General features: G+C 67.8%; 50 protein-coding genes (2 of these 50 cut by a window edge). 25 read left to right on the top strand and 25 right to left on the bottom strand.

Annotated features, from left to right (window positions below; all coding sequences use genetic code 11):
* The 10 genes from manD to QRM95_RS08670 all read right to left on the bottom strand — a co-directional run.
* A protein-coding gene (gene manD / locus QRM95_RS08715) for a D-mannonate dehydratase ManD (RefSeq protein ID WP_285247393.1) crosses the window boundary here: on the bottom strand, positions 1-509 show its beginning. 721 nt of this gene lie to the left of the window's left edge; 509 of the gene's 1,230 nt are visible here — the first part of the coding sequence; its start codon is at positions 507-509; its stop codon lies off the left edge, out of view.
* 66 nt (positions 510-575) lie between these two features.
* Positions 576-1,964 (bottom strand): glucuronide transporter, encoded by a 1,389-nt coding sequence (gene uidB / locus QRM95_RS08710; protein WP_285247392.1) that lies wholly within the window; start codon positions 1,962-1,964, stop codon positions 576-578.
* Between the two features lie 196 nt (positions 1,965-2,160).
* Positions 2,161-3,591 (bottom strand): mannitol dehydrogenase family protein, encoded by a 1,431-nt coding sequence (locus tag QRM95_RS08705; protein WP_285247391.1) that lies wholly within the window; start codon positions 3,589-3,591, stop codon positions 2,161-2,163.
* Complete coding sequence (gene uxaC, locus QRM95_RS08700; protein ID WP_285247390.1) at positions 3,588-4,991, bottom strand: glucuronate isomerase; 1,404 nt, start codon at positions 4,989-4,991, stop codon at positions 3,588-3,590. The genes QRM95_RS08705 and uxaC overlap by 4 nt, the downstream gene beginning before the upstream one ends.
* Positions 4,992-4,994: 3 nt before the next feature.
* Positions 4,995-5,900, bottom strand: a complete 906-nt coding sequence (locus tag QRM95_RS08695; protein ID WP_285247389.1) for a sugar phosphate isomerase/epimerase family protein — start codon at positions 5,898-5,900, stop codon at positions 4,995-4,997.
* A gap of 4 nt (positions 5,901-5,904) precedes the next feature.
* On the bottom strand, positions 5,905-7,065 hold the full coding sequence (locus tag QRM95_RS08690) for a Gfo/Idh/MocA family protein (protein WP_285247388.1): 1,161 nt from the start codon (positions 7,063-7,065) through the stop codon (positions 5,905-5,907).
* On the bottom strand, positions 7,062-7,910 hold the full coding sequence (locus QRM95_RS08685; RefSeq protein ID WP_285247387.1) for a sugar phosphate isomerase/epimerase family protein: 849 nt from the start codon (positions 7,908-7,910) through the stop codon (positions 7,062-7,064). Before QRM95_RS08685 ends, QRM95_RS08690 begins: the two co-directional genes overlap by 4 nt.
* 2 nt (positions 7,911-7,912) lie before the next feature.
* Positions 7,913-8,836 (bottom strand): carbohydrate ABC transporter permease, encoded by a 924-nt coding sequence (locus QRM95_RS08680; protein WP_285247386.1) that lies wholly within the window; start codon positions 8,834-8,836, stop codon positions 7,913-7,915.
* Positions 8,833-9,843 carry a carbohydrate ABC transporter permease gene (locus tag QRM95_RS08675; RefSeq protein WP_285247385.1) on the bottom strand — a complete coding sequence of 337 codons (1,011 nt, stop codon included), beginning with the start codon at positions 9,841-9,843 and terminating at the stop codon, positions 8,833-8,835. Before QRM95_RS08675 ends, QRM95_RS08680 begins: the two co-directional genes overlap by 4 nt.
* Before the next feature lie 6 nt (positions 9,844-9,849).
* Positions 9,850-11,208, bottom strand: a complete 1,359-nt coding sequence (locus tag QRM95_RS08670; protein WP_285247384.1) for an ABC transporter substrate-binding protein — start codon at positions 11,206-11,208, stop codon at positions 9,850-9,852.
* A gap of 217 nt (positions 11,209-11,425) precedes the next feature.
* On the opposite strand from QRM95_RS08670, the gene QRM95_RS08665 reads away from it, so the two are divergent.
* A complete protein-coding gene (locus QRM95_RS08665) occupies positions 11,426-12,478 on the top strand; it encodes a LacI family DNA-binding transcriptional regulator (protein ID WP_285247383.1) in 1,053 nt (350 codons plus the stop codon).
* A 22-nt stretch (positions 12,479-12,500) separates the two neighbouring features.
* Here the strand turns inward: QRM95_RS08665 and QRM95_RS08660 are convergent, their stop codons facing one another.
* From QRM95_RS08660 to QRM95_RS08650, 3 genes are all read right to left on the bottom strand, one after another.
* A complete protein-coding gene (locus QRM95_RS08660) occupies positions 12,501-13,379 on the bottom strand; it encodes a phosphotransferase (RefSeq protein WP_285247382.1) in 879 nt (292 codons plus the stop codon).
* Between the two features lie 115 nt (positions 13,380-13,494).
* On the bottom strand, positions 13,495-14,742 hold the full coding sequence (locus tag QRM95_RS08655; RefSeq protein WP_285247381.1) for an FAD-dependent oxidoreductase: 1,248 nt from the start codon (positions 14,740-14,742) through the stop codon (positions 13,495-13,497).
* Complete coding sequence (locus tag QRM95_RS08650) at positions 14,735-16,021, bottom strand: MFS transporter (RefSeq protein WP_285247380.1); 1,287 nt, start codon at positions 16,019-16,021, stop codon at positions 14,735-14,737. Before QRM95_RS08650 ends, QRM95_RS08655 begins: the two co-directional genes overlap by 8 nt.
* Before the next feature lie 48 nt (positions 16,022-16,069).
* Between QRM95_RS08650 and QRM95_RS08645 the strand changes: the two genes are divergently transcribed.
* From QRM95_RS08645 to QRM95_RS08610, 8 genes are all read left to right on the top strand, one after another.
* On the top strand, positions 16,070-16,876 hold the full coding sequence (locus QRM95_RS08645) for an IclR family transcriptional regulator (RefSeq protein ID WP_285247379.1): 807 nt from the start codon (positions 16,070-16,072) through the stop codon (positions 16,874-16,876).
* 120 nt (positions 16,877-16,996) lie between these two features.
* Positions 16,997-18,127 (top strand): cupin domain-containing protein, encoded by a 1,131-nt coding sequence (locus tag QRM95_RS08640; RefSeq protein ID WP_285247378.1) that lies wholly within the window; start codon positions 16,997-16,999, stop codon positions 18,125-18,127.
* Positions 18,127-18,969 carry a fumarylacetoacetate hydrolase family protein gene (locus tag QRM95_RS08635; RefSeq protein WP_285247377.1) on the top strand — a complete coding sequence of 281 codons (843 nt, stop codon included), beginning with the start codon at positions 18,127-18,129 and terminating at the stop codon, positions 18,967-18,969. The genes QRM95_RS08640 and QRM95_RS08635 overlap by 1 nt, the downstream gene beginning before the upstream one ends.
* Positions 18,969-19,721, top strand: a complete 753-nt coding sequence (locus tag QRM95_RS08630) for a maleylpyruvate isomerase family mycothiol-dependent enzyme (RefSeq protein ID WP_285247376.1) — start codon at positions 18,969-18,971, stop codon at positions 19,719-19,721. The genes QRM95_RS08635 and QRM95_RS08630 overlap by 1 nt, the downstream gene beginning before the upstream one ends.
* Positions 19,722-19,952: 231 nt before the next feature.
* A complete protein-coding gene (locus QRM95_RS08625) occupies positions 19,953-21,548 on the top strand; it encodes a PucR family transcriptional regulator (protein WP_285247375.1) in 1,596 nt (531 codons plus the stop codon).
* A complete protein-coding gene (locus QRM95_RS08620; protein ID WP_285247374.1) occupies positions 21,545-22,504 on the top strand; it encodes a glutaminase in 960 nt (319 codons plus the stop codon). Before QRM95_RS08625 ends, QRM95_RS08620 begins: the two co-directional genes overlap by 4 nt.
* A gap of 44 nt (positions 22,505-22,548) precedes the next feature.
* Positions 22,549-24,066: an amino acid permease gene (locus tag QRM95_RS08615; RefSeq protein WP_285247373.1), complete on the top strand. Its 1,518-nt coding sequence runs from the start codon at positions 22,549-22,551 to the stop codon at positions 24,064-24,066.
* 38 nt (positions 24,067-24,104) lie between these two features.
* Positions 24,105-25,844: a thiamine pyrophosphate-dependent enzyme gene (locus QRM95_RS08610; protein ID WP_285247372.1), complete on the top strand. Its 1,740-nt coding sequence runs from the start codon at positions 24,105-24,107 to the stop codon at positions 25,842-25,844.
* A gap of 100 nt (positions 25,845-25,944) precedes the next feature.
* On the opposite strand, the gene QRM95_RS08605 is transcribed toward QRM95_RS08610, so the two are convergent.
* On the bottom strand, positions 25,945-26,724 hold the full coding sequence (locus tag QRM95_RS08605; protein WP_285247371.1) for an SDR family NAD(P)-dependent oxidoreductase: 780 nt from the start codon (positions 26,722-26,724) through the stop codon (positions 25,945-25,947).
* Positions 26,725-26,816: 92 nt separating this feature from the next.
* The gene (locus tag QRM95_RS08600; protein WP_285247370.1) at positions 26,817-27,164 is read right to left on the bottom strand and encodes a hypothetical protein; all 348 of its coding nucleotides are present in this window, start codon (positions 27,162-27,164) and stop codon (positions 26,817-26,819) included.
* Positions 27,165-27,396: 232 nt separating this feature from the next.
* On the opposite strand from QRM95_RS08600, the gene QRM95_RS08595 reads away from it, so the two are divergent.
* From QRM95_RS08595 to QRM95_RS08580, 4 genes are all read left to right on the top strand, one after another.
* Positions 27,397-27,606 carry a hypothetical protein gene (locus QRM95_RS08595; protein WP_285247474.1) on the top strand — a complete coding sequence of 70 codons (210 nt, stop codon included), beginning with the start codon at positions 27,397-27,399 and terminating at the stop codon, positions 27,604-27,606.
* Positions 27,607-27,779: 173 nt separating this feature from the next.
* Complete coding sequence (locus QRM95_RS08590) at positions 27,780-28,433, top strand: DUF4232 domain-containing protein (RefSeq protein WP_285247369.1); 654 nt, start codon at positions 27,780-27,782, stop codon at positions 28,431-28,433.
* Between the two features lie 99 nt (positions 28,434-28,532).
* The gene (locus tag QRM95_RS08585; RefSeq protein WP_285247368.1) at positions 28,533-33,605 is read left to right on the top strand and encodes a DNA glycosylase AlkZ-like family protein; all 5,073 of its coding nucleotides are present in this window, start codon (positions 28,533-28,535) and stop codon (positions 33,603-33,605) included.
* Entirely contained in the window at positions 33,598-34,428 is an 831-nt protein-coding gene (locus QRM95_RS08580) for an Fpg/Nei family DNA glycosylase (RefSeq protein ID WP_285247367.1), read from the top strand. The genes QRM95_RS08585 and QRM95_RS08580 overlap by 8 nt, the downstream gene beginning before the upstream one ends.
* 22 nt (positions 34,429-34,450) lie before the next feature.
* Here QRM95_RS08580 and yczE read toward each other — a convergent pair whose 3' ends face one another.
* Positions 34,451-35,071 (bottom strand): membrane protein YczE, encoded by a 621-nt coding sequence (gene yczE / locus QRM95_RS08575; protein WP_285247366.1) that lies wholly within the window; start codon positions 35,069-35,071, stop codon positions 34,451-34,453.
* 61 nt (positions 35,072-35,132) lie between these two features.
* Here yczE and yczR point away from each other — a divergent pair, with 61 nt between their 5' ends.
* Positions 35,133-36,611, top strand: a complete 1,479-nt coding sequence (yczR, locus tag QRM95_RS08570; protein WP_285247365.1) for a MocR-like transcription factor YczR — start codon at positions 35,133-35,135, stop codon at positions 36,609-36,611.
* 120 nt (positions 36,612-36,731) lie between these two features.
* On the opposite strand, the gene QRM95_RS08565 is transcribed toward yczR, so the two are convergent.
* Positions 36,732-37,424: an SRPBCC family protein gene (locus tag QRM95_RS08565; RefSeq protein ID WP_285247364.1), complete on the bottom strand. Its 693-nt coding sequence runs from the start codon at positions 37,422-37,424 to the stop codon at positions 36,732-36,734.
* A complete protein-coding gene (locus QRM95_RS08560; protein ID WP_133831084.1) occupies positions 37,421-38,056 on the bottom strand; it encodes a winged helix-turn-helix domain-containing protein in 636 nt (211 codons plus the stop codon). Before QRM95_RS08560 ends, QRM95_RS08565 begins: the two co-directional genes overlap by 4 nt.
* 112 nt (positions 38,057-38,168) lie before the next feature.
* Here QRM95_RS08560 and QRM95_RS08555 point away from each other — a divergent pair, with 112 nt between their 5' ends.
* The gene (locus QRM95_RS08555; protein WP_285247473.1) at positions 38,169-39,149 is read left to right on the top strand and encodes an RluA family pseudouridine synthase; all 981 of its coding nucleotides are present in this window, start codon (positions 38,169-38,171) and stop codon (positions 39,147-39,149) included.
* Here the strand turns inward: QRM95_RS08555 and QRM95_RS08550 are convergent.
* On the bottom strand, positions 39,121-39,651 hold the full coding sequence (locus QRM95_RS08550) for an O-acetyl-ADP-ribose deacetylase (RefSeq protein ID WP_285247363.1): 531 nt from the start codon (positions 39,649-39,651) through the stop codon (positions 39,121-39,123). The genes QRM95_RS08555 and QRM95_RS08550 overlap by 29 nt on opposite strands.
* Positions 39,652-39,771: 120 nt before the next feature.
* Between QRM95_RS08550 and QRM95_RS08545 the strand changes: the two genes are divergently transcribed.
* The gene (locus tag QRM95_RS08545; protein ID WP_043424487.1) at positions 39,772-40,395 is read left to right on the top strand and encodes a DedA family protein; all 624 of its coding nucleotides are present in this window, start codon (positions 39,772-39,774) and stop codon (positions 40,393-40,395) included.
* Here the strand turns inward: QRM95_RS08545 and QRM95_RS08540 are convergent.
* A complete protein-coding gene (locus QRM95_RS08540) occupies positions 40,392-40,697 on the bottom strand; it encodes a hypothetical protein (RefSeq protein WP_285247362.1) in 306 nt (101 codons plus the stop codon). The genes QRM95_RS08545 and QRM95_RS08540 overlap by 4 nt on opposite strands.
* A 216-nt stretch (positions 40,698-40,913) precedes the next feature.
* On the bottom strand, positions 40,914-43,721 hold the full coding sequence (gene ppc / locus QRM95_RS08535; protein ID WP_285247361.1) for a phosphoenolpyruvate carboxylase: 2,808 nt from the start codon (positions 43,719-43,721) through the stop codon (positions 40,914-40,916).
* A 191-nt stretch (positions 43,722-43,912) separates the two neighbouring features.
* Between ppc and QRM95_RS08530 the strand changes: the two genes are divergently transcribed.
* Positions 43,913-44,737 carry a DUF1684 domain-containing protein gene (locus QRM95_RS08530; RefSeq protein WP_285247360.1) on the top strand — a complete coding sequence of 275 codons (825 nt, stop codon included), beginning with the start codon at positions 43,913-43,915 and terminating at the stop codon, positions 44,735-44,737.
* 15 nt (positions 44,738-44,752) lie between these two features.
* Here QRM95_RS08530 and QRM95_RS08525 read toward each other — a convergent pair whose 3' ends face one another.
* Positions 44,753-45,961 (bottom strand): acyl-CoA dehydrogenase family protein, encoded by a 1,209-nt coding sequence (locus QRM95_RS08525; RefSeq protein ID WP_285247359.1) that lies wholly within the window; start codon positions 45,959-45,961, stop codon positions 44,753-44,755.
* The gene (locus QRM95_RS08520) at positions 45,958-46,752 is read right to left on the bottom strand and encodes a 3-hydroxyacyl-CoA dehydrogenase (protein WP_285247358.1); all 795 of its coding nucleotides are present in this window, start codon (positions 46,750-46,752) and stop codon (positions 45,958-45,960) included. Before QRM95_RS08520 ends, QRM95_RS08525 begins: the two co-directional genes overlap by 4 nt.
* Positions 46,753-46,887: 135 nt before the next feature.
* Between QRM95_RS08520 and QRM95_RS08515 the strand changes: the two genes are divergently transcribed.
* Positions 46,888-48,189, top strand: coding sequence for a glycoside hydrolase family 76 protein (locus tag QRM95_RS08515; protein WP_285247357.1), 1,302 nt, complete (start codon positions 46,888-46,890; stop codon positions 48,187-48,189).
* Between the two features lie 34 nt (positions 48,190-48,223).
* Here the strand turns inward: QRM95_RS08515 and QRM95_RS08510 are convergent, their stop codons facing one another.
* Positions 48,224-49,882 carry a glycoside hydrolase family 32 protein gene (locus QRM95_RS08510; protein ID WP_285247356.1) on the bottom strand — a complete coding sequence of 553 codons (1,659 nt, stop codon included), beginning with the start codon at positions 49,880-49,882 and terminating at the stop codon, positions 48,224-48,226.
* A 131-nt stretch (positions 49,883-50,013) separates the two neighbouring features.
* Entirely contained in the window at positions 50,014-50,616 is a 603-nt protein-coding gene (locus tag QRM95_RS08505) for a YdeI/OmpD-associated family protein (RefSeq protein ID WP_285247355.1), read from the bottom strand.
* A 109-nt stretch (positions 50,617-50,725) separates the two neighbouring features.
* On the opposite strand from QRM95_RS08505, the gene QRM95_RS08500 reads away from it, so the two are divergent.
* The 7 genes from QRM95_RS08500 to QRM95_RS08470 form a co-directional block, all read left to right on the top strand.
* Positions 50,726-51,454, top strand: a complete 729-nt coding sequence (locus QRM95_RS08500; protein ID WP_285247354.1) for a VOC family protein — start codon at positions 50,726-50,728, stop codon at positions 51,452-51,454.
* A 9-nt stretch (positions 51,455-51,463) separates the two neighbouring features.
* A complete protein-coding gene (locus tag QRM95_RS08495; RefSeq protein ID WP_018763774.1) occupies positions 51,464-52,003 on the top strand; it encodes an NUDIX hydrolase family protein in 540 nt (179 codons plus the stop codon).
* A gap of 88 nt (positions 52,004-52,091) precedes the next feature.
* Entirely contained in the window at positions 52,092-53,111 is a 1,020-nt protein-coding gene (locus tag QRM95_RS08490) for a DUF6707 family protein (RefSeq protein WP_285247353.1), read from the top strand.
* Positions 53,112-53,183: 72 nt separating this feature from the next.
* On the top strand, positions 53,184-53,912 hold the full coding sequence (locus tag QRM95_RS08485; protein WP_285247352.1) for an SRPBCC family protein: 729 nt from the start codon (positions 53,184-53,186) through the stop codon (positions 53,910-53,912).
* Between the two features lie 66 nt (positions 53,913-53,978).
* Positions 53,979-55,265, top strand: a complete 1,287-nt coding sequence (tgt, locus tag QRM95_RS08480; RefSeq protein WP_285247351.1) for a tRNA guanosine(34) transglycosylase Tgt — start codon at positions 53,979-53,981, stop codon at positions 55,263-55,265.
* Positions 55,266-55,300: 35 nt separating this feature from the next.
* Positions 55,301-56,050, top strand: a complete 750-nt coding sequence (locus QRM95_RS08475) for a dienelactone hydrolase family protein (protein ID WP_285247350.1) — start codon at positions 55,301-55,303, stop codon at positions 56,048-56,050.
* 167 nt (positions 56,051-56,217) lie between these two features.
* On the top strand, positions 56,218-57,012 hold the 5' portion of the coding sequence (locus QRM95_RS08470) for a hypothetical protein (RefSeq protein ID WP_285247349.1). The gene runs 144 nt beyond the window's last position; 795 of the gene's 939 nt are visible here — the first part of the coding sequence; it begins with the start codon at positions 56,218-56,220; its stop codon lies beyond the right edge, outside the window.

Raw genomic sequence — 57,012 nt, 5'->3', positions numbered from 1 at the left:
TCCCCCGACGCCTGCGCTTGGGCAGCCACGCCGTAGACGGCTTTGATCCCCGGGATGGCGGTCTGGATCCGGATGGATTTGTAGCCGAGTTCCAGGTGTTCCCGTACGGAATCGAACAGCGACTCGATGTCCGAACCGGACGCGTGGCCATAGGCGCGCAGCCCGTTCCGGGACGCCCCGCCCAGCAGCTGGTACACGGGAAGCCCGGCAACCTTGCCCTTGATATCCCAAAGCGCCATGTCCACGGCGGCGATGGCCGCCATGGTGACCGGGCCACGGCGCCAGTAGGCGCTCCGGTACAGGAACTGCCAGGTGTCCTCGATCCGGTGCGGGTCCTTGCCGATGAGCAGCTGCGCGACGTGCTCCTTCAGGTAGGCGGCGACGGCGAGCTCGCGGCCGTTCAGGGTGGCGTCGCCGATACCCGTCACGCCGTCGTCCGTGGTGATCCGGAGGGTCACGAAGTTTCGGGTGGGGCTGGTAACGAACACTTCCGCGGCAATGATTTTCACAGCTGGTCCTTTCGGGGACGATCGGGTCGGAGGGGAGGTTGTGGCGGGAAGGAGTGTTTTCGGCGGTCAGCGGCGGTCAGCGTGGATGGCTGTTTCCTGGCCGTTCAGTGATGCGGTCACGGCCTGGCGGGCCTTGATCTCCGCGACGATCTCCGCGTGGGCAATATCGGTGAGCTTGTAGAACCGCATGATAGCCATGCCCAGGCCGCACAGCACCAGGGGGACCAGGCCCGCGGCGAGCTGGAGCCCCTGGATGGTGGCCTCGCTCTGGCCGGCTTCGGCCCGGACGTATCCTGCGCTCGCGATCGCATAGGCCATGACCGCTCCGCCCAGGGCCCGGCCCATCTTGCGGGTGAAGGAGAAGAGGGAGTAGATGATGCCTTCGGTGCGGACCCCGGTCCGCGCCTCGCCGTATTCCACGGTGTCCGCCTCCAGGGCCCACACCACGATGTTCATGACCTGGACGCCCAGCAGGCTTACGACCAGTCCGGTGAAGGCGAGGTAGGTCAGTGAATGCGGGGTGAAGATGACCAGCAGCGAACCGGCCAGCACCAGGCCGCCGGCCATCAGGTACAGGGCTTTCTTGCCCCAGCGGCGGACCATGGCAGGGGTGAGGACGATGACGACGACGGCCAGCACCACGTTCACGACGGCCATGGGCTGGGCCAGGCTGACGTTCTGCAGTACATCGCGGAGGTAATAGACCTGGATGGTGGACAGGCCGGTGCTGGCGGTCAGCATCAGCGGCGAGGAAATGCAGAGCGTCAACAGCGGACGGTTTCCCTTGAGCGTGGCCAGCGACTGCTTGAAGGTCACCTTGGGGACGTCCCGGTGCACCACTTCACGGGTGGTGAAGACGGTCAGCAGGTACAGCGCCATGCCTGCCACCACAAAGCTGATGGTTAATGCGGTGAAGAGCGGCTGCAGCTCGGCGGCGCCCTGCTTGGTGAGCGGGGTGATGAAGAAGAGCAGCCCGGAGCCCACCACCAGGGAGCCGCACGAACGGGCAGCGCCCAGCTTGGCGCGCTCGGCGGGCTGCTGCGTCATCGCTCCGGCCAGTGAACCGTACGGGATGTTGACCAGGGAATAGGCCAGGCCCAGGCCTGCGTAGGTGAGGTAGGCGTACGCCAGCTTGCCGTCGTGACTCCAGCCCGCGGGGACCGAGAACGTCAGTGCGCTCATGATCAGCAGCGGGAGGCCGCCGAAGAGGATGAAGGGCCGGAACTTGCCCAATGTCCGGTGGAAGGTGCGGTCCACGATCCTGCCGGCGAAGATGTCCGCGAAGGCGTCGAAGAAGCGGACCAGCAGGAAAAGGGTGCCCGCCGCCGCCGCCGAGATACCCGCCACGTCTGTGTAGTAGAGCAGGAGGTAGGTGGTGGAAAGCGTGAATGCAAGGTTGTTGGCGAGATCCCCGGCGCCATAGCCGACGATACTCAGCTTGCTCAACTGTTTCATGATGCGGGCTCCTTTACCCGGTGCGGCCTGCCGGCCGCTCCATGGGGCCGGGGCTTTGTTCTGGCTGCAATCCTAACGACATGGCAAAACAACGGCAACCGGTTGCCAAAAGTTGCATAGAAAACCGATGAAAAAGGCCGTCCCTGCGTCGGAGCGGGACAGCCTTCTTCATGGATGGTTCATGGCAATGGACGGGCTACAGCGGCGCTGAGTGGCCGGCAACCGTCCCGCACAGGCCCTCCAGCAGGGCCACGACGCCGTCGTCCCCGGACAGGGCCGGATCGACGACCGCCAGCAACGCCTTGGTCCGTTCAGTCCCCTGCAGCCGGTTGGCAGCGGCAACGTCCCCGCCCAGCGGATCCTGGAACGATGTGGCCGCGGCACTGTAATCCATCCAGGCCGCGATCATCAGCGCGGCCCCCGCACCGGTCCGGCCGGCCGCACGCTCGGCCTGCAGCACCGGAACGGCCCGCATGCGCAGCTTGGTACTGCCGTCCATGGCGATCTGGGCCAGGTTGTGCGCGATCCTGGCATTGCTGAACCGGGACAGGAGGGCTTCCCGGTACGCAGTGACCTGCAGGTCCACGGCAGCCGGAAGGTTGGTTTCCGCCTCGTCCCAGAAGGCTTCCACGGCACGCCGGCATTCCGGGTCCGCCAAGGCTTCGGCCACGGTTGTGTGGCCCCTCAGCTGGCCTGCGTAAGCCAGCAGCGAGTGCGCCCCGTTGAGCAGCCACAACTTCCGGTTTTCATACGGTTCGATATCCGCCACGAACAGCGCCCCGGCGTCTTCCCAGCGCGGGCGCCCTGCCGGGAAGTCCCCGCTGAGCACCCAGCTGGAGAAGGGCTCGGCAACCACCGGCGATTCGTCCCGGTAGCCGCAGGCTTCCCGGACGGCTGCCAGGTCCTGGTCGGTGGTCCGTGGGGTGATGCGGTCCACCGAGGTGCTGACGAAGCTGACGTTGGCGTCAATCCACGTGGCGAACCCGGGGTCCCACGCCCGCGCGAATCCTGCCACGCCCTGCCGGGCCACCGTCCCGTTGTTGGACAGGTTGTCGCAGCAGACCACAGCGATCGGGCCCGAGCCCGCGTCCCGGCGGGCGGCGAGCGCCAGCACCAGGCGCCCCAAGGGCGTGGCCGGCCGTCCGCCGCCTGAACCCAGCCGCGCAAGGTCGGCTGCGACGTCGGGCGCGTTGACGTCAAGCTGGCCGTCCGCGCCCAACCCGTAGGCCGCCTCGGTGATGGTCAGCGTGACCACGGCAGTTTCCGGGGCGGCCACCAAGGTGGTGAGCCTTTCAAGGTCCGCCCCGTCCACAGCCTCCACGATGCTGCCGAGGACCGTGAAGGAGTCGCCCTCGTCTGCCCGTTCAACCAACGTATACAGCCCGTCCTGCTCCGCCAGGACAACGGCGGCATCCGGCCGGCGGCCGGTGAATGCAGCAATTCCCCAGTCCGCCGAATCCGATGCCTGCTGGGTGTACCAGGCCTGGTGGGAGCGGTGGAAGGCCCCCAGGCCCAGGTGCACGATGCGCACGGGGGCCTTCGGGACCGGCCGGAGCTGCCGGTTCAGGCGCGGCAGGCCGCCCGCCGGAAGGGTGGCGGACGGCGCGGCCTCCAAGGGGGCACTCACAGCTTGAACACCCTCCGTGGCGACCCGTCCACGATATCCACGATAAGTTCGTGTGCCCGTTCCTCGGTGACCCGGTGTTCGGCCACGAGGCGGGCCAGGAAGGACGCCTCGATCCGCCGGGCCGTGTCGTGGCGGGCCGGGATGGAGCAGAAGGCGCGGGTGTCATCGATGAACCCGGAGGACCGCGTGAAACCCGCGGTCTCCGTCACCGCGGACCGGAAGCGCAGCATGGCGTCCGGGGCGTCCAGGAACCACCAGGGCGCACCGAGGTAGACCGACGGGTAGAACCCGGCCAGCGGCGCCAGTTCGCGGGAGAAGACGGTCTCGTCCAGGGTGAACAGGACCAGGTGGAAGTCCTTGGCCGTGCCAAAGTCCTGCAACAGCGGCCGGATGGCTTCGGTGTAGTTCACCGCCACCGGGATGTCGTGTCCGGTATCGGCGCCGAAGGCCTCGAACGTGGGTGCGTGGTGGTTCCGGAAGGAGCCCGGGTGGATGGTCATGACCAGCCCGTCCTCCACCGACATCCTGGCCATCTGGTACAGCATGTGGGCTTCGAAGGCGTCCCTGTCCCGGGCGCTCGCCTGGCCCGTCCTGCCGCGCTCAAAAAGCCGCTCCGCCTCGCCGTCGTCCAGTTTCAGGGTGGCAGGGGTGAAGACGCCGTGGTCGGCGGAGACGGCGCCGCGCTCCACGAAGTGCCGCCGCCGCGACTCAAGCGCCTTGATGTACCCGGCATAGCCGTTGGCACCCTCCCCCGCAGAGCCGAGAAGGCGTTCAACGTTCTCCTGCCAGGCCGGATGTGCCATGTTCAAGTACTGGTCCGGCCGGAAGGTGGGCAACACCCGGCCGGCGAAGGCGGGGTCCGCATGCAGCGCAGCGTGGCTGTCCAGCGAATCCAGCGGGTCATCCGTGGTGGCGAGCACCTCGATGTTGAATTCCTTGAACAGTTCCCGGGGCCGGAAACCGGGCTCGGACAACTTGGCCTGCAAGGCATCGTAGAGCCGGTCGGCGTTCTGGCCGGACGGTTCCTCGGCCAGGCCGAAGACGTGGGCGAACTCCTGCCGGATCCAGTACCCGGAGGCGGTTCCTTCGAAGGCGGGCCATGCTTCACAGAAGTGCCGCCAGACCTGACGCGAGTCCGCGGGCTGGTTGCCAAGGCCCAGCTGGTCCATGGTCACTCCGCCCGCGTGGATCAGGCGGGTGACGTAATGGTCCGGGGTGACCAGGAGTGCGGCCGGGTCCGGGAACGGCGTGTTCTGTTCGATAACGGCAGCGTCGACGTGCCCATGCGGGGAAATGATGGGGAGCTGCTCCACGCGGGAGAAGAGCGAGCGGGCAATGTCCCGGACCCCGGGATCGGCGGGCAGGAGCCGGTCCGGGTGGTCCGCTATGGTCTGCGCCATGGTTCAACGCCTCCCGGCTGCGACTTTGAGCCCAGCCAAGGCGGCCGTGGCGCGGAGGTACTCGAGGTTCGCGGCGGTCCGTTCGGCCAGCGGCAGCTCGGTGGAAAAGTCCTCCACGGTCACCCAGCCGTCGTAGCCGAAGGCTGCGAGCGCCTTGAAGTACTGCAGGACGCTGCCCTGGCCCGCGCGCAGGGGCGCCCACTCGTTCTTGAAGATGGCTGCCCCTGATTCGTCGGTCTCGCCGCTGTCCACCCACACCGCGTTCTTCACGTGAACGTGCGCCAGGTAGTCGCCGAGGAGCTCGAAGGCGGGGAGGTAATCCTCCTGCCCTTCGATCAGCAGGTTTCCCAGGTCATGGATGACGCCGACGTGCCGGGGGTCCAGGCCGTCCAGGAGCCGCAGCGCCGATGATGCCGATGCGGTGATGGTGCGGTGATGCAGCTCCACGAGCGCCTTCACTCCGTGGTGCGCCGCCCGCTCGGCAATCCATTCGAAATCGCGGCGGGCAGCGGCAAACAGTTCCGGGTACGGGGTGCCGCTGGCCGGTTCGTTGCCCCAGGCTGCGGTTCCGAGCGGCGGCGTGGTCACCCGCACCTGGCCGGCTCCGAGCTTGGCGGTGGCGGCGAGCATGCGGTCCACATCGTCATGATTGTCGCACCGCGCATACCCGCCGATGCCGGAGAACTCCAGGCCGGCGTCGCTGGTAATGGCGGCGATCCGGTCCAGGTGGTCTTCCATTCCGGCCAGCGGCACGGTTGCCTTGTTCCCGGCCCAGAAGCCGGGCTCGGGGGCTTCGCCCTGGTCCGTGATGCGCCATTCGACGCCGTCCCAGCCCTGGCCGGCTAGCTGCTGGACGGCTTCCTCGGGGGTCCACTCGGGGGTTGATGCGGTAAATACTGAGAACTTCATGGTGTCAGGCGCTTTCTGCCGTGCTGCCGGTGTGGACTTCGAGGTCGTTGTACTTGCCTGCCAGGACATCCTCGAAGAGGACGGGCTGGCCGAGGGTGGCCGAGACGTACACCGAACGCACCGCGGCAAGGGCATTGACGGCGTCGCTGACAGTAACTCCGGGTTGCTTCCCACCGGCGATGGCGGCCAGGATGTCCCGGTACTGACGGACGTGGCCGGCCGGGTACACGGTGGGATCGGCTGCTTTGTAGTCTTCCTCCGGGTACTTGGCCAGTTCTTCCTGCGCCTGGTTGCCGCCGCCCTGGAGTCCCATGTCCGCCGAGGCGCCGCCTGCGGCGCGGCTGTGGAAGTAATCCAGCCGGTCGTTGTCCACCACGGCCGAGCCCTCGGAGCCCATGAGCTGCACGCGCACGGTCAGTCCCGGGTGGGCGGCAGTGGTGGCGTGGAGGACGGCCAGGCCGCCGTTCTCGAAGGTCACGGTGGCTACTGCCGTGTCTTCCACTTCGATCCGTTCGTGGGCGAGGCGGGCGGTGTGCGCGAAGATTTCCACCGGCCGTCCCATGAACCACAGGAGCAGGTCCACGGTGTGCACGCCCTGGTTCATGAGGGCGCCGCCGCCGTCCATCGCCCAGGTGCCGCGCCAGTCGCCGGAGTCGTAGTAGCCCTGGCTGCGCCACCATGCCACCGAGGCGATGGCGGAGGTCAGCTTACCGAAGCGGCCATCTGCGATGGCGCGGGACACGGCGACGCTGGACTGGTCGAACCGGTGCTGGCTGATGACCGAGGCAACGATGCCCTTGCCGGCTGCTTCCTTCGCGGCTGCCTCGATTTCCTGGGCCCGGCTGAGGTCCACGTCGAGGGGCTTTTCGATGACCACGTGCTTGCCTGCCGCCAGCACCTCCAGGCTCTGCTGGATGTGCAGGCCGCTGGGAGTCGCCAGTGCCACGAGATGGATGTCTTCGGCGGCGAAGGCCTCCGCCTGGGTGGTGTACAGGGCCGGCCGCGTACCGCCCTGTTGTTCGATGAAGTCCGCGAGTGCTTCGGCGGCCGCCGGGATGGCATCGATGAGGGCGACGATGCGGACTTCGGGGAATTCGCGGAGGGCTACGGCGTGCGTGCGGCCAATGACGCCGCACCCGGTGATGGCTGCGTTCAAGGTGCTCATGCGGTCTGGACTCCTGCTTCTGCGGTGACTTTGGCGAAGGCGCGGGCTGCGATTCCGAAGGCCGTGGGGCCGGAGAAACCGCCCAGGCCGTGGGCACCGGCGAGGTGCGGCTCAAGGGAAGCGAAGCCCTCGTAGCCGTCCGCCTTGAGCGCCTCGACGGTCTTCAGGACGTCCCCGTCGCCCTCGCCGGCAGGCACTACGTGGCCGTTGGCAAAGAGGGCGTCCTTGACCTGGAGGTATTCCAGGTGCGGGCGCAGCTTGGCGTATCCCTCGTCGAAGGGCTTGACGCCCACCTGGACGAAGTTTGCAGCGTCCCAGGCCACCTTCAAGGCAGGTGAGTCCACGGTCTCGATGATGTCCAGGACGCGGTCCGGGACGTCTCCGAAGATGTCCTTCTCGTTTTCGTGCAGGAGGATCACGCCGGCTTCCTCGGCCACGCCGGCCAGGGCGCGCATGCGCTCGATGACGTCATCGCGGATGCTGTCCACCTGGACTGACTCGCCGTAGTAGAAGGAGAAGATGCGGATGTACTTCGCGTCCAGGACCTTGGCGGCATTGACCGCACGGCGCAACCGCTCCACCTCATGCTCCACCGGGAGGCTGACGTCCACTTTTCCTATGGGCGAGGCAATGGCCGAAACCTTCATGCCTTTATCTGCCAGCAGGGCGGCAAGTGCCTGGAGCTGCTCGTCGCTGAGGTCCACAATGTTGGTGCCCCATGCGCTGCGGACCTCGATGTGGTTGGCGCCGAGGGCCTGCAGCACGGCGATCTGGACTGCGGGGTCGTCGTCGATTTCGTCGCCGAAACCTGACAGCTGCCACGCGACCTGGGTGGTCGAGACCATGGTTATTTAACTCCTCCGGCGGTCAGCCCGCCTACTAGGTAACGCTGGAAAATCAGGTAAAGAATGACCACTGGTGCTGCACACACCAGGGCTGCGGCCATCATCTGGCCGTAGTAGGGAATGGCGCCGCCTTCCTGCGAGGCACCAAAGATTTGCAGGGCGACGGCGGCGGTCTGGCTTTCGGGGCGCGTCATCACCGAGGCGAAGAGCACGTCGTTCCAGCCGAGCAGGAAGGCGAAGATGCCGGAGACGACGATGCCGGGCCAGCTCAGGGGCAGCACGATGCGGAAGAGGACGCCGAGGTTGGACGCGCCGTCGATCTTGGCTGCTTCCTCCAGTTCCTTGGGGAGCCCGCGCAGGTAGGTGACCATCACCCAGGTGGAGAACGGCATGGCGAAGGTCAGGTAGGTCACGAACAGGCCCCACTGGGTTCCGATCACCTGGATGCCGAGGTAGGTTGCCGCCGAGGAAAAGAGCACGAACACCGGCAGCACCATCAGGGTTCCGGGGACGGACTGCAGGGCGAGCAGGCCGCGCAGGATGCTGAGCCTTCCACGGAAGCTGTACCGGACCAGGACGAACGCGGTGGAAACGGACAAGGCCGCGGATACCACGGCGGTTGATCCGGCCACCAGGACACTGTTGGTCAGGCCGGTGGCGAGACCCACGCTGGTCCAGATCTTCGAGTAGTTCTCGAAGGTCACCGATGACGGCCAGAACTCGCCGTTGGCAACGCCGATGTCCGAGTTCACCGATGCCAGGAAGATGTAGAGCACCGGAATGAGGACGAGTGCACCCAGGAAGACAAGGATGATGACCAGCAGGGGGCCGGGCAGGAGCCGCAGCACCTCGTGCTGGCGGTGTGAGCCCGGACGGTCGACGCCCGCGGTCGGCGCGCTCCGGCGACCGGCGATGGTGGCGCTCATTTCTTCGCTCCTGGGGTGTCGGCGTCGTCAAGCTTCACGGCGCGGAGGTAGACGAACAGCGGGATGGCGATGAGCACCAGGGAGATGAAGGCCATCGCAGCACTCAGGCCAAAGCGGAAGCTCTGGAAGCTGGTGACGTAGGTCAGGATGGGGAGGACTTCCACGTCCGTAGGCGCCGGGACCCCGAACAGCACGAACGGAAGGGTGAAGTTGTTGATGTGGTGCAGCATTCCGATCAGGAAGGCCAGCGCCAGCGGGCCCTTCAGGTACGGGAAGATCACGTAGCGGAGCTTGTTCCACCACAACGCCCCGTCCAGGGCTGAGGCCTCGTGCACCTCATGGTCCACGGACTGCAGGCCGGACAATGCCAGCAGGTAGATGAACGGCCAGGAAGCCCAGATCTGGACCAGGACCAACGTCCAGAAGGTTTGGGGTCCGTTGAGCCAGAGTCCCACGTGGATTCCCACGGTGCCGAGGGCCTCGTCGACGATGCCGCCGGGCTGGAGCATGGTCCGCCAGACGGTGGCCACCACGAAGGACGGCAGGACATACGGGATGAGGAAGACCGAGCGGACCAGGGCGCGGCCCTTGAAGGCGTTCTGGGTTGCCACGGCAGCGGCAATGCCCAGCGGCAGGGTCACCACCATGGCAAGCAGCGAGTAGCTGACGCTGAGCCAGACGGCGTGCAGCAGCGGCGAGTTGGTGACGGCTTCAACGAAGTTTTCAGCTCCGATGATTGGTGCACTGACCCACTTCCGCAGCGTGTACTGGTCCAGGTTGAGGATGGACATGTAAATGCCCAGCAGCAGCGGCACCACGATGATGATGATCATCAGGACCCCGCCGGGGATCAGCATCCAGAGCGGGCGGTTCCGCTCGCTCAGGCCCTTGCGCCGCAGGCCGTCCTTGGGGCCGGGCTGCTGCCCGGCGTCATTGGCGGTCCGGGGCGCCCGGCCTGCGGCGGAATCCACCGCAGGCCGTACTTCATGAGAGGCGTCGGTTGACATCAGAACTTATCCTTTGGAGGCCCGGTCCAGGGAAGCCTGGCCCTTGTTTTGGGCGTCTTTGATCCGGGTATCGAGGGCGGATCCGTCCACCTTGCCGGCGGCCAGGTCCGGGATCGACTGGACCGTGACGTTGAGCAGGCCGAGCTGGATATCGCCCCAGGCGCCCGTGAACGGGGTGGCCTTGGACTTGGCGGCTGCATCGGCCAGCGGCTTGAGCTTGGCGTCGGTCAGGGTGGCGAGGGCCTCTGCGTTGGCCGGGAGGTCACCGAAGACCTTCTGGTAGTTCAGCTGTTCGTCCTTGGAGGTGATCAGCTTGATGTAGGCGAAGGCCAGGTCCTTCTGCTTGGAGTAGTCGGCCACCACCAGGTTGTCGCCGGAGAGGATGCTGGCGGCGTCGCCGTCGGACTTGGACTGGGTCTGACCCGGAGCGATGGTGGGCATCAGGGCGTACTCGTACTTGCCGGCAATTGCGGACTTGTCCAGGGTGGGAATGGAGCTGGACGTGGTCATCATGAGGTAGCCGGCCTTGCCGCTGGCGAAGGCAGCTACGGCGTTGCTGTTGCTCCAGCCAATCGATGCGGGGTCGACCACTTTGTCGTTGGTGAGCCAGCCGAAGTACGTTTCGTAGGCCTTCTTGACCGTGGGGTCATCCATCTTCAGCTTGTTGCCGTCCACCAGCGGGTTGCCGGCCTGGACGGACATGGCCCAGATGAACTTCCAGGGATCGAAGCTGTCCTTGTATCCCGTGGCGATGCCGTAGGTGCCGTCCTTGGTCATCTTCTTCGCCTGGGCGGCCAGGTCATCCCAGTTGGTGGCAGGCTTGTCGATGCCCGCGGCAGCCAACAGGTCCTTGTTGTATGCCATGACGAACGGCCGGCTGACGAACGGGATGCCGGCCAGGTGGTCCTTGTCCGGCCCGGAGATTCCCAGGGTTGCCGGGTTGAAGCGGTCCTTGCCGCCCACCTTCTTCCAGTCGTCGTCGGAGAGGGTCACGAAGGCCTTGGTGGCAAAGGCCGTGGGGGTGAACGTGGTTCCGAGGCTGTAGACGTCAGGGCCCTGGCCGGAGACCACGGACGTTTGGATGCGCGTGAGTTCATCGTTCGCCGAAGCGAAGGTCTCGAACTTCACGTCGGCGCCGGTCTCGGCCTTGAACTTCGCGGCAATATCGGACTGCCACTGCTTCTGCTGTTCCGGGTACTGGCTGGAAACGTTCACCAGGACGCTCAGCGTCTTGCCAGTGCCGTCCACTTTGCCGTCCGAGCTGGTCGAGCCGCCCCCGTTCCCGGAGCTCGATCCACACCCGGTCAAGGCGAGCGCTGCAGCCGTGACTATCGCCGCAAGCCCAGTAGTCGATTTAAACCTCATTGTTTCTTCTCCTCTAGGACACCCGCATGGCCACATCCGTCTTGTGGCGGAAATCACTGCAGGCGACTCGAGAGCCAGTCTAGGAAATTGGAAAGCTTGCGGCAAGCGGTTGCCAAAAGTTGCCATGAGTGGTGTCATTGGATCATCCAAAGTCGGGGAACGCCGGTCGGAACAGTGCCGGCGGATGCCCCAAGCCAGCGATGAAAGGTCGGCAACCATGGCTAATCCATCGGTGGAACCCGCTCCGCAGGGGGCCGGGGATGCGAACGCCCGGCGGGACCGTCCGCCCACCATCCGGGATGTCGCCGAGCTCGCCGGCGTCGCCACGTCCACGGTCTCCAGGGCCCTCTCGCGGCCTGACCGGGTGAATCCCCGGACGCGGGTCCGGATCGAAGAGGCAGCCGCCGAACTCAACTACATTCCCAGCTCGCAGGCGCGCGGCCTCAGCTCGGGGCGGACGAACGCCGTGGCCGTGCTGGTGCCCGATATCACCAACCCGTTCTACTTCGACATCATCCGGGGTACCCAGCACCAGCTCAAGGCAGCCGGCGTGACGCAGCTGCTGGTGGACACGGAGGAGTCCAGCGAGATGGAACTGGATGCGCTGCACAAAATGCGCAAGTCGGCTGATGGCTTCATCCTGGCGGCGTCCCGCCTGACCGATGCCCAGCTGACGGAAGTCTCCCAGACACAGCCCCTGGTCACGTTCAACCGCGCATCCACCAGCGCTCCCACCGTGATGATCGATACGCCGTCGGCCATCATCCAGGCGCTGGAGCACCTGGCATCGCTTGGCCACCACAAGGTCTGCTATGTCGCCGGTCCCCCCACCTCCTGGTCAAACCAGATGCGATGGAAGGTGTTCGAAGAGGACGCCACGAAGCGGGGGATGGAAGTCCACCGGATTGGTCCCTACGCGCCCAAGACAACGTCCGGGGCGGCCGCGGCGGATGCCGCTGTCCGCACCGGGGCCACGGCCTGCATCGTGTTCAACGACCTGCTCGCCATTGGCATGCTCCAGCGGCTGCAGGCCCGCGGCATCCGGGTGCCTGCGGACATGAGCATCATCGGCTCGGACGATATCTTCGGCGCTGATTTCTGCAATCCGCCGCTGACCACCATTTCCAGTCCCATCGAGCAGGCGGGCAGGGTGGCGGTGTCCATGCTCCTGGCCCAGCTCAATCCCCTTCCGGGAAGCGCCACCCGGAAACTCGCCGTCATGCCCACCCACCTGACGGTCCGGGAATCGACGGGCCCGGCGCCCGCCTGATCAGCCCACGACCCGACGAAGGCTAGTCCAGCTGGAGGCGGTCCAGGGCCTCGCGAAGCATGCGGTGGCCTTGGCGTTCAAAGTTCCCATCCCCCACCTGGTACGCCCAGACCGCCGTGCCGATCGCTTCCCGGAGCAAGTCGATGCGCCACACCTCCATGGACCTTGGGTCAGTTCCGTATCCCTCCAGAAAGGCCTTCTCCAGCTCTGGCCTTCCCCGCCATTGCTGCACCGCCAACCGGCACAGATCAGTGGCGGCCGGCCTGAAATCGAACCTGCCGAAGTCGATAATCCGAAGCTCGCCATTGTGGATGAGCCAGTTCCGCGGCTGCCAGTCACCATGGGTGGGAACTACGGTGATGGGGGCAGGCCGGTACTCCGCAAGGCGACTCCGTGCCTCCAACTCGATGGATGGATCGATGCGATGGTCCCGGTCCAACCACGCAAACGCCTTCGCCGTGGCCCGCGCTTCGCAGGTGTCATCGCAGCGGAGCTCCTGGCTGTGAATCACCTTCAACAGTTCGCCGGCCTGGGCGTAGGTCTCCGGGACCTGCTCGGCCGGGGTTCCCTCCACCAGAACGCCCTCAAGGTACTCAGTCACCAGGATGTTGGCGTCCGGGTCTGAATGAAGCAGGCGGGCTGCCCGGCCGCGCCGGGCAAGCGGCCGTGTATAGGCGTTGTGGGCCGCGACCTCGCGGCCCAGGTGGTGGTTCGAAGGTCCGGCAGCCTTGATGATTACCTGCCCGGTGGCCGCCTGGACCTTGAGGACCTTGGTGTCCACGATCCCCCAGGACAGGTCGGCGATAAGTTTCGGCGAGCCAAGCCACCCCTCAGCGAGCCTGGACTGTTCGGCGCTCAGCAGCCCGCCATCCCACTGCCCTGCCCCTGAACTTTGCCCCATGATCTGAAGCCTAGCAACGGGCGGTCCACGGAGGATCCGGCTGACCCGGCAAAAAGGCGGGCGTACGACGCCGGGAGCCACCCGTCGTCGTACGCCCGCCTTCATATCGCGCTGCTTAGGCTTCCACGAGCTTGGCCCCGGCCGGCACCTCTGCCGGAACCCCGGGCTCGCCGCGGCCGTACAGCCAGTCGTTGTACTGGAAGTTGTTGTCGCCGCGGCTCTTGAACAGCATGTTCCGAAGCACCCGGGCCACGCCGTCCACGTGCCAGGACTCGCCCCATATCCTGGCGGTGCGCTGCACGCGGGCCGTGCGGGCTGCCCGGGCCTCGTTGAACTCCCGGAACGCAGCTTCCCAGGCACCGGCGTCGATCCCCTCGGGGGTGAAAACCTGGTTCCGGGACACATCCTGGAGCACTGCCGCGTCCTCCAGCGCCTGGCACGCACCCTGGGCCAGGTACTGGAGCATCGGGTGGGCGGCATCGCCGATCAGCGCCATGCGGCCGGACACCCAGTTGTCGATCGGATTGCGGTCGTACATGGGCCAGCGGATGCCGGTGGCCAAGTTCTTCAGGGCCGCCTGCACCGCGGGGACGCAGCCGGCGTAGGCCGCCTCGAGTTCGTCCACGCCGCCGTACTGCTCTTCGCCGCGCTCGAATGATGCCGACTTGAACACGGCAACCGTATTGAGCAGCTGGCCCTTCCGGAGTGGGTACTGGACCAGGTGGCAGTTGGGGCCGAGGTAGACGATGACGTCCTCCAGGTCCGCAGCGGGGGTCTCCTCCGTGATCGGCACGGTTCCCCGGTAGGCCACATAGGCCGAGTTCACGGGACCGTCATTGGCAACCGTGCCGCGCAGGGTGGATTTGAGCCCGTCCGCGGCCAGGATGGCGTCGGCTTCGAACACCTCGCCCTTGGCGGTGTAGGCCCGCGCCCGGTCACCGTCGGTTTCCACCTTCTGCACCAGGACATCGTTCACCAGGGTCACGCCGGCTGCCTGGCAGGCCTCGAGCAGGATTCGGTGCAGGTCGCTGCGGTGGATCACCACGTAGGGCGCCCCGTAGCGCTCCTCAAACTCGCCTCGCAGGGTCTGGCGCGTCAGTTCCTCCCCCGTAACCGCGTCGCGGAACACCAGGTGCTTGGGCTGGACGCCGATTTCCAGGGCTTTCTCCAGCAGTCCCCAGCGCTTGAGTACCCGGGACGCGTTGGGGGCCATCTGCAGCCCGGCTCCCACTTCGCCGAAGGCCGGTGCCACTTCAACCAGCGTGACGTCGGCGCCGTTTTCGCGCAGGGCGAGCGCTCCGGCCAGCCCGGCCATGCCGCCGCCCACCACGAGGACATCGGTGGACTCTTTGACGTTAGACATTGGTAGCTCCTACTGCTGTTGATTTCTTGATTTTGGTGCCGACGGCCGCGATCAGGACCGCCGCCGCGGCTGCTGCTCCGGCGAAGGCCAGGAAGTTGGAATTGACGCCCAGTCCCGCTGCGAGCAGGAGCCCGCCGGCCTGCGGCGCGGCCACGGCGCCAATCCGGCCGACGCCCAGCGCCCAGCCGAGGGCGGTGCCGCGCAGGTGCGCCGGGTAGTGGCTGGCCACTGCGGCGATGATCAGGCACTGGGTGCCGTGCGTTCCCACGCCGGCGAGCACCAGCATGAGGTAGACGACGGCGACCGGCGGTCCGGTCACCAGCACCACCAGGGCGAGGGCGGCCACGCCCGCTGCCGCGATGGCAGTGGGGAGGGGACCGAACCGGGTGCCGGCCCAGGCCGTGAGGACTGACCCGGCCACGGCGCCCAGGTTGAGCGCCAGGGCGAAGGTCAGCGCGGAGCCCAGGTTGTAACCGGCCAGCTGCATGAGGTTGGGCAGCCACGTTCCCAGGCCGTACCAGGCAAACAGCGTCACCAGGGTGGCCACCGCAAACAGCAGGCTGGTGCCAAGGTAGGGCGCCCTCAGCAGGGTCCCGAATCCCGCGGACGCCTTCGCGGTGCTGCCGGCGGCTGTCTTGGGTGCCAGGGTTTCCGGCAGGTAGCGGAGCCCCAGCGGGATCACCACCACCAGGGCCACGACGGCCACCAGGAACATCGCCGGCCAGCCGAAGGCCGGGATCAGCGGAATACCCACGAGCGCGGCGATTGAACCGCCAATGGGGACACCGGACATCATGAGGGTGGCGATGGTGGACCGCCACTTTTCCGGAACGAGCTCGGCCACCAGGGCGTTGGCCGATGGCACCAGGCCGCCCAGGCCAATGCCTGCCAGCAGCCGGAGGCCGCCGAACACCGGGGCGCTCGGGGCAAACGCACAGAGGATGGTGAAGAGGGAGAACACTACGGCGCAGTAGATGATGGTGCGGCGGCGGCCCCAGGTGTCGGCCATCCGTCCGGCAAAAACGGCTCCGATCATCATGCCCACGAAGGCCATGGATCCGATCGTTCCAGCCGTTGCCTTGGTCAGGCCCCAGCCGGTGTCGCTGATGAGCGAGCCTTGGACGGTGCCGTAGACGATCAGGTCGTAGCCGTCGAAAACGACCAGCAGCCAGCACACCAGGACGGCGAGCACGGAACGCCGGGGAAACCCGGAAAGGCCTGCGCCCGGGGCGGGGGCGGCCGTGCGCTGCGGCACTGCAGCGGAAGTTGTGTGATTCATCCCACCACTGTGCTGGCAGTCATACCAGCGCGCCCATAAGATTCTGTCATGCAGAATCTTCCTGCCCGGCGGAAACCCACCTACTCGATCGAGGCGGTGGACAACGCCCTGCAACTCCTCCAGTTGCTGCGGGACGTGGGGAGCCTGCGGCTCAAGGACGCCGCGGCGGAGCTCGGCGTGGCACCCTCCACGGCACACCGGCTGCTGGCCATGCTGGTGTACCGGGGCTTCGCGGTGCAGGACGAAACGCGGCGGTACGTTCCCGGTCCCGCCATGGGGGCCGGACCCGCAGGGTTCAGCTGGACACGGCAGCTGCGCGACATCTCCCGGCCGCACATGGAACTGCTGTGCGCCCGCACCAACGAGACCGTGAACCTCATGATCCGGGTGGGCACCAAGGTCCGTTTCCTGGACACGGTGGAAAGCAGCAACATCCTGCGCGTTGGCGACCGCCAGGGCACGCTGCTCCCGGCACACAAGGCCTCCGGCGGCAAGGCCATCCTGGCCGAAATGGATCCCGCCATGCTCGAGCAGCTGTTCCGCAGCCCGAATGCTGAGCTCGCGGGCGACTACATCCCCGAGGCCGAGTATCCGGCGTTCCTTCGCGAGCTTGAATCCGTGCGCGCCAACGGCTTCGCGGCCAACTTCGAGGGCACGGAGGAAGGCATCAGCGCCTTTGGCATGGCACTGCACAACGGGAAGGGAATGGTGGTGGGTGCGCTGAGCGTAGCCACGCCGGTAGCCAGGTTCCGGCCACTGTTCGACGCCGGGCTGGTGGGCGTCATGATGGAAACCCGGCGCCAGCTGGAGCTGGACATCGCTGCCAACCCGGCGGACGGCGCAGTGGGGAGCTGACCCGGGCGGACACGCCACTCCGAGGAATATTCTGCCAGCCAGAATATGCTGGGGATCACAGCCCGCTTTCCCTAAGGTCGAATCCACGCCGCAGTCAGTCCGCACGCAAGGAGAAGGCCAGTGTCCATCAGCGCTGAAAACCAAACACATGAAACCGTGGCCCAGGAGCACCATGTCCCCGAGCCCACTCCGGAAGAGGCTGCCCAGTTGGAGCAGCTGTATAAGGATTTCGATAAAGGGAACCTGATTCCGTTGTGGACGGAGATCGCGGACCTGATGCCCATGGTTCCGTCCCCGAAGGCCGTTCCGCACGTGTGGCGGTGGGAGGACCTGTACCCGCTGGCCGCCCGCGCCGGGGACCTGGTGCCCGTGGGCCGCGGTGGGGAACGCCGCGCCATCGCGCTGGCCAACCCCGGCCTGGCCGGCACCCCGTACGCCACCCCCACGCTGTGGGCCGCCATCCAGTACCTGGGCGGCCGTGAGACCGCCCCGGAGCACCGCCACTCCCAGAACGCGTTCCGGTTCGTCGTCGAAGGCGAAGGGGTTTGGACCGTGGTGAACGGGGACCCGGTCCGGATGTCCCGCGGCGACTTCCTGCTCACCCCGGGCTGGAACTTCCACGGCCACCACAACGACACCGACCAGCCCATGGCGTGGATTGACGGCCTGGACATCCCATTCGTGCACTACGCGGACGCCGGGTTCTTCGAGTTCGGCACCGAACGCGTCACCGACGAGGCCACCCCGGACATCTCCCGCTCCGAGCGGCTCTGGGCCCACCCAGGGCTGCGCCCCCTCTCGGGGCTCGATGACACCACCAACTCCCCCATCGCCGCGTACCGGTGGAAGTACACCGACGCCGCGCTGCGCGAACAGCTGCTCCTTGAGGACGAAGGCCACCCGGCCACGGTGTCCCAGGGCCACGCCGCCATCCGGTACACCAACCCCACCACCGGCGGGGACGTCATGCCCACCATCCGCGCGGAGTTCCACCGGCTCCGCGCCGACGCCACCACCGAAGCCGTCCGCGAGGTGGGCTCCAGCGTCTGGCAGGTCTTCGAAGGCACCGGCACCGTGACCCTGAACGGCGAAACCAAGCAGCTGGCCAAGGGCGACCTCTTCGTGGTCCCGTCCTGGGCTGCCTGGTCGCTGCAGGCCGAATCTGAGTTTGATCTGTTCCGGTTCAGCGACGCACCGATCTTTGAGCGCCTGAACTTCAACCGCACCTACATCGAAGGACGCACCAAGTAATGAAACTCCTCACCCTCCGCCTGGATAACGGCACAGGCAACGGCAAGAGCACGACGGCGGTCCGCCAGGACGGCGACACCCTCACCGAAATCCCGGGGTTCGCCGACGTCGGGGCCCTGCTGAAGGACCCCAACTGGGAAACCACCGCCAAGGAAGCCAACGGCGCAACCCACGCGTACGACGGCGCCGACCTCGCCGCCGTCGTGCCTTACCCCGGCAAGATCATCTGCGTGGGCCACAACTACCGCAACCACATCAAGGAGATGGGCCGGGAGGTTCCCGAGTACCCCACCCTGTTCGCCAAGTACGCCGAATCCCTGATCGGACCGAACGATGACCTGGCCCTGCCGCAGGAATCGGACACCGTGGACTGGGAAGCAGAACTCGCCGTCGTCATCGGCAAGGCCGGCCGGCGCATCCCCGAAGCCGAAGCCGTGGACCACATCGCCGGGTACGCCGTCCTGAACGACATCTCCATGCGCGACTACCAGTTCCGCACCATCCAGTGGCTGCAGGGCAAGACCTGGGAAAAGTCCACGCCGTTCGGCCCCGCACTGGTCACCAAGGACGAATTCACGCCCGGCCCGCTCATGACCTCCGCCGTGGACGGCGACGTCCAGCAGTCCACCCCCACCTCGGACCTGGTGTTCACCCCCGAATTCTTGGTCGCCTACATCTCCACCATCATCACCCTCAACCCGGGCGACGTGATCGCCACCGGCACCCCCGGCGGTGTGGGCCACGCCCAGGATCCCAAGCGCTACCTGCAGGAGGGCCAGGTCCTGGTCACCACCATCGAGGGCCTGGGCCGGCTGACCAACCGCGTGGTCAAGGAAGCCTGATGGTTGCCCGGCACGACCAGGCCACCGACCCCGTCCTGCTCGACGGGCTGCTGCAGGCCCGGCGCGGCACCGCGTTTTTCGCCCGCAAGCTCAACGAGCTTCCCGACGCGGAACTGGACGCGGACTCGCTGCTGCCGGGATGGACCCGCCGCCACGTTGTAGCCCACGTGGGCTACAACGCCCGGGCCATCGCCCGCCTGGTCGAGTGGGCTGCCACCGGGATGGAAACACCCATGTACCCGTCCGTGGAAGTCCGCAACCACGAGATCGACTTCGGCGCGACGCTGTCCCCAATCGCCCTGCGGAACCTCTTCGACCACTCCGCCGTGCACCTGAACGTCGAATGGCGCGACCTGCCCGCCGACAACTGGCACCACAAGGTCAAAACCGTCCAGGGCAGGACCGTCCCGGCCGAGGAGACCGTGTGGATGCGCACCCGCGAAGTCTGGGTCCACGCCGTGGACCTGGACAACGGGGCCACCTTCAAGGACATCCCCGCCCCCGTCCTGGAACGGCTGCTCACGGACATCAGCGGCGCCTGGCACACCCGCGGCAGCGACGCCGGACTCCTCGTCACCGTGGACGGGACGGACTTGGCCTTCGGGGACACCGCGGCCGCGTCGCCCACCGTGGTCTCCGGTTCACTGGCCGCCATCGCGCAGTGGGCCACCGGCCGCGGCACGGACGGAACCACGGCAAGGCACGACGCCGGATCCGTCACCCCGGTGCCCGCGGCACCGGCCTGGATCTAGACACCCCGGGCACACCCTCACACCGCACCAATGGCGGGCCGGCCGTGCCGGCCCGCCATTGGGCGTTGCCGCACGGGCACGCCGTTTCCCCGGCAGCGCGTCCGCCTCAGACTGGAAACCAAAAACGGGCCAGTTGTCTTGGAACAGATTCCATAATCCTGCCCCCTGCGGCTGGATAGCATGAGGTGACCGGACAAAGCCGTCCGGCGGGATCAACGCAAAAGGACAACCATGGCCGCGGTTACGGTGGATGACATCCTCTCGGATCTTCCCCTTGGCTTCGCCAGCCTCATCCTCCGGCCCGGCCCTTCGGCGCCGGACATCGAACGGTTCCTGATCGTCGACGCCGACGATGAGGCGGTGGACGCCGCCAAAGCCTTCGTCCTGCTCATCGGGGTCCGCGGCCGGTCCGCCCTGCCGGCCCTCCGGCGCCTCCTGGAGGATCCGCCCCCGGTGGTCGCACTGAAAGGCCGCCGGGACGACCTCGCCGAAGCGGAGGAGCTCCTGCGCGCAGCGGGGTCGGGGCTGCTGCTGGTGGATCCTGCTGCAGACTGGGACAGCCTGCTGTCGATTGCCAAGGACCGGATCCAGCCGCGCAGCTACCAGAGCGAAGTCCTGACATTGCTCGAGGAAGACCTGTTTGCGATCGCCCAGACCACGGCACGGCTCACGTCCAGCCACGTGCTCATTGAGGATGCGGCCAACAAAGTCCTTGCCTATTCCACGGTCACCAATGACATCGATGAGCTCCGGAAGGCGTCCATCCTGGCCCGCCGCGGCCCACGGAAGTACGAACTGCTCCTCAAGGACTTGGGCGCCTACCGGGAACTCCACCGCACCCGGCAACCCGTCCGCGTCCCGGCGAGGCCGCAGGACGGGCTGCGGGAGCGGGTTGCCATCGCGCTCTTTGCCGGCGAGCGGATCATGGGATACATCTGGCTGCAGGAGACCGGTGCAGGCTTCGGGCCCGACGTCGAATATGTCCTGACCGGGTCCGCTGCCCGCGTCTCGGCCGAACTGATCCGCTACCGCAACCAGCAGTCGGTCCACATGCGGGAAGACCGGATTGCGCGGATCCTGTCGGGTCCGGCAGAAGCCGCCGCCGGTGCGCACAGCGGAAAAATCCCGTCCGAAGCTCCTGCCGCGCTCATCCTGATGGGCATGTCCGACGCCGATTCGCGGGCCGACGACGCCGCCCTCAAGCACGGCGAACTGGCCAACCTCGCCTCCATCCACGCGGCCGCGTACAAGGCTTCCGCCGTCGTGGGCCAGTTCAACGGTGACACGGCCATCATCGTCCCGGACCTGCAGTCCAGCACCGCGGAGCCGGGGCTTCGGTCCCTGGCCGAGGCAATCGTCCGGGACGCCCGGAAACACCTCGGCATCACCCCGTTCGCCGCCGTCGGCCCCCTGGTGCCGGACCTGCTGTCCCTCCACACGGTGACCCGTGTAACGGAGGCGCTGCTGGCCTGCGTGGGCACCGCAGAACCCGGCACCGTGGCGGGAGTGGCCGATTTCGAAGCGGAAATCCTGTACCGCGAGGCGGTCCGCAACTTCCAGGCCTCGCCCTTCCGGCACCGCAGCCTGGCCGCCCTCCTGCAGGAGGACGCCGAGCTCGCCGCCACCCTCCGCGCCTACTTCGACGCCGCCTTCGACGTCGCCGAGTGCGCCAGGAGCATGAACCTCCACAAGAACACCGTCTACTACCGGGTGGCCAAGGCCGCCCGGGTGACCGGCATCAACTTCGGCAGTCCCCGGGACTCACTGGTGGCACTGCTCCATCTCCAGGAGTGGGCTGCCTCCAACAACACTTCAGGCAGGAAATGACCACGACACTCAGCGCACCGCCCCTGGACATCCTCCTCGAGGAAATCGTCCGGGAGCACCGGCCCCGGAAGGAAGCCGGTGCCGTACCCGGCAACATCCCAGTCCTGGCCGCCGTTCCCTTCAACCGTTTTGGCATCGCCGTTGCCACCACCTCCGGCAAGGTCTTCAGCTCCGGCGACGCGGACGTCCCGTTCTCCATCCAGAGCATCTCCAAGGTGTTCACCCTGGCCATGGCGCTGCAGGGCGGCCGGTCCGGCATGCTGTGGTCACGGGTGCTGCGCGAACCATCCGGAACAGCTTTCAACTCGCTGGTCCAGCTCGAAGCCGAGCACGGCATCCCGCGCAATCCCTTTATCAACGCCGGCGCCCTGGTGGTCACGGACCACCTGATGGAAGAGACGTCCGACGCCGTCGGGCACCTCCTGCAGTTCCTCACCCGGCAGGCGGGTACCGGAGGACAACCAGGCCGGGAGGGGGGTCCGGCACCGTACATTGACGAGGCCGCTGCTGCCGGTGAACTGGCCGGCAGCAGCCGCAACCTGGCCCTGGCCCACTTCCTGAAGGACTTCGGCAACCTCACCCAGCCGGCCGCGGCAGTGGTGGAGAACTACGTCCGCCAGTGCTCCATCATGATGACCTGCGTCCAGCTGGCCAAGGCGGGCCTGTTCCTTGCCAACGACGGCCAGGGAGCCCCGGGGGCCGTGTTGTCCCCGAGCGAGGCCAAGCGGATCGGTTCCATCATGCTGACCTGCGGCATGTATGACGCCGCCGGCGAGTTCGCGTACCGCGTGGGCCTGCCCGGCAAAAGCGGAGTGGGCGGCGGCATCCTGGTCATCGTCCCGGGCCAGTGCGCCATCTGCGTCTGGAGCCCCCGCTTGGACGCCAAAGGCAATTCCCTCGCGGGCACGGCGGCCCTGGCCGACCTCTCCGACCGCACCGGCTGGTCAGTCTTCTAAGTTCCCCAACCAACAAGATCTTTTCCGGATCGAAAGGAATCCCCATGCCCAACAACCCCAATGACGAGGTTGAGCCGGACCATTTGATTGATGGTGGTCACGCGCATGCGTCTGAGACTTCCCTGCACGCGGAGGACAAGGGTTACCACAAGAACCTCAAGCCGCGGCAGATCCAGATGATCGCGATCGGCGGTGCGATCGGTACCGGCCTGTTCCTGGGTGCCGGCGGCCGCCTGAACGCCGCGGGCCCGTCCCTGGTCATCGCGTACGCGGTCTGCGGGTTCTTCGCGTTCCTGATCCTCCGCGCCCTGGGCGAACTGGTCCTGCACCGCCCCTCCTCAGGCTCCTTCGTCTCCTACGCCCGCGAATTCTTCGGCGAGAAAGCCGCGTTCGTCTCCGGCTGGTTCTACTGGATCAACTGGGCCACCACCACCATCGTGGACATCACCGCCGCCGCCCTCTACATGCACTTCTTCGGCAACTACATCCCCTGGATGGCCGAGGTCCCGCAGTGGGCCTGGGCCCTGACCGCCCTCGTCGTCGTCCTCGCCCTGAACCTCGTCTCCGTGAAAGTCTTCGGCGAAATGGAATTCTGGTTCGCCCTGATCAAAGTCGCCGCCCTCGTCGCCTTCCTGATCATCGGCACCTACTTCGTCATCTTCGGCACCCCCGTAACCGGCCAGCAAGTCGGCATCAGCCTCCTCTCCGACCACGGCGGGATCTTCCCCACCGGCCTGCTCCCCATGATCATCCTCATGCAAGGCGTCCTCTTCGCCTACGCCTCCATCGAACTCGTCGGCACCGCCGCCGGCGAAACCGAAAACCCCGAAAAAATCATGCCCAAAGCCATCAACTCCGTGGTCTTCCGCATCGCCGTGTTCTACGTCGGCTCCGTCATCCTCCTCGCCCTCCTGCTCCCCTACACCACCTACCAAAAAGGCGTCAGCCCCTTCGTGACGTTCTTCGGCTCCATCGGCGTCCAAGGCGTAGACGTCATCATGAACCTCGTCGTCCTCACCGCCGCCCTGTCCTCCCTGAACGCCGGGCTCTACTCCACCGGCCGGATCCTGCGCTCCATGTCCGTCAACGGCTCCGCCCCCCGCTTCGCCTCCCGCATGAACAAAGCAGGCGTCCCCTACGGCGGCATCGCCATCACCGCCACCGTCTCCCTCCTCGGCGTCCCCCTGAACTACCTCGTCCCCGCCGACGCCTTCGAAATCGTCCTCAACATCGCCTCCGTCGGCATCATCATGACCTGGGCCACCATTGTCCTGTGCCAAATCCAACTCAAACGCTGGGCCGACAAAGGCTGGGTCCAACGCCCCACCTTCCGCATGTTCGGCGCCCCCTACACCGGCTACCTCTCCCTCCTGTTCCTCATCGGCGTCCTCGTCATGGTCTTCATCGACTCACCCCTGACCATGCTCGTCACCGCCATCGCCTCCATCCTCATGACCGCCGGCTGGTACGCCTGCCGCACCCGCATCCGCCACATCGCCGAAACCCGCGACGGCTACACCGGCACCTCCCCCGTCATCGCCAACCGGACACCCATCACCTGACCCGGACCTTCCGCCACCCTTCGAACCAAAGAAAGAACATGACTCCAGAGCCGCAGCCCTCCCTGACCGCATCCCGTTCCCAGCCCGCCGCCGTCGTCGATGACCCGCAGGACCTCCGCCCAAACGTGCCGGAGAACGCGCAGCCAACCCTGAAGTCCGCCGGGCATGTCATTGTCGATTCCCTGGTGGCGCATGGCGTGGAGCGCACCTACGTTGTTCCCGGCGAGAGCTTCCTTGACGTGCTGGACGGCCTGCACGGGTCCGCCATCGAAACCATCGTCTGCCGCCATGAGGGCGGCGCCGCCTACATGGCCGAGGCCGACGGCAAGATGAACCAGCGTCCCGGGGTGGCGATGGTGACCCGCGGGCCGGGCGCCGCCAACGCCCATGTGGGACTGCACACCGCCTGGCAGGACTCCACCCCCATGCTGCTCTTCGTAGGGCTCATCCCGTTTGCGCACCGGGACCGCGAGGCGTTCCAGGAGTTCGATATCAAGTCCTGGTTCGATACCGGAGCCAAGCGGGTCATGGTCCTTGACCACCCGGAGCGGGCCTCCGAAATCGTGGCCGAAGCGATGTTCGCGGCCATGAGCGGACGGCCCGGCCCCGTGGTGGTCGGGCTGCCGGAGGACGTGATCCGCCGGCAGGTCAGCCCGTCCCTGCATCCGGCGATTCCCGTGGCAGCCGGCGGTATGGGCAACACGGATTCCGCAGCCCTTGAAGCCGCCCTGGCCAGGTCCAGCAAGCCGCTGTTCGTCACCGGCGGCAACGACTGGACCCAGGAGGCCGCCCTCCAGCTCACCGGGTGGCTGGAACGGCACCACATCCCGGCCGCCGCCGAGTGGCGGACCCAAGGAACGGTTCCCTTCGATTCGCCGTCCTACGTCGGACCCATCGGGTACGGCCGCCCCCGGCCTACCTACGACCTGTTGGAGGAAACCGACCTGCTGGTCTTTGTGGGCACGGTCCCAGGCGATGTCATTACGGATGGCTTCGTCTGCCGGCAGGACTGGACCAAGGAGAACTTCCTGGTCACGGTGGACCCGTCGCTGCGCGGACGGTCCGGCCCGGTTTCCCGGCAAATCCTGGCCAAGCCGGAGGCGTTCGTCCGCGACCTCCAGGGCGTCACGCTGCCGGTCAAGGACGAGTGGCGTGCCTGGACGGCCCGGATGCGGGCGGAACAGGAACGCTTCGCCGCGCTGCCGCCCGCTGCCCCGGGGGCCGGACAGGCCAGGATGGACACCCTGATGGCCAACCTGGTGCCCCGGCTTGCGGAGGACGCCGTGGTGACCTTCGGGGCCGGCGAACACACCAACTGGGCGCACCGGTACTTCCCCACCCGCCGCTATGCGTCCATGCTCAGTGCCCGTAACGGCTCCATGGGGTACTCCATCCCGTCCGCCATTGCCGCATCGCTGGCCGAGCCGCACCGCCGCGTCGTGACCATCGCTGGGGACGGCGAATTCCTCATGAACGGCCAGGAATTGGCAACCGCCGCCCAGTATGGCGCCACACCCCTGGTGGTGGTCATGGACAACCAGGAGTACGGCACCATCCGCACGCACCAGGAACGGCATTACCCGCAGCGGGTCTCCGGCACCCAACTCAAGAACCCGGACTTCGGGTTGATGGCCACGGCGTTCGGTGGCTTTGGCATCACGGTCACGGATGACCGCGACGTGCCGGCGGCCCTGGACGCCGCCCTGGCGGCCATCGACCGGGACCGCACGTTCGCGCTGATCCACCTCGTGGTGGACCAGCGCGTCAAGGCGTACTAGGCAGCACCTCTGGGTGCTGCCCTGGTGGGCGGACGACGACGGGCCGCACCCGGCGTCGTCCGCTTGGCCTTAAGGGGCCTGCCGGCAGCGGTGCTGCCCGCTACAGTGCCGACCAGCCGCCGTCGGAAGCGAGCACGGCGCCGTTGACGTTGGTGCCGTCATCGCTGAGCAGGAAGGTGATGGACGCGGCAAGCTGCGCGGCGGTGGCAGGTGTCGGGATGTTTGCCTGCATCAGCGGACCCAGCCGCCCCGCCGCCAGCTCCGAGCCCCAGTTCGCCTCGATATTGGTGATGGTGGCGCCCGGCGCCACGGTGTTGAAGCGCAGCCCCAACGGGCCGTACATGACGGCCGAGTTCCTGGTGAGGCCCACCACTGCATGCTTGGAGGCCGTGTAGGCCGCACCCGCGGCGGAACCCCGCAGCCCGGCCTCCGAGGAAACATTGACCACGGAGCCGGTGCCCGCCTCCAGCATCAGCGGCACCACCGCACGGGTGAGCCGCATCAGCGCGGTGACGTTTATACGGAAGACCCGCTCCCAGACGTCGTCGTCCACCTCGTGAATGGGGGCGAAATTGTCCATGATGCCGGCAACGTTGGCCAGTGCATCCACCCTGCCGCCGGCAGCCGCCACCACTGCCGCCACAGCCTCTTCGGTGAAGACGTCACCGGCAACGGCAACCAGGTCCAGGCCGGGGTTCCCGGCTACAAGGCCATCCAGCCGTTCCTTGCTGATGTCCGCCGCGATCACGCGGCCGCCCTCCTTGGCGACGCGCAGCGCGGTTGCCAGCCCGATGCCCGAGCCTGCGCCGGTGACAATGACGGTCCTGCCGGCGAACCTGCCCGCGGTTGTGGTTTCCTGCCATTCAGCTTCGTTGCCCATGATGTTCCTTCCAACAGAGATATGGTGCACTGGCGTCCAAGCACTGATGGCCGGCATCGAAAACGATGCCGGCCATCAGCCAGGTTTCCGGGCTACAGCCGGTCTGTCCGGTCTTCGCCGCCCTTGTGGCCGGTCCCGCGGAGGTTCTCCTGGACCTTGCCGAACAAATCCTTGATGGTGGATTCGGCGTTGGTGATGACGTCCACGGGAACGAAGACCTCGTGGGCAGCCGGCAGGTCGTACTCATCCTTCAGGTGCGTGCCGTTTCCCACTCCTGCCAAGGAGATGTAGACCATGGCTTCCGTCCGCGCAATTCCTGCGAGCTTACCGAAGACCACCGTGAATTCATTCGGCTGGAAGCTGATTGTCTGCCCGATGTGGCTGCGGCCCAGTTCACCGGCTGTGACTGCCTTTTCCGACTGGCTTCCGGTGTAGTCCATGAACTTCTCCTTCGATCGCCGACGCTTACGCAGGCAGTCTAACCCCGCCCTTCCCCGTGGCACACGGGCCTTCCGGACCCCTTCACCAAGCCGCTGGAGGCCTGCACAAAGAAGAAGCGTGGGGCGTGGTCACTCCTCCATTGAGTTGGGCGGCAGCGTCCCTGTTTGATGGCTTCATTGGGCGGCAGTTGCCGCCGCAACCACGCCGTGCAAAGGAATAACCGTGACTTCAATGACGAGCCGCGTAAAGAGCCCTGTCCGCTGGGACCCGGTCGAGACCGGCGACCTGGTGGAACTCCGAAGGAACGGCCGCGTGGCCTTCAGCGGCGTGGTGGATGACAGGATGGACGACGGCAGCATCGTGTGGGTGACCGCGCCCGCCGGGGGCCGCCGGCTGTTCCACATCGCGGACGGCCTGGACCTGGCAGGGGTGCCGGCATGACGGAGTGCCCCGAGGACTGCCCGTACTGCACCGGACCGGAGACAGACTGAGGATGCCGGATGCCGTCCCGCGGGAGCCCTCCAGTGACCGGATCATCACGATCCGGGCATCAAATTGCCGCCAAGGCAGGTGGCATCGTTGACGCGGGCAACCGGTACGGCGAAGGTGGTGCCATGAGGTCTCAGATAATTTCCCAGGCGATTGCCCTGACGACGGCGGCCGCAGCGGCAACGCTGTTGCTCACCGCGTGCGCTCCAAGCCAGCCGCAGTCCCAAACGACGTCGGCACCCGCCACCGGGCAGGCCAGCCAGTCGCCCACGTCGTCGGCGTCCTCGGCCCCGCCGTCGTCCTCCGCACCTGCCACGGCGCCGGACTCCCCCGCACCCGGCACCAGCGCCGCCGGAGCGCCTGCCCTGTGCAAGGCGGCCGGGCTCACGGCCGCAACCGATGCCTCCGGCGGTGGCGCGGCTGGCAGCGTCTACATGAAGCTCAACCTCACCAACAAGGGAACCGAACCCTGCATCCTCAAGGGGTTCGCCGGCGTCTCCCTGGTTGCGGACGCCGCAGGCGCCCCGATCGGAGCCCCGGCCACCCGCGACGACTCCGCGGGCGTGGTTGACGTCCTGCTGGCCCCCGGCCAGACCGGCACCGCGGTACTGCGCTACACGCAGGCCGGCAACTACATGGACTGCTCGCCGGTGGATGCCGCCGGCTACCGGGTCTACCCGCCCGAGGACACCGACTCCCTGTTCCTCCCGCAGCCCACCAAGGCCTGCAGCAACGCGCAAATCACCTTGCTCTCCATCGGAGCGTTCCAACCGGCCTGACCGCGCACGGCCCGGCGAACCTGGCCGCGGCCCGGCATCCACGCCGGGTCGCGGCGGCCGTCGAAACCCAGTGTCGGTGCCTTGGGGCATGATGGAGGCATGAACCAGGAACAGCGTCCTGCCGGCAGCGCTTCCGGCTCCGCTGCGCCCATGGCCCAGTTCAGCCGCGCCACCCGGGACTGGTTCCTGGGCGCCTTTTCCGAACCAACACCGGCCCAGGCCGGGGCCTGGACTGCCATCTCGTCAGGTTCGCATGCCTTGGTGGTGGCACCCACCGGGTCCGGCAAGACCCTCGCCGCCTTCCTGTGGGCCCTGGACCGCCTCCTCGGAACAGCCCCGGCGCCCCCCGATCCAGCACAGGAAACCCCGGCCAAAGGAAAGCGGTCCCGGGCACCCAAACGCAAAACCCGCGTGCTCTACATTTCGCCCCTCAAGGCGTTGGGCGTCGACGTCGAACGCAACCTCCGCTCGCCGCTGATCGGCATCACGCAAACGGCCAAGCGGCTGGGGCTCCCGGCACCGCTGATCACCGTGGGCGTCCGGTCCGGGGACACCCCTGCAGCGGACCGCCGGGCCCTGCTCAGCAACCCGCCGGACATCCTCATCACCACCCCCGAATCGCTGTTCCTCATGCTCACCTCCAGGGCCCGCGAAACCCTCACCGAGGTGGACACCATCATCATCGACGAGGTCCATGCCGTGGCCGGAACCAAGCGCGGCGCCCACCTTGCGGTGTCCCTGGAGCGGCTCGATGCGCTGCTTCCCAAACCTGCGCAACGCATCGGGCTTTCGGCCACCGTGGAGCCGCGGGAACTCGTGGCGCAGTTCCTGGCCGGTTCGGCCCCCGTGGAGATCGTCGCGCCGCCGGCCAGCAAGAACTGGGACCTCACGGTGTCGGTGCCGGTGGAGGATATGTCGGACCTGCAGGGCGCTGCGGGGGCATTCGACTCCGGGCCGGCTTCCGGCCTGCAGCCGCAGGCATCCATCTGGCCCCATGTGGAGGAAAAGATTGTTGACCTGGTGCTGGCCAACCAGTCCACCATCGTCTTCGCGAATTCCCGGCGCCTCGCCGAACGCCTCACCGCCCGGCTCAACGAAATCTACGCCGAACGCCAACTGGTGGCCGTGGGCGGCGGCTGGGACGACGCCGCTCCGGAAGGGCTCGACGCCGGGCCCGGCACCCCGGGGGGACCGTCGTCGGGCCGTCCCGCGTCAACGGCCACGCCCGCGCACATGATGGCGCAAGCGGGCAGTTCCGCCGGCGCGGATCCGGTACTGGCGCGGGCGCACCACGGTTCCGTTTCCAAGGACCAGCGGGCGTTGATCGAGGACGACCTCAAATCCGGGCGGCTGCGGTGCGTGGTGGCCACGTCCTCGCTAGAACTTGGCATCGATATGGGTGCCGTGGACCTGGTGGTCCAGGTCGAATCGCCCCCGTCGGTGGCCAGCGGCCTGCAGCGGGTGGGCCGTGCGGGCCACCAGGTGGGCGAGGTCTCCCAGGGCGTCCTGTTCCCCAAGCACCGGGCGGACCTGGTCCACACGGCCATCACCGTGGAGCGGATGCTGGATGGCAAGATCGAGCGGCTGGCTATCCCGGCCAACCCGCTGGACATCCTGGCCCAGCAGACGGTGGCGGCAACGGCCCTTGGGAGCATCGACGTGGAGGAATGGTTCAGCACCGTGCGCCGTTCCGCTCCCTTCGCGTCCCTCCCCCGCTCCGCGTTCGAGGCCACCCTCGACCTGCTGGCAGGACGGTACCCGTCCGACGAATTCGCCGAACTCCGCCCAAGGATCATCTGGGACCGGAATGCCGGCACCATCGAGGGCCGTCCCGGCGCGCAACGGCTGGCCGTCACGTCCGGCGGCACCATCCCGGACCGCGGACTGTTCGGTGTCTACATCATCGGCACCGAGGCGGAAGGCCCGGCGTCCCCGGCCGAGGACGGAAAACCGGCGCGTGCGCCCAAGGGTGGCCGGCGCGTGGGCGAACTCGACGAGGAAATGGTCTACGAGTCGCGGGTAGGCGATGTCTTTGCCCTCGGTGCCACCAGTTGGAAGATCGAGGACATCACGCACGACCGCGTCCTGGTGTCCCCCGCGTTCGGCCAGCCCGGCAAGCTGCCGTTCTGGAAGGGCGACTCCCTGGGGCGCCCGGTGGACCTGGGCCGCGCCCTGGGCGCGTTCGTCCGCGAACTGTCCGCGTCCGATCCCGGCCCGGCCACCGAACGGTGCAAAGCCAGCGGCCTGGACGACTTCGCCGCCAACAACCTCATCCAGTACCTCAGCGAGCAGAAGCAGGCCACCGAGGTGGTCCCCAGCGACACCACGCTTGTGGTGGAGCGGTTCCACGACGAACTGGGCGACTGGCGCGTGATCCTGCACAGCCCGTTCGGCATGCCCGTCCATGCGCCATGGGCCCTCGCGGTGGGGCAGCGGCTTCACCAGCGGTATGGGCTGGACGGCTCGGCCATGGCGGCCGACGACGGCATCGTCCTGCGGGTGCCCATGATGGAAGACGAGCCGCCGGGCGCCGAACTGTTCCTCTTCGACCCGGAGGAACTGGAGCAGATCGTCACCGCCGAGGTGGGCGGCAGCGCCCTCTTCGCCTCGCGTTTCCGCGAGTGTGCGGCCCGCGCGCTGCTGCTGCCCCGGCAGACCCCCGGGAAGCGGCAGCCGCTCTGGCAGCAGCGCCAACGGTCCGCCCAGCTGCTGGACGTGGCCAGGAAGTACCCCACGTTCCCCATCGTGCTCGAAACGGTCCGCGAATGCCTGCAGGACGTCTACGATCTGCCGGCGTTGAAGGACATCGCCGCCTCCGTCGAAAGGCGCGAGCTGCGGATTGTGGAGACCACCACCCAACAGCCCTCGCCATTCGCCAAGTCCCTGCTTTTCGGTTACGTCGCCCAGTTCCTCTACGAAGGCGATTCCCCGCTCGCGGAACGCCGTGCTGCGGCCCTGGCCCTGGACTCCACGCTGCTCAACGAACTGCTGGGCCGGGTGGAGCTGCGCGAACTCCTGGACGCCAAGGTCATTGAGGCCACCGAACGCGAACTGCAGCGGCTGACCCCGGACCGTCGTGCGCGGGGCATGGAGGGAGTGGCCGATCTCCTGCGGCTGCTGGGCCCGCTCGCGCCGGAAGAGGCAGCCGCGCGGTTGCAGGGCACGGCCCCGGCGGTTGAGCTTGCCGAAACCTCGCCGGCGGTTGGGGGCGCCGAGACCTCTCCTGCGGTTGAGGCCGCCGAAACCGGGCAGCCCGACACCCCCGCCACCGTCGCCGACGCGGCCGCCCACCTTGCCGCGCTCCAGCGCGCCAATCGCGCCATCAAGGTCAACATCGGCGGGTTTGAGCGGTTCGCCGCCGTCGAGGATGCCGCCCGCCTCCGCGATGCCATTGGCGTGCCGCTGCCCATGGGTGTGCCATTGGCCTTCATCGAGCCCGTTGCCGATCCTCTGGACGACCTCGTGTCCCGGTATGCCCGGACACACGGTCCCTTCACCGCAGCCGAAGCCGCCACCCGGCTGGGCCTGGGCGTTGCCGTGGTGGGCACGGCGCTGAAACGCCTGGCAGCGGACGGACGCGTCGTGGAAGGGGAATTCCGGCCCCACGTCACCCCGCCCGAGGCCCCACCACTGGAGCCGGCCGGGCACGAATCCGGGCCGGGGGATCAAAGCCGGCCGGCTGGTCAACCGGCACCATCGGGCAGTTCCGCACCTGACGGCCAGCAGGCGGTTGCAAGCGAATGGTGCGACGCCGAGGTGCTGCGCAAGCTCCGCCGCCGCTCCCTGGCCGCGCTCCGCGCCGAAGTGGAACCGGTGGACGCCGCAGCCTATGGGCGCTTCCTGCCGTCCTGGCAGCATGTCAGGGCCCCCGGCGGCGGGCGCGGCCAACCCTCCCTGCGCGGCCTGGACGGCATCATCACCGCCATCGACCAGCTCTCCGGGGTCCCCGTTCCCGCCTCGGCCTGGGAGCCACTGGTCCTGGCAAGCCGGGTATCCAACTACCAGCCCGCCATGCTGGATGAACTCATGGCGGCAGGTGAGGTCCTGTGGTCGGGCGCCGGATCATTGCCGGGAAACGACGGCTGGATCAGCCTCCACCTCGCTGATTCCGCGGAGTTGACGCTCAATCCTGCCCCTGACTTCGAGCCCGGGGATGCCGGCCGGCGCCTCCTGGACCACCTGCGGAACAACGGCGGCGGCTACTTCTTCCGGCAGCTCACCGAAGTGGCCGGCGGCATGGATGCCGTCCTCAGCGACCAGGAGGTGGTCACCGCGCTGTGGGAACTCGCATGGGCCGGCAGGATTACCGGCGACACATTCGCCCCGGTCCGGTCCCTGATCGCCGGCGGACATACAGCGCACCGGCAGGTGGCCCGTGCCCCGCGCGCCCGGGCACCGCGGTTGAGCCGGCTGGGCCGCTCCCACGGCACCGGCCTGATGGGCTCCCCCGGGCTGGCCGGCGGCCGGTACGGAGCGCAGGGCGCTTCAACGCCTCCTACGGCAGCCGGGCGCTGGTCCGCCCTTCCCGAGCCCGAACTCGACGCCACCATCCACGCCCGCGCCACCGCGGAACTCCTGCTGGACCGCTACGGCGTGGTCACCAGGGGCTCGGTCATGGCCGAACAAATCCTCGGCGGCTTCGGGCTCATGTACAAGGTGCTGGCGCGGCTGGAGGAGGCCGGCCGGTGCCGGCGCGGCTACTTCATCGAACACCTCGGCGCCGCCCAGTTCGCCGTTCCCGCCACCGTGGACCGGCTCCGTTCCTACTCGGAGGACACACAACTGGCCAAGGCGGAACCGGTGGCCCTGGCCCTTGCAGCCACTGATCCCGCCAACCCTTTCGGCGCCGCCCTCCCCTGGCCCGCACTGCGGGACGACGCCGGTACCGGCCACCGCCCCGGCCGGAAAGCCGGTGCGCTGGTAGTGCTGGTGGATGGTGCGCTGGTGCTGTACGTGGAACGCGGTGGCAAGACCCTTTTGGCATTCAGCGATGACGCCGCCGTCCTGGCGGCTGCCGGCGCTGCCCTGGTAGGGGTGGTCACCCGGGGAGCCGTGGACAAACTGATCATGGAGAAGGTGAACGGGCAGGGAATCCTGGACACCCCCGTTGCCGCGGCCCTCAGCGCCGCCGGCGCCTACTCCACGCCAAAGGGATTGAGGATCCGTGCCTGAGGGGGATTCCGTCTGGCGGGCCGCCCGTCAACTGCACCAGGCCCTGGCGGGGCAGGCGCTGCTTGCCTCGGATTTCCGTGTGCCGCGGTTTGCCACGCTGAACCTTGCAGGGTGGACCGTCGAGGAAGTGGTCCCGCGCGGCAAGCACCTGCTGATGCGGGTGCTGGGCCCGGAAGACAAGCGGCTGACCATCCACTCACACCTGAAAATGGAAGGGGCCTGGCAGGTCTACCCGCCGGGCGGACGGTGGCGGAAGCCCGGATTCACCGCCCGGTGCGTACTGCGGACGGCCGCTGCGGACGCCGTCGGCTTCTCCCTGGGCATCCTGGAAGTGGTGGCCACGGCCAATGAGGACTCCGTCGTGGGATTCCTGGGTCCGGACCTCCTGGGCCCGGACTGGGACCTGGATGAAGCCGAACGCCGTGTCCGGTCCCGCCCGGAGGTACCGATCGGCGTGGCGTTGCTGGACCAACGGAATCTCGCGGGCATCGGCAACATCTACCGCTGCGAGGCGTGCTTCCTGTCGGGGGTGCATCCCGCCACGCCCGTGGCGGACGTCGCGGACGTGCGGACCATGATGACCGACGCCAAGCAGTTGTTAGAGGCCAACCTGGGACCGGGCCGCCGCGTTACGGTCCTCAATGCCCGGGGCCTTCCTGTAGGCAGGATGGCCGGCAGGCCCGGCTATTGGGTGTACGGCGGGGAACGACGGCCGTGCCTCAAGTGTGGAACGCCCATCCAGCGCGGCCTCCTGGGCAAGCCCAACGGCGAGGAGGAGCGGGACATCTACTTCTGCCCCCAGTGCCAGCCGGTGCCTGACTGACAGCAGCTGGCCTGGCGGGGACTCAGCAATTGGCGGGAGCCGTCTTGCTTGCCGCTTTCGGCGGTGCCGCAGGAACCATGAAGCGCGGCAGCAGGACATGGACCAAGGGGCCGATGGCCAAGGCATAAACCACGGTGCCCACGCCCACGGAGCCGCCGAGCAGCCACCCGATGGCCAGCACGGTCACCTCAATGAGGGTGCGGGACAGCCGGACCGACCAGCCGGTCCGGCGGGCCAGTCCGGTCATCAAACCATCCCGCGCGCCGGGCCCGAAACGTGCCCCGATGTAGCAGGCGGAGGCGATGCCGTTCAGCACGATGGCCCCGCCGAGGAGGACGATTTGGCCGGCCAGGAGGGAAACCGGCGGGATCAACGCCAGTCCAATGTCCGCGAACACTCCCACAAGCACCGCGTTGCACAGCGTGCCGAAGCCTGGCCGCTGCCGCAACGGAATCCACAGGAGCAGCACCAGGAAGCTCACCACGATAACCACCACCCCGATGCTCAAACCGGTCCGGTTGGCCACGCCCTGGTGGAACACATCCCAGGGGTCCAGGCCCAGGCCGGCACGGATGAACATGGCCAGCGAAATGCCGTACATGGCCAGGCCGGTGAAGAGTTGGAGGAGTCTGCGGGTCATCATGAAAACAACCATTCCACGCAACTGGCATTGGAATACATAGCCAGTTTGAGATACTGGCTCTATGGCTGTCCTCACTCCCCAGGCTTTGACCCGCCTCCTCGGCCCGTGGAACAGCGGCGCGGGGCCGGCTTACCGCGAGCTGGCGGACGTAGTACGGCTCCTGATCCTGGACGGCCGAATTGCCCTGGATACCGCCCTGCCCAGCGAGCGCTCGCTCAGCTCCGTCCTCGGGGTCAGCCGGACAACCGTTACGGCGGCGTATGCCACCCTCCGGGACCAGGGCTTCCTGAGCACCGGCCAAGGCAGCCGGGGCAAGACCCGCATCCCCGAACTGACCCCGTTCGGGCCGGCGCTATTTGGCCCGCAACCCCAATCCGCGACCCCGCTGGCGGCACCGGGCCTGACCGCCCCCGAAGGGCTGATCGATTTGGCCTATTCCGCACTGCCCGCCAGCGGCGAAGTGGTGCACCGGGCTTTTGCCGCAGCGCTGACGGAGCTGCCGGCCCTGTTGCCGGGGTTTGGCTACGACGCCTTGGGGCTGCTGCCGTTGCGCCAGGCCGTTGCGGACCGGTACACGGCTGCCGGTGTGCCGACACAGCCGGGGCAGATCATGGTTACGTCCGGAGCCCAGCACGCCTTGACCATCATCATCCGGACCCTGGCCGACCGGCAGGACAGGATCCTGGTGGAGCACCCCAGCTATCCCCACGCGCTGGATGCCATCCGTTCCGCCCGCTGCCGCCCCGTCCCGGTGGCATTCGCCGAGTCCGGCTGGGACCTGCCGGCCCTCGAATCGGCCCTGGTCCAGCAGCGGCCCAAGCTCGCCTACCTGGTGCCGGACTTCCACAACCCCACAGGGATGATCATGCCCGACGAACAACGGCGCCTGCTGGCCCGCGCGGCGGCCGCATCCGGAACAGTGCTGGTGGCGGATGAAACGCTGCGTGACCTCAACCTGGACGGCATCGCCACCACCCCGCTGGCCGGCTTCGGCAGCGGAATCGTATCGATCGGGTCGCTGAGCAAGTCGCATTGGGGCGGCCTGCGCACCGGGTGGATCCGAGCCTCCGAACCGATGATCCAGCGCTTCGCCGCCGCACGCACCACGCTGGACCTGGGCGGCCCCGTCATGGAGCAGCTGGCCGCAGCCCACCTGGTGCGGGCACTCGAGGAGCCGCTGCCCGCGCTGTTGCAGACGCTGCGGGGCAACCGCTCAACCCTGCTCGGCCTGCTCGCGGAACACCTGCCCACCTGGCAGACGACTCCTCCCGCCGGCGGTCTCTCGGTCTGGTGCAGGCTTCCCGCCCCCATCAGCACGGCGCTCACCGTCCTGGCACCGGAATTCGGCATCAGGCTCGCGGCCGGCCCCAGGTTTGGGATCGGCGGCGCCTTTGAACGCAACCTGCGCCTGCCCTTCACGCTCGCGCCGGACAAACTGGAGGCGGCGGTGCTGGGACTCCGCGCCGCCCAGGACCGGCTGGACGCGGCTCCCCAGCTGCGCCGGTCGCTGACGCATGCCCCCGCCGTCGCCATCGCCTGACCCGGGACCCGCCGTCGCCTGACCCGGGCCACCGAAATCGCCGGAGGTGTGCGTAACCGCCGGAACGGAACGGCGGTCCCGCACCGTTCCGGCGATCAGGGCGCTAAAAGGGAATCGTGGCTACGCGTACACGTGTTCCAGGAACCCACCCCACGCCTTGGCCGTGGTCTCGGAGTCTCCGGCGCCGCCGAAATCGTGAACCGTCATGCCCACCGGGGCGCCGAAGGCGTTGCGGCCGAAGAACCGGTACAGGGCGTCCTGGGTGCGCAGGCCCAGGAAGTGCTCGTTCGAGAAGTCCACCTCGCCCGCCAGCCGCCCCACGCCGTCGAGCTCCATGTCAAAGCTGTCCCCCTGCCCGGCGGTTCCCAGGCCCAGCGCTTCCCGCAGCTTGGCGAATCCGTCCGGTGCCTGCGAAGCCGCGGGAGCCTGAATGTCGGTGAACACCACGGGACGGCCGTCGAAGTACTGCAGGTATTGGCCCAGCGTGTGCAGGTAGAACTCGGTGTGGCGGCTGGCGCCGTCGTACTGCTCATCCCAGTTGTCGGCGAAAATGCCGCTGTGGACGTAGTGCAGGCGTGCACGGCCGCCGTCCAGCGGCTCCAGGACGTGTTCCAGCTGGTTGAACCAGCCGTCCGGGCCCTCCATCCTGGATACCAGGTGGCTGGGGTACTCTTCCACGGTCCTGACGGCGGGCCACTGGTCCGTGGGGAACATCCAGGCCGGGGTTCCGGCGGTGACGGCTTCCCACACCCGCTCTGGCGTACCGGGAAGCTCAGAGTCGTGGACGATTTCAAAGGTGTGCTTGTTGTTCATTTGTCCTGTTCCTTGCCTGGAGTGGATTCGTTGGTTGCTTTGGGGGCATTGGTTTCTTTGAGGACCGGGTGCAGGGCCACGACCAGCCGGTGCCGCCGCCCGTGTGGGGACCCGTCGTCGTGGTACTTGTCCACCAGCCGGGTGACCTCCACGCCGAGCTCCTCGGCGAAGGCGGCACGGTCGGCGGCGGTGCGGAAAGTAATCTCGCCGTCGATGGCGAACGTGGCCAGCTTCTGCCGGGCTGCGGCCGCACCGGCTATCAGTTTTCCCACTTCCCGGACCATCCGGCCGGCGAGCGCCAGCAGCCAGAATGCGGAGAACCGGTCTGAGAAACGGTGTGGATCCGGCGAGATCGAGGCCAGCGCCGACGGTGAGATCAGGTAGGAAGCTGCGGTGGCCTGGAGCACGCGCTCAGTGACGTTCCCTTTGCGGCGCTCCTCCACCAGCTCCACCAGGCCATGCCGCTCCAGCGCCTTGAGGTGATAGTTGACCTTTTGCCTGGGCAGGCCCACCCGGACCGCCAGCTGCGTTGCGGAGCCGGGCCGGGCCAGCTCCCGCAGGATGCTGGTGCGGATGGGGTCCAGCGACGCTTCGGCCGCGGCCGGGTCCTCGATGACTGCAATTTCCTGCATGCCAACATTCTCGCTACCGACAACTTTTATTGTCAAGAACTTTTTTGTCGTCGGTGGTCACGGGATCCTGGGCCCGGCGGCCGGCCATGGGCCCCGGTAGAATAGGCCGGTGATGCAATCCCCCCTCCCCGTGCGCGACGGCGTCAACGCCACCCGCCTGCGCCTCCCGGACGAGGGCCCCTGGGACACCGCGATGGACTACATGATGCACCGCTGGGGGCACATCGATCCGCAGGGCATCGAGGACCGGTTCGACGCTGGCGAGATCGTGGGCGAGGGCGGCATCCCCCTGGACCGCAGCACCCCGCTCCAGGACCACACCTTCATCTGGTACTACCGCACCCTGCCGCCGGAGACCCGGCTGCCCGTGGAACTGAGCATCCTGCACCAGGACGAGCACCTGCTGGTGGTGGACAAACCGCACTTCCTCCCCACCACCCCGGGCGGCACCTACATCCAGGAGTCCGCCCTGGTCCGGCTGCGGAACCAACTGGACCTGCCGGACCTGATTCCCATGCACCGGCTGGACCGCATGACCGCCGGTGTCCTGCTCTTCTCCACCAACCCGCAGACCCGGGGCAAGTACCAGGTGCTGTTCGAGAAGCGGCAGGTGCAGAAGGAGTACGAGTGCGTCTCCGCCGCGGAGCCCGCACCGGGACATCCCGCCGTCGAATTTCCCGTGGTGGTGCGCAACCGGATGACCAAATCCCGAAGCTACCTGCTGGCGGAAGTCATTGACGGCGAGCCGAACGCGGAAACCAGGATAGAGCAGCTGGAAACGTTCGACGCCGGCGGCCGGGCACGTGCCTCCGGCAGCGATGGCAGCGGCACCGGCGGGCGCCGCCTTGCCAAGTACCGGCTGGAACCGCACACCGGCAAGACCCACCAACTGCGGGTGCACATGGCCTCGCTGGGACTGGGGATCGTCAACGACGCCTTCTACCCTGACCTGCTGGACAAGGCCCCGGACGACTACGCCAAACCGCTGCAGCTGCTGGCCCGCGGTATCCGGTTCGTCGACCCGATCTCAGGCCGGCCAGTAGAGTACCGCAGCGCCCTGGACCTCAGCGAAGCTGTCCGAACACGTCCCTGAACACCTCTTCAACCCCGGACGTGTGGAGCACGAACTCCACCACCTCCAGGTCGCTGTCTAGGTGCAGGGCCTGGAACCCGGCCACGGCGTCCAAGGCCGCCTGGGCGACGGCATCCGCCGCCCAGCCGTAAGCGCCCGCACCCACCGCCGGGAAAGCCAGTCCGCGGGCACCCAGGGAGTCCGCCAGACGCAGGCTTTCGCTGAAGCAGGACACCAGGAGGGCCCGGTTCGTCTGCCCGGCATGCCGGTTCGGGCCGACCGTATGGATGACCCAGCGGGCCGGCAGCCGGAATCCGGCCGTTGCCACGGCGGCGCCGGTCTGCAGTCCGTCCGGGAGGTACGTTGCCCGCAACTGACGGCACGCAGCCAACAGTTCCGGACCGGCTGCCCGGTGCAGCGCCCCGTCCACTCCCCCGCCGCCCAGCAGCGACGAATTCGCGGCATTGACCACCGCATCCACCCGCCGCTGCGTTATGTCGCCCTGCAAAACCGTGATCCGCATGCCGCCAGTTTCCCACTCCACCACGCGTGCCGGGCACGGACGGCCGCGGAGGTATTCCTCCCCAGGTGGGTGCCCGTCACAGGCACCGCCGGCCCGGCAAAAGTGCGGTACCTTGTGGCAATGGACTTCGGCAGCGCTGACAGCTGGGGGGCGGCCCTCTACTTCTGGGTCATCCCGCTGGTGGTTGGCGACGCCATTTTCCCGCCCATCCCTTCGGAGATGGTGGTGATTACCGGCGGCGCATTGTCCGCGGATGGCCGGGCCAACGTGTTCCTCGTCCTGGTGCTCGCCGCCCTGGCATCCTGGATTGGCGACATGGTGGTGTTCCACCTGTTCCGCCGCCGGCTCAGCCACGTACTGGACCGCTGGAAATGGGGCCGACGGGTGCACGCCGGCATCCATGCGGCACTGGCCAAGGCGGGTCGGTCGTCCACCTATGGCACCATCATCGGCGCCCGGTTCATCCCCGGCGGCCGGCTGGCCACCTCGGCAGCGTCAGGGGTCGCAAATGTCTCCGTGCGCGGGTTCGGCCTGTGCGCCGGGCTGGGGGCGGTCCTCTGGGCCTGCTGGCTCGTCGGGCTGGGGTACTTTACGGGGTCAACCACCCGGCTGCCGTTCTGGGCCAGTTCCCTCATCGGGGTGGCGGTGGGCCTGGTGATCGGCGCCGTCGTGGGGCTGATCGTCACCCGGCGGCGCGGCGACAGGTCCCCGGTGGAAGACGAGCCCATTCCGGACGCAGGCTAGACGGGCAGCCACTTGCCGCGGCTGCGCCGCAGCACGGTGAGCGCACCTGTCAGCGCAACGCGTTCGACGGCGTCGCGCATCATGCTTGCCGACTCCAGCGCCTGCTGGTTCTCACCGGAGTACTCGGTGGCTTCCACAAGGAATCGAAGGTTGAGTTGCGGCACTCCGCCGGCAATCTGCAGCTGGTGCGCCTCCACGTGGTGGCGGGTGCCCAGCGCCTCCACGGCGGCATCCATGACGGACTCCGGCGGATTCCCCGGCCGCAGCCCGGTGATCTTGAGGCGGGTCTGGAAAGAAGGCATGGCCTCCACCCTATCCAAACCCCCGCTCACATCCTGCCCCCAAATCCCCAACCCCCGCTCACATCCTGCCCCCAAAACCCAAACCCCCGCTCACTCTCTTCAAGAGAGTGAGCGGGGGTTTGGGTTGGAACCGCAAAACGTGAGCGCGCGTTGGGATGCCAACGGCAAGAGGTGAGCGCGCGTCGGAAGAAATGCCGCCGGAAGTAGCGGGCGTTCCTAGCCGGTGTTGCGCAGGCCTGCGGCAACACCGTTCACGGTGATGAGCATGGCCCGCTGGAGGCGCTCGTCGATCTCGGCCCCGCTGATCTCCGCCTCGGTCCGGATACGGCGCATCAGCTCAACCTGCAGGTAGCTGATGGGATCCAGGTACTGGTCGCGGATCTCCAGGGAACGCTTCAGCGTGGGCTGGGCGTCCAGGAGGATGTCCTCGCCGGTGAGCTTGCGGACCTCGGCCACCGTGAGCTCGTACTCCTCCCGGATGGTGCGGAACAGGTGGTGCAGTTCCTCCGGGACCAGGGTGGACACGTAGTAGCCGGCGATGTCCATGTCCGTCTTGGCCAGGGTCATCTCCACGTTGGACAGCACGGACCGGAAGAAGTTCCAGTGATCCATCATCTCCACCAGCTGGGCAGAGTGACCGGCTTCCCGGGCAGCCTTAAGCCCCGAGCCCACGCCAAACCAGCCCGGCACGATCTGCCGCGACTGCGTCCAGCCGAACACCCATGGGATGGCGCGCAGGCCACCGAGGCCCGCGCCCGAATCCGGACGCTTGGACGGGCGGGAGCCGATGTTGAGCGAGCCGAGCTGCTCCACCGGGGTGGACGCCATGAAGTAGGCGGGCAGATCCGGGTGGTCGATCAGCTTGCGGTAGCGGTCGAACGCGGCATCCGAGATGGATTCCATGACGTGTCCGTAACGCTCCCGCTGGTCCTCGGAGGTCCTGGGGTTGCGGTGCAGGGCCGAACCCTGCAGCACCGCGGCGAGCGAGAGCTCCAGGTTCTCCCGGGCCAGTTCGGGCAGGGAGTATTTGTCCGAGATGACCTCGCCCTGTTCCGTGAACTTGATCTCGCCTTCCAGGACACCGTTGGGCTGGGCCAGGATGGCGTCATACGTGGGTCCGCCGCCACGGCCCACGGAACCGCCGCGGCCGTGGAACAGGCGGACGCGGACGCCGTGCTTGGCCGCGATATCGCGCAGCTTGCGCTGGGTCTTATGGATCTCCCACTGGCTGGTCATGACGCCGGATTCCTTGTTCGAGTCCGAGTAGCCCAGCATCACTTCCTGGACATCCCCGCGCAGCCGCACCAGTTCCCGGTAGGAGGGATCGGACAGCAGCTGGTCCACAATCTCGGCCGAGGCACGCAGCTCCTCCACCGTTTCCAGCAGCGGCGCGAAGCCAAGCTTGGCGTAAGGCTTGTCGCCGAACAGGTTCACCAGGCCGGCCTCGCGGGCCAGGACGGCGGCGGCGAGGACGTCGTCGGCGCCGCGGGTCATGGAGATGATGTAGGTTTCGATGACGTCCGGCCCGTACATGCGCAAGGCCCGCCGGATCTCCCGGAAGACGTCGTACGTGCCGTCGGCGGCGCCGTCGAGCTTGATCGGGTGGCCGGAGAGCGGGCGGCGGGACGCCAGTTCGGAGCCCAGCACCTCGAAACGTTCCTCACGGCTCAGCTCCGCGTAGCGCAGCCCGGGGCCGCCGATCCGGTCCATCAGCTGGCCGACGGCGTCGTGGTGGTGGTCGGCGTGTTCGCGGATGTCCAGCGTGGCCAGGTGCAGCCCGAACGAGGCGATGGCGCGGCGCACCCGTGCCAGCGAACCGTCCGCGGCCAGGGCTGCCGAGTGGTTGCGGAGCGAGAGCTCCAGCAGCTGCAGGTCGGCCATGAGTTCATCGGTGGCGTTGTAGTCGCGCCCGTGCTCGTGGTTCGAATTGACGGCCACCCGCTTGCCCGTGTTGATGAGTTTGGCCTTGATGCAGGTGAGCTTCAGCCGGTAGGGCTCCTGCGCATTCAGTTCCAGGACCCGCTTGTCCAGGCCCGGCAGGTTCTTCAGGTCCGTATCAATTGATTCGAGGAGCGCTTGGTCGGCACCGGCCAGGGCCGTGGAGTTGGACAGCACGGAGATCAGTTCATCGATCATGCCGATGCTGATGCGGATGGCGCTCTGGTTTTGGATCTGGAGGATTTCCCGCGTCACGGCCGCGGTGACGTTCGGGTTGCCGTCGCGGTCACCGCCGATCCAGGAACCGAACCGGATGGGTGCGTCCTTGGCAGCCAGGCTGACGCCGTGCTCGCCCAGGAGGTCAGCGAGTTCGGACAGCATGTGCGGCATGGCGTCGGTGAGGATGCCGCCCAGGTAGTAGATGGCGTTGCGGGCCTCGTCCACGGGCGTGGGCCGGACCTGGCGCAGTTCGTCGGTCTGCCACATCTGGTCGATGATCTCGGCCAGCTGCCTGTCCTGCCTGCGCCGCGCCGTTGAGCCCTCGGCCGTGGAACGGGACAGGACGTCGGAGATCTTGCGGATCTTGTCCAGGACCGAACGGCGGGACGCTTCGGTGGGGTGTGCGGTGAAGATTGGGCGGACGTCCAGGCCGTTGACCACTTCCTGCAGGACGTCCGGGCCCGCCTGCTCGGCGATCTCCGCGACGGTCTTGGCCAGCCAGCCGTCCTTTTCCGCCCGGTTGCGCAGGCCGCGGACCCGATGGACCTGCTCGGCGGCGTTGGCCAGGTGGAAGTAGAACGCGAAGGCGCGCACCAGGTCGGTTGCCTGCTCGATCGGCAGGGAGCCGAGCAGTTCGCGGACCTGGGCGACGACGTCGTGCGCGCTCCAGGGGCCGGTGGCGTCCGCGCCGCCGCGCGCCGCTTCCTTGGATTCCTTGGTCAGCAGCCGGACCTGTTCGACGAGGTCCAGGAGTTCAGGGCCGTGCTGGCGGACCAGGGATTCGCCGAGGAGGGTGGAAACACGGCGGACGTCTGCCCTCAGTTCGGAGGCCAGGTCTGTTTCGGGATGTGCGGCAGTGTGAGCCATGGAAGCAATCTTTCGAGGGTTTCGGACTTGGCTCGTACACTGCGCTGGATACTGTGAGCCACGTTACTAGCTAAAGATGCTACCCCCGGTCCGGTGCCACAGTGGAATCCGTCTCAAAAGATGTCGCCACCGGCGGAATGAACAGGAAATACCCGTGGTTGTAGCGTGGGCAGACGCAACCGGAAGGAACCATGTCCACCACCACCGCAGCCAAGCTCGAGCGCTGGCAGCGCTTCCGCACCAACCGGGACAAGGCGCTGGCAGCCCCGCACGGCTGGCTCACCCTTACCTCTTTCCAATGGCTCGAGGACTCACCGGCCGGCGTCGACCTCGCCCCGGGCCTCTGGTCCGTGGACGGCGCGACGGCGGTGCTCACCGCGGTCCCGGCGGACGGGCTCACGCTGGTGGAGACGGGTGAAAAAGTGGACGGCACCGTGTCCGCTGTCCTTGCGGACGAGGAGTCGCTGATGTGGGTCCGGTTCGGCGGGCCGGACGGGAACCAGGTGGTGGTGGAACTGGCGATGCGCGGCGGGAAATACGCGATCCGCACCCGGGACTCGGCGTCGCCGGTGTTCACCGAGTTCGACGGCGTCCCCACCTATCCGTACACCCCGGAGTGGGAAGTCACCGGCCGGTTCGTGCCCTACCCTGAGCCGGTGGACGTTCCGATCGGAACCGCCAACCCGCTGGTTGACGGTGTGCACCGCAGCGTGGGTGAGGTGGTCTTCGGCTTCCCCGGCAGCAGCCACGAGTTCCGGCTGCAGGCCGAGGAGGAGAAACTGGGTGCCCTGACCGTCACCTTCCACGACGAAACGAACGGCGACACCACGGACGACTGGCGGAAGCTCTCGCTGCCCCGGCCCCGCCCGGACGGCTCCGTGGTGCTGGATTTCAACCGTGCCATCAACTACCCCAGCGCCTTCACGCCCTACGGCACGTGCCCGATGCCGGTCAGGAACAACAGCCTGGACATCCGCGTGGAGGCAGGCGAGAAGCAGCCCTACCCGGGTGCGTGACCGGTTTCGACAGACTCAACCACCGAACGCTGACACCCCTGTGATGGCCCGGCCCACGATCAGGGTGTTGACCTCGAACGAGCCCTCGTAGGTGTAGATGGCCTCGGCGTCGGCGAAGATCTTGGCCATCCGGTAGTCGGTGACAATGCCGTTGCCGCCAAGGATGGACCTGCCCAGCGCCACGGTTTCGCGCATCCGGGCGCTGAGGTACGACTTGGCCAGGGCCACCTGCGGCATGCCCGCGGCGCCCTGGTCCTGGAGCCTGGCGATCCCGGCCATCATTCCCATGCTGGCCACGGTGTTGCCCAGCATGGTCACCAGCTGTTGCTGGATCAGCTGGAAGTGGGCCAGCGGCCGGCCGAACTGGTGCCGCTCCACGGCGTACTGCCGGGCTACGTCGAACGCCGCCAGCTGCTGGCCCACCGTCTGCCAGGCCACCATGATCCGCGAACTGCGCAGCAGCTCCTTGGTGTCCTCGAAGCTGCCGATGCCACTGAAGCGGTCCGCCTCCGGCACCCGGACGTCGCTGAAGACGATGTCCGCGTTCTGGACGGTCCGCAGGGCGATCTTGTTCTCGATCTTGCTCCGGCTCACGCCAGGCAGGTCCGCGTCCACGATGAAGCCCCGGACTGAACCGTCGGCTTCGTCGCGCGCCCAGACCAGCATGTAGTCGCAGAACGTCCCGTTGCCGATCCAGCGTTTGGCACCGTTGAGCACCCAGGTGTCGCCGGCGTCGTCCGCTTCTCCGGTGTCGGAGGAGATCCGCCGGGCTCGTGTCTCCATGCCGCCGGCGACGTCGGAGCCGTGCAGGGGTTCGGTGAGGGCGAAGGCACCGGTGATCCTCAGGTCCGAGGCGTCGGCCAGCAGCCTGCGCTTCTGGTCCGCCGAGCCAAAGGCGTGCAGGGATTCGACGAAGAGGTCGTGGTGGACCAGGAAGAACGTGGCCAGGGAGGTGTCCACGCGGGTCATCTCCGCGATGACCAGCCCGGCAAAAAGGTTGCTGTAGCCGCGGCGCGCCGGCGTGCTCAGTTCCAGGGCGGCCAGTTTGGGCAGGATGTGGGCAGGGAACTCGGCCTTGTTCCACCAGTCGCCGGCATAGGGTGCCACTTCGGCTGCCAGGAAGTCCCGCAGCTCCGCCAGCTTGTTGCGCTCGGCCGGGCCCAGCATGGATTCGACGGCGAAGAAGTCCGCCGCCGGCAGGTCCGCGATGTCCGGAGCACTCATCGCGGCCCCATCCGGATGGCGCCGTCCAAGCGGATGGTCTCCCCGTTCAACATGGCGTTGTCCACGATGTGCGCCGCCAGGTTGGCGTACTCCGCCGGCTTCCCCAGCCGGGACGGGTGCGGTACCTGCGCGCCCAGCGAGTCCTGGGCCTCCTGCGGCAGGCCGGCCATCATGGGCGTTTCGAAGATGCCCGGGGCGATGGTGACCACCCGGACCAGCGAGCGCGCCAGTTCCCGGGCGATGGGCAGCGTCATGGCCGCCACGGCCCCCTTGGAGGCTGAGTAGGCGGGCTGGCCGATCTGCCCTTCGAAGGCGGCCACGGATGCCGTGTTGATGATGACGCCGCGCTCGGGGCCGCCGAGCCAGGTGGTTACGGGCTCGGTGGCCACCATGGCCTCGGCCGCCAGCCGCAGAACGTTGAAGGTGCCCACCAGGTTGACCTGGACAACGCGGCTGAACGCTTCCAGCGGCAGGACGCCATCACGGCCCAGCACCTTGCCGGGGGTGGCAATTCCTGCGCAGTTCACCACGATCCGCAGCGGGCCCAGCCCGGCGGCTGTTGCGACGGCGGCCCGCACCTCGGCTTCGCTGGTCACGTCCGCAGGGGCGAAGACGGCGGACTGCCCGGCCTGGGCACGGCTGTTGAGGTCGTCCGCCACCGCCTGGCCGTCCGAGGAGGCGAGGTCCAGCAGCACCACCGAGGCGCCGTCGTCGAACAACCTGCGTGCGGTGGCCGCTCCCAGCCCGGAGGCCCCGCCTGTGACCAGGGCGACGCTGCCTTTGATGTCCATCCATCCTCCTTGATGCGCGTGCCTCCGGCCGTGGCGCGGCCTCGGGCAACAGTTAATGAATGTTAACTGAAATACGGCGCCGCCGCACCCACCCCGCGGGGCCGAGGACCCGGCACCGCCGCTAGGGTGGACGGCATGACCTCCAGCAGCACCTCCTTGGCCACCTGGCAGGACCGTGCGGACCACGCCGCCCGCTCCGTGACCGGGCTGTTCGGCCGGAACCTGTTGTTCCTGCCCGGAACCCATCTCGCCGCCGTCGTGTGGCAGGGCAGGCACCCGGCTGGGAAGGGCTCCCCCGCGGCGGGGCAAGAACCCGTTGCGGGGCAAGAACCCGCCAGGCCGCCGCGCGATCGGTGGCTCGCCGCGCTCCGCCGCGCAAGGCCCGCCGCGGGACTGCTGCTCCCTTGGCACTACTGGTGGCAGGCGCATTACGTGGACTGCCTGGTGGACACAGGCCTGCGGGAACTGGCCGGCGGAGCCACCCCTGCGGTGCGGTTCAACGGGCCGGACCAGCCCAGCGCGGGGCATCTGGCCTCACGGCTGGTCACCGGCATGAGGCTCCGCAATGCCCTGACGCTCGTGAACAGCTACTACGACGACATGGCATGGCTGGCCCTGGCGACCCTGCGGCTGGACAGGCTCGCAGAAGAAGCGCAGCGGCCGGGACGCCGGCGCAACGCCCGGGTGCGTTCCGCATTGGCCCTGCAGTTCGACTCCGCCTGCACCGACGATTTGGGCGGGGGGACGTTCTGGAGCAAGAAGCGCGACTTCAAGAACACCCCGGCCACGGCACCTGTGGCGTTGTTCTATGCCCGCACCGGCCGGCGCGGCACGGCACAGACGCTGCTGGACTGGCTGGACGCCACCCTCTTCGACCAGGGCCAGGGACTCTACCTCGACGGTGCACGGCTGGGTCCTGCCGGGGATGTGCTGGTGGAACGGTCGCTGTACACCTACAACCAAGGCCCGGTCCTGGGTGCCCTCCTGGAACTGGGCGGCGACGCCAACCTTGCCCGGGCCACCGCCCTGGTGGACTCCGTGCAGCGGCTGCTGACCGTCCCGGCAGCCGGCGGCAACGCTGCCGCCGCAACGGTGCTGCGCTGCGAAGGAACGGGCGACGGCGGCCTCTTCACCGGGATCCTCTGCCGGTACCTCGCGCTTGCGGCGGCAGACCGGCGGCTACCCGCGACCGCCCGCGCCACAGCCGCTGCGTTGGTGCTGGACACCGCCGAGGCGTTCTGGGCCGGACGGCGGCCGGTGGGCGCCGGTGAAGCAAAGGCGCCCCTGGCCGGCAGGAGCATCTTCTCCGTACACGCCTGCCAACCCTCGGACCGGACCTATCCGCCGGGAGCGCCGGTGGAGCTCGCCACCCAGCTGCAGGCCTGGATGACGCTGGAGGCAGCGGCCACGGTCATGGCTGCCGGCCCGGCCACCTGACAGGCACGGCCGGCCAACCCGGCGGGACCTGCGCTCAGCGGATACCGGACAGCGGCGTGACCGTGCCGGCTTTGAGCGTCAGGGGCACGTCGGCGGCCAGCTGGACCGCTTTCGGACCTGCCGGCGGGAACATGAGGGACGTCAGGGACTGTCCGTCCACGAAGACCTCCACGGAGGACCGGTCCACGTAGGCTGTCAGCTTCACGGTCCCGCCGGCGGGGCGTGCTTCCACCGAGCGGGGCTGGCGGTACTCGCCACTGCCCTCGGAGGGCTCCTTCCCCTGGCCGCCGGCCACGGCGTCCCCGTCCCGGGTAATGAAGGCCCGGCCGGCGGCGAAGTCGTAGCCGATGGTGGCGTAGGTGGTGCCACCGCTTTGCAGGAGCAGGGTGGCTTTCCCGGTGCCGTCCGCGGGTTCTTCCAGCTCGACGTCCGCCTTGAACACTCCGCTGTCCGGGATGGGAAGGGTCCGGGCATCCCGGACCGGGCCGGCGGGCACCTGGACCGGCGCCCCTTCCAGGGACTGGAGCGCCGGGGTGGGCGACTGTACCAAGGCGGGGCGGCCGGCGCCGGACGTGAGCCGGATGTCGCGGACCACCGAGGCGGCCCCGAACCAGCCGTCGGTCGGCAATTGCCGGGCGTAGGCCCAGTTGTTCATCCAGCCAATGGCGTGCCGGGATGCCTTCCGCTGGCCATCGCTTTGGCGCGGATCATCCCAGGTGACGGCCGCGTAGAAGTCCGCCCCGCCGTCGAGCCACCGGTGGCCGCCGTCCGCCGTGAAGGCCTTGCCGTCGAACCCGCCGGTCCAGTAGGCCAGCCCGGTGGTGCGGCCTTCCTTGGAACCGTTGGCGCTCGCGGCCAGGACCCAGGTGCGTTTGGCGGGGTCGCCGTCGATGTCCATTTGGAAGAAGTCCGGGCATTCCAGGATTCCCAGACCGTCCTGCTCGAATCCGGACACATAGGTCCACCGCTTAAGGTCGGGGGAGGTATAGAACCCGATCTTGTGGCCCTCTGCCAGGAGCATGAGCCACTGGTTGTTGGCGTCGTCGCGGACAATGCGCGGGTCCCGCCAGTGCTCCGCGCCGGGGTTTTCCATCACCGGGTTCTGTCCGTAGCTTTGGAAGCTGTAGCCCTGGTCCGTGGAGTAGAAGAGGGACTGGCGCTGCACGCCGTCGAGCTGCTGGGTGAGCACGGCGATGACCGCCCCCTTGCCAAAGCCCGCGGTACCTTCCGTGTCCACCACGGCGGAGCCGGTCTCGATGTCCCCCAGTCCGTTGCGGAACTTGGGGATGGCCACGCCCCGGTTCTCCCAGTGCACCAGATCGGTGCTGGTGGCGTGGAACCACTCGGTGCCGTTCCCCTCCGGATAGTCGGCGTTGTAGAGGTAGTAGTAGTGCCAGAGGCCATCCAGGTAGAAGGGCCGCTGGGGATCGTTCATCCAGCGCTGGTCCGGGGTGAGGTGGTAGGCAGGCCGGTAGCCGCCTTGGTCAGCCGGCGGCGCCTGCGGCCCTGGGGGTGCCGTGGATGCTGGCGGTGCCGTGGATGCCGTACCGCCGTGCTGTCCTTCGACCGTCCGGGTGTTCCCGGCGACCACCAGGGCCGCCGCCACCAGGAGCACGGCCACGGCTGCGGCCGCCCACAGAAGGGGGCGGCGCCGAAGGGAGGCATACGCGGGTCCGAAAATTTTGGGGAGCATGGGGTCATCGATCCGTCGCTGAACGCACAAGTGCCGTCCCCCGGGTCGGGGAACGGCACCAGCGCAAGTGAACCGTCAATTTTACCCGGCAGGCCGTACGGAGCCGAATCCGGCGCGTCATGCGGGAGCCGCTAGTCCCGGCCTGCGGGGCGCTTCTTTTGCGGATACGGCGTCTCGCCCCGTGCCAGCATCTCCACGAACCCGGCGATCCGGCGTTCCCGGGTGGCTGCCTGCTTGGCGGTGTTGGTCCGGAACACCAGGGCGAACAGGTTGGTCTTGGTCAGGACATCGAACATCTCCTGTGCTGCCGGGTTCGCGGCGATCGCTGCCGCAAGGTCCGGGGGCACCTCCACATCGGCCTGGCCGCCGTAGGCTGCCTCCCAGCGGCCGTCCGCCTTGGCCGCGGCAACTGCCGCCCTGCCGGCGTCGGTCATTTTGCCCGCTTCCTCCAGCCGGGCGATATGTCCCACGTTCCGGGCGGACCAAATGCTCCTGGGGCGCCGGGGTGTCATCCGCTGGAACAGGCTTTCATCATCGCGGCGCCGGAGCTGCCCATCGATCCAGCCAAAGCACAGGGCCTCATCCAGGGCCGCCGGATAGTCAAGGCCGGTCACCGTGCCGCCCTTCTTGTGCAGCACCAGCCAGACGCCGGGGCTGGTGCTGTGGTTCGCTTCCAGCCAGGCGCGCCAGGCGGCGGCGTCGGGCACCAGCAGTTCCTCGAGGTCATCAGCCATGGCCCCATTCTGCCGGGAAAATGCCCTGCCACAAGCCCCCTGCGCACCGGCCGGCCACGTGGCATCATGGCCATACAGCCGCACGCCATCCAGCCCCAAGGACAACGCCATGCTCCGAGTCCGCCCCGTCCATTTCACGTCCCGCACCGAGTCCTGGACGCAGCTCCTAACCGTCCTGGGCATGGTGAGGACGGAGGACGACGACGGCTGGCAAGTTTTCGATTCCGCGTCGGGCCGCCTGGCGCTGCACCCGGCCGGGGCCGGTTCGGACCGCGACGGCCGCACCCTCTTTGCGGTGGAAGTAGGCGACGTCGCCGAATTCGCCCGCCGCACCAACGACTCGGCACAGGAAGAGGCAACCCTGCCGGCCGAACTGGTCACCGCCGACCACGGCGAAGCCTGCCGCATCAGCGCGCCGGACGGCTTCAGCTTCCTGGCCGACAAGGCCGTCCACGGCGCCCAGTGCGCCGACGCCGACCCCGCCCTGGCCGTCGTCGCCGTCTGGTACACCGCAGATCCGGAAGCCGCCGTCCGCACCATGCTGCATATCGGCGCCCGCCCCCGGCCCGTGCCCGACGACGACGAAACCGCCGACTTCACGGCCAAGAACGGCGGCGTCCTGCTGGTCCGGGCGGCGTCCGGGCCGTCCCGCTCCGGCCTGGGCTTCGAGTACGGCGGCCCGCTGGAACCGTTGCGGGAGCGCCTCGCTGGAGCCGGTTTCCCGGCCAGCGTCACCGAGGAGGCCTTCGGGAGCACCCTCCACGTGGCCAATCCGGACGCGGGCAGCCCCAACGCGCCCGCCACCGTCTGGATCTCGGAGCGCCGCCCCATGGGGTAGAACTTAACCATGAACGTGCGCACACCTGACCCGAATCCCGGCTGGCTCTCCGAAGAAGACCTCTTTGAGGCGCGCGGGCGGCTGCCCATGGTGTACGTGGAGGCAGTTCCGGTCAGGCTGGACCCGCTGGGCTACGTCAACGAGGTGGGAACGCTGCTGCAGGCCGATGCCGACGGGACCATGGTGCGCTCCCTGGTGTCCGGCCGGGTCATCTACCGCGAGACCATCCGCGCCGCACTGCTGCGGCACATGGAAAAGGACCTGGGCCCCCTCGCCTTCCCCCAGCTTCCCCTCAGCCCGGTGCCGTTCACGGTGGCCGAATACTTTCCGGCACCGTCCCAGACGGGGTTCACCGACGAGCGGCAACACGCCGTGTCGCTGGCGTACATCATCCCGGTCACGGGCGAGTGCGAACCCCGCCAGGACGCCCTGGAACTGACCTGGATGACCCCGGAGGAAGTGCTCAGCCCGGGCGTCCAGATGGAGTTTTCCGGCGGCCGCGGCGGCCTCATCCGGCAGGCACTGGCATTCGCAGGCGTGGGCTTCTGACATCCCCGCCGGGACGTGGGGGTCCCCGGTTTTAGGTGCCCTCCTTTGTAGACTGTAGGGCGGACCGCAAGAGAACTTAAGGACTCCCATGACCGAAACACCAGCCGCCAGGCACCACCGTGAACAGCAGGCTGGATCTCTGACCACCGGCACCCACATCCTCCTTCCGGACGGCCACCGCACCGCCGAAATCGACCAGGTGGAGCTTGAGCGGGACGACTACGGCTCCCCGGCCTTGGTGCTGGCGAGCCTTTCCGGCGGCGGAACGCTGAGGGTCGCCGTGGGCGCCACGGTCACCGTTGTGGATGGAGCGCACGACGACGTCACGCAGCTTCCGCTGCCGGCGGACCTTCCTGAGGCCGCGCCCTTGGCCGAGGCAGCGGCCGTGCCGGCCCAGCCGGCCGCCGGGACGGGCCCCCTTTCGGTGGCGCCCGCCGTCGTCCTTCCCCCGCTGCCGCCCGCGCCGCCCGCTGTGAACGGGCCCAGCGAGGAGGAGCTCGCGCTCATCCCGGCACCGGACGGCACGCCCGAATCCGTGGTGGAAGCCGCCGCGGAAGCGCACCCTGATGCGGAGGGTGTCCTGCTCCTGGCCGACCGGCTGTCCAAAGGCGTCAACTTCAAGTCCGGCAGCTGCCTGAAGGACCTCAGCGACCTCGCGCACGAACTGTTCGTCACGCTCAAGGACGCAGACGCCGCGCTGTCCGTCGCGGACCTCCTCACCGTGCTGCCCTACGACGGCAACCCGGGCCGGTGGACTTCCGTGGAAGCGTCCCTGGCACTGGCCAGCTACATCTGCCGGCAGGACGGCCAGGACAAACGAGCCGAGGTTTACGAGAAACTGATCCGTACCCCTGAAAACCAGGAAACGGATCCGTTCAAGGCGCGCATGGCCGCCAAGGTTCGGCAGCGTTCACTCAACGAGCCCAACCTGTACGACAAGGAAATCTTCCGCTCGATCGACAACTCCAACCACGACGCAGAACGCGAATGGCGGCTCCTCCGGCTGGAGTCCCTGCTGTTCCTGCGAGCCCACGGCGGCTCGGAAACCATCGGCATGACCGAACTTGAACGGCGCATCAGCAACGAGCTCGAGGCAGTCCGCGCCTGAGCCCGGCGGTGCCCCTCCGGCGGTAAAAATTCCCCCTACCCGGGGCGTAGCCGGAGTTGTACATTCGGGGCTATGACGAACAATCTCAGCGTAGTGATCAACGCCGACGCGCCGCAGGTCTGGACCATGCTGCGTGAACCGTCCAAGGTGGCCCAGTGGCACGGCTGGCAGGCCGAGGACCTGGAGTCCGAGATCAAGCAGATCTACTTCTCCGGCGACGAACAGGAATCCGCGGACCACACCAGCCTGACGGTGCACGGCGGGGACACGTTCGAACTCCACCCGGTGCCGGAAGGTACCAGGGTCAGCGTCACGCGCGGGGCGCTGGACCACGATTCCGAGTGGGCGGCCTGGGACGAGGACATCACCCAGGGGTGGCTGACGTTCCTGCAGCAGCTCCGCTTCGCCCTGGAACGCCATCCGCACGGCAAGCGGCACACCCTGTTCCTGCATCTGACGGACGGGAAGGGTTCGGCCATCGAAAAACTCGGGCTGAAGGACCTCCCGGCCCCGGGCGAGCCGTACCAGGTCACCTTGGATACCGGGGAGGAAATCAGCGGGAAGGTCTGGTACCGGACCAGCCACCAGGTGGGCCTCACCGTGCACGGTTACGCCGAACACGGCGAAGGGCTGCTGGTGGTTGCGGACCACCCTGCCATCAAGGACATCCGTGCGGAGGGTGACGGTTCGCTGGTGGTGGTTTCCACCTACGACCTTGGCGCCGGAGCCTTCGACGCCGTGCGTTCCGCCTGGGATTCGTGGCGGGAGGCCAACTACCCCGGGACGGACCCAGCCAGCTGACGCTCCGCCGCCGGCCTGCCCGGGCCCGGTTGCCGGCGTCGTGAGGTTTGCTGGCAGACTGGTGTGGTGCCTGCCAACCCTGCCTTCGCCCTGCCTGAAACCCAATCGCAATTCTCCTTCACCGTGGGCACGCGGCTGGCGGACTCCTGCCCGCCGTCGGCGGCCCAAGAGGAGGAAAACGGCGGGAAGTTCCTGGGCCGCACCGGCACCATCACCACCCCGCACGGCGAGATCCAGACGCCGGCGTTCATCGCCGTCGGCACCAAGGCAACGGTCAAGGCGGTACTGCCGGAATCGATGGCGGACCTGGGCGCGCAGGCCCTGCTGGCCAACGCCTACCACCTGTACCTTCAGCCCGGCCCGGACATCCTGGACGAGGCCGGCGGCCTGGGCGCCTTCATGAACTGGTCCGGTCCCACGTTCACGGACTCCGGCGGTTTCCAGGTGATGAGCCTGGGGTCCGGGTTCAAGAAGGTCATCGACATGAAGTCCGTGGATACTTCCGGGCCTGATGATGCCGTGGCCCCCGGCAAGGAGCGCCTGGCGCACATCGACGACGACGGCGTCTGGTTCAAGTCCCACCTGAATGGCGACCGCCACCGGTTCTCCCCCGAGATCTCCATGCAGGTCCAGCACCAGATCGGCGCGGACATCATGTTCGCGTTCGACGAGCTCACCACCTTGCAGAACTCCCGCCGCTACCAGGAAGAGTCCCTGGAGCGCACCCGGCTGTGGGCGGTGCGGTGCATCGAGGAGCACTTCCGCCTGACGGAGGACCGCGCGGGCAAGCCGTACCAGGCCCTGTTCGGCGTGATCCAGGGGGCACAGTACGAGGACCTGCGCCGAAAGGCGTGCCGGGACCTCGGGGCCATGCCGTTCGACGGCTTCGGCATCGGCGGTGCGCTGGAGAAGGAAAACCTGGGCACGATCGTGCGCTGGTGCAACGAGGAACTGCCGGAGGACAAGCCGCGCCACCTGCTGGGGATCTCCGAGCCCGACGACATCTTTACTGCCATCGAAAACGGCGCCGACACGTTCGACTGCGTCTCCCCCACCCGCGTGGCCCGGAACTCCGCCTTCTACACGCCCTACGGCCGGTTCAACCTTTCCGGCGCCAAATACAAGCGCGATTTCGGGCCCTTGCAGGAAGGCTGCGACTGCTACGCGTGTGCCAACTACTCCCGGGCATACATCCACCACCTGTTCAAGGCCAAGGAAATGGTGTCCGCCACCCTCATCTCCATCCACAACGAGCGGTTCGTGGTGAAGATGGTGGACGATGCGCGGCTGGCCATCGAGTCCGGCACGTTCTTCGACTTCAAGGCGGAAACCCTGAGCCGGTACTACTCCTGAGCGTTGCTCCCGGCAGCCTCCGCTATCCTGACCAGATGCTCATTGAGATCCAGGCCGCAGCAGGCCCTGCCGAAGCCCTTGTCGTCCGTCCGTCCAGCGGAACCGGCCCGTTCCCCGGCGTGATCCTCTACATGGACGCCTTTGGCCTGCGCCCCCGCATCGAGGAGATGGCCCAGCGCATCGCGGACTGGGGCTACGTGGTGCTTGCGCCCAACGTCTTCTACCGTGACGGAACCGTGGAGCAGCTGGCCCCGGCCGTTGACATGTCCACCCAGGGGGGCCGGGAGGCGGCCGGCAAGGCGGCGTTCCCGCGGGTCGGCCACCTGACGTCGGACAAGGCGCTGCCGGACATCGATGCGTGGGTTGCCGCGCTGGCCGGACTCGACGGCGTTGCCCCCGGCCCCATCGGAACCACCGGCTACTGCATGGGCGCCCGACTTGCCGTCCGGACCGCCACTGCGCACCCCGAGGTAGTGGCAGCCTGCGGTGGCTTCCACGGCGGCGGCCTGGCCACGGACGAGCCGGACAGCCCGCACCGTGGGCTGGGGAACGCACGGGCCCGCTTCGTGTTCGGCCACGCCGACAACGACAGGAGCATGGCCCCGGACGCCGTGGCCCGCTTGGGCGACGCGCTGCGGGACGCGGGCTTGGAGGCGTCCAATGTCGTCTACGAAGGGGCGCCCCACGGGTACTCCATGGCGGACACGTCCGCGTTCCACCCCGAGGCCACGGAACGCCATTTCCGTGAGCTGCGTGCCCTCTTGGACGGAACGCTGAGGGCCTGACCCGGCCGGCCGCCGTCGAACTCGCCGGAAAGCTGCCGGATCGCCGGAGCGTTGCGGCGAGCCGGACGGGTTCCGGCGAGCCGGGGCATCAGGACGGCATGGGCAGGTTTTCCACATGACGACGGCGGCGCCTTCCTCAGTTGCCGCCGCTGGGGGATCCTGTCGGGATGACACCCCAGCCGCCAGTCCGCCTTCCCTCCCTTCCGAGCACCGGCAACCTGTGGCGCACGGGGCAGCTGCACGAGAACGGCCTCAATTCCCGGACAATCAAGGCATTGGTCCTCCACGGGAAGCTGGTCCGCCTGCGCCACGGCTGCTATATCCGCGCTGAGCTGTGGGAGAAGCAGACAAGTCACGTCCGCAGCATGCAGTTGATTGGCGCCCATGCGCACGGGACGCTGACCACCTCATCGGGCGGCTATGTATACAGCCATACTTCTGCGGCCCGGCTGCACGGTCTGCACCTGTGGGCAGTCGATGACACGATCCACCTGCTGCTGCCGGGGAACCCTTCCAGCGAGCGGCTCGGCAAGGATGTCCGGGGCCATACCCGGCCGTGGACAGCGTCGGAGGTGGTAACCCTCGGCGGCCTCAGGGCGACCTCGCTGGAGCGGACGGCAGTGGATTGCGCCATGATGCTGGGTTACCGGCAGGCACTGGTGCTGACCGATCATGCCCTCCGGCTTGGGGCCGACAAAACCCTCCTCGAAAGCATGGCTGATGGCCTGGAGGGGCGCCGCGGGATCCGGACCCTCCGGCGCGCCCTTACCCACGCAGACCCACGTTCGGAGTCGGCCGGTGAAACACTGACCCGCGAACTCCTGGCGCGGCTGAAACTACCCCTGCCGGAACCCCAGGTGTTGGTGGCAACACGTGCCGGCCAGTACCGGCTGGATTTCGCATGGAAGGATAAAAAGGTGGCACTCGAATTCGACGGAAAAGCGAAGTACTTCGACTACCGG

It is taken from the genome of Pseudarthrobacter sp. efr-133-R2A-89, from assembly GCF_030209315.1.
Taxonomy (GTDB): Bacteria; Actinomycetota; Actinomycetes; order Actinomycetales; family Micrococcaceae; genus Arthrobacter.
This window is presented reverse-complemented; position numbering and strand designations above follow the sequence as displayed.

Bases quoted from the DNA above. Each gene is read 5' to 3' on its own strand.
- QRM95_RS08610 (WP_285247372.1), top strand. From the start codon at position 24,105: ATGACTCCAGAGCCGCAGCCCTCCCTGACCGCATCCCGTTCCCAGCCC.
- QRM95_RS08615 (WP_285247373.1), top strand. From the start codon at position 22,549: ATGCCCAACAACCCCAATGACGAGGTTGAGCCGGACCATTTGATTGAT.
- QRM95_RS08485 (WP_285247352.1), top strand. From the start codon at position 53,184: ATGACGAACAATCTCAGCGTAGTGATCAACGCCGACGCGCCGCAGGTC.
- QRM95_RS08645 (WP_285247379.1), top strand. From the start codon at position 16,070: ATGCAGAATCTTCCTGCCCGGCGGAAACCCACCTACTCGATCGAGGCG.
- QRM95_RS08660 (WP_285247382.1), bottom strand. From the start codon at position 13,379: ATGGGGCAAAGTTCAGGGGCAGGGCAGTGGGATGGCGGGCTGCTGAGC.
- QRM95_RS08590 (WP_285247369.1), top strand. From the start codon at position 27,780: ATGAGGTCTCAGATAATTTCCCAGGCGATTGCCCTGACGACGGCGGCC.
- QRM95_RS08530 (WP_285247360.1), top strand. From the start codon at position 43,913: ATGTCCACCACCACCGCAGCCAAGCTCGAGCGCTGGCAGCGCTTCCGC.
- QRM95_RS08655 (WP_285247381.1), bottom strand. From the start codon at position 14,742: ATGTCTAACGTCAAAGAGTCCACCGATGTCCTCGTGGTGGGCGGCGGC.
- QRM95_RS08635 (WP_285247377.1), top strand. From the start codon at position 18,127: ATGAAACTCCTCACCCTCCGCCTGGATAACGGCACAGGCAACGGCAAG.
- QRM95_RS08665 (WP_285247383.1), top strand. From the start codon at position 11,426: ATGGCTAATCCATCGGTGGAACCCGCTCCGCAGGGGGCCGGGGATGCG.
- QRM95_RS08690 (WP_285247388.1), bottom strand. From the start codon at position 7,065: ATGAGCACCTTGAACGCAGCCATCACCGGGTGCGGCGTCATTGGCCGC.
- QRM95_RS08505 (WP_285247355.1), bottom strand. From the start codon at position 50,616: ATGGCTGATGACCTCGAGGAACTGCTGGTGCCCGACGCCGCCGCCTGG.
- QRM95_RS08520 (WP_285247358.1), bottom strand. From the start codon at position 46,752: ATGGACATCAAAGGCAGCGTCGCCCTGGTCACAGGCGGGGCCTCCGGG.
- QRM95_RS08550 (WP_285247363.1), bottom strand. From the start codon at position 39,651: ATGCGGATCACGGTTTTGCAGGGCGACATAACGCAGCGGCGGGTGGAT.
- QRM95_RS08565 (WP_285247364.1), bottom strand. From the start codon at position 37,424: ATGAACAACAAGCACACCTTTGAAATCGTCCACGACTCTGAGCTTCCC.
- QRM95_RS08630 (WP_285247376.1), top strand. From the start codon at position 18,969: ATGGTTGCCCGGCACGACCAGGCCACCGACCCCGTCCTGCTCGACGGG.
- QRM95_RS08540 (WP_285247362.1), bottom strand. From the start codon at position 40,697: ATGCCTTCTTTCCAGACCCGCCTCAAGATCACCGGGCTGCGGCCGGGG.
- QRM95_RS08650 (WP_285247380.1), bottom strand. From the start codon at position 16,021: ATGAATCACACAACTTCCGCTGCAGTGCCGCAGCGCACGGCCGCCCCC.
- QRM95_RS08555 (WP_285247473.1), top strand. From the start codon at position 38,169: ATGCAATCCCCCCTCCCCGTGCGCGACGGCGTCAACGCCACCCGCCTG.
- QRM95_RS08510 (WP_285247356.1), bottom strand. From the start codon at position 49,882: ATGCTCCCCAAAATTTTCGGACCCGCGTATGCCTCCCTTCGGCGCCGC.
- yczR (WP_285247365.1), top strand. From the start codon at position 35,133: ATGGCTGTCCTCACTCCCCAGGCTTTGACCCGCCTCCTCGGCCCGTGG.
- QRM95_RS08515 (WP_285247357.1), top strand. From the start codon at position 46,888: ATGACCTCCAGCAGCACCTCCTTGGCCACCTGGCAGGACCGTGCGGAC.
- QRM95_RS08685 (WP_285247387.1), bottom strand. From the start codon at position 7,910: ATGGTCTCGACCACCCAGGTCGCGTGGCAGCTGTCAGGTTTCGGCGAC.
- uidB (WP_285247392.1), bottom strand. From the start codon at position 1,964: ATGAAACAGTTGAGCAAGCTGAGTATCGTCGGCTATGGCGCCGGGGAT.
- QRM95_RS08605 (WP_285247371.1), bottom strand. From the start codon at position 26,724: ATGGGCAACGAAGCTGAATGGCAGGAAACCACAACCGCGGGCAGGTTC.
- QRM95_RS08625 (WP_285247375.1), top strand. From the start codon at position 19,953: ATGGCCGCGGTTACGGTGGATGACATCCTCTCGGATCTTCCCCTTGGC.
- QRM95_RS08670 (WP_285247384.1), bottom strand. From the start codon at position 11,208: ATGAGGTTTAAATCGACTACTGGGCTTGCGGCGATAGTCACGGCTGCA.
- QRM95_RS08475 (WP_285247350.1), top strand. From the start codon at position 55,301: ATGCTCATTGAGATCCAGGCCGCAGCAGGCCCTGCCGAAGCCCTTGTC.
- uxaC (WP_285247390.1), bottom strand. From the start codon at position 4,991: ATGGCGCAGACCATAGCGGACCACCCGGACCGGCTCCTGCCCGCCGAT.
- ppc (WP_285247361.1), bottom strand. From the start codon at position 43,721: ATGGCTCACACTGCCGCACATCCCGAAACAGACCTGGCCTCCGAACTG.
- QRM95_RS08495 (WP_018763774.1), top strand. From the start codon at position 51,464: ATGAACGTGCGCACACCTGACCCGAATCCCGGCTGGCTCTCCGAAGAA.
- QRM95_RS08620 (WP_285247374.1), top strand. From the start codon at position 21,545: ATGACCACGACACTCAGCGCACCGCCCCTGGACATCCTCCTCGAGGAA.
- QRM95_RS08680 (WP_285247386.1), bottom strand. From the start codon at position 8,836: ATGAGCGCCACCATCGCCGGTCGCCGGAGCGCGCCGACCGCGGGCGTC.
- QRM95_RS08500 (WP_285247354.1), top strand. From the start codon at position 50,726: ATGCTCCGAGTCCGCCCCGTCCATTTCACGTCCCGCACCGAGTCCTGG.
- QRM95_RS08545 (WP_043424487.1), top strand. From the start codon at position 39,772: ATGGACTTCGGCAGCGCTGACAGCTGGGGGGCGGCCCTCTACTTCTGG.
- QRM95_RS08490 (WP_285247353.1), top strand. From the start codon at position 52,092: ATGACCGAAACACCAGCCGCCAGGCACCACCGTGAACAGCAGGCTGGA.
- QRM95_RS08560 (WP_133831084.1), bottom strand. From the start codon at position 38,056: ATGCAGGAAATTGCAGTCATCGAGGACCCGGCCGCGGCCGAAGCGTCG.
- yczE (WP_285247366.1), bottom strand. From the start codon at position 35,071: ATGATGACCCGCAGACTCCTCCAACTCTTCACCGGCCTGGCCATGTAC.
- QRM95_RS08595 (WP_285247474.1), top strand. From the start codon at position 27,397: ATGACGAGCCGCGTAAAGAGCCCTGTCCGCTGGGACCCGGTCGAGACC.
- QRM95_RS08585 (WP_285247368.1), top strand. From the start codon at position 28,533: ATGAACCAGGAACAGCGTCCTGCCGGCAGCGCTTCCGGCTCCGCTGCG.
- QRM95_RS08600 (WP_285247370.1), bottom strand. From the start codon at position 27,164: ATGGACTACACCGGAAGCCAGTCGGAAAAGGCAGTCACAGCCGGTGAA.
- QRM95_RS08675 (WP_285247385.1), bottom strand. From the start codon at position 9,843: ATGTCAACCGACGCCTCTCATGAAGTACGGCCTGCGGTGGATTCCGCC.
- QRM95_RS08695 (WP_285247389.1), bottom strand. From the start codon at position 5,900: ATGAAGTTCTCAGTATTTACCGCATCAACCCCCGAGTGGACCCCCGAG.
- QRM95_RS08525 (WP_285247359.1), bottom strand. From the start codon at position 45,961: ATGAGTGCTCCGGACATCGCGGACCTGCCGGCGGCGGACTTCTTCGCC.